Source organism: Fibrobacter sp., from assembly GCF_017545445.1.
GTDB lineage: Bacteria > Fibrobacterota > Fibrobacteria > Fibrobacterales > Fibrobacteraceae > Fibrobacter.
In genome coordinates this window covers 1-57671 of record NZ_JAFWOM010000078.1, presented here as the reverse complement: position 1 = coordinate 57671, position 57671 = coordinate 1, and the positions used below count along the sequence as shown (strand labels likewise).

At 46.3% G+C, this 57671-nt stretch carries 45 protein-coding genes, 1 pseudogene and 1 riboswitch (1 of these 47 running past the window's edge); of the genes and pseudogenes, 29 read left to right on the top strand and 17 right to left on the bottom strand.

Annotation, left to right across the window (positions count from 1 at the left end; genetic code table 11):
* From IKG78_RS09185 to IKG78_RS09170, 4 genes are all read left to right on the top strand, one after another.
* Positions 1 to 1064, top strand: partial view of a hypothetical protein gene (locus IKG78_RS09185; protein WP_290942604.1) — the final stretch only. It extends 2194 nt beyond the left edge of the window; only the last 1064 of its 3258 coding nucleotides appear in the window; its start codon lies beyond the left edge, outside the window; it ends in the stop codon at positions 1062 to 1064.
* A 458-nt stretch (positions 1065 to 1522) separates the two neighbouring features.
* The gene (locus IKG78_RS09180; RefSeq protein WP_290942602.1) at positions 1523 to 2089 is read left to right on the top strand and encodes an FISUMP domain-containing protein; all 567 of its coding nucleotides are present in this window, start codon (positions 1523 to 1525) and stop codon (positions 2087 to 2089) included.
* A 9-nt stretch (positions 2090 to 2098) separates the two neighbouring features.
* Positions 2099 to 3763 (top strand): putative transporter, encoded by a 1665-nt coding sequence (locus tag IKG78_RS09175; RefSeq protein WP_290942600.1) that lies wholly within the window; start codon positions 2099 to 2101, stop codon positions 3761 to 3763.
* Positions 3764 to 4027: 264 nt separating this feature from the next.
* The gene (locus tag IKG78_RS09170; protein ID WP_290942598.1) at positions 4028 to 5563 is read left to right on the top strand and encodes a hypothetical protein; all 1536 of its coding nucleotides are present in this window, start codon (positions 4028 to 4030) and stop codon (positions 5561 to 5563) included.
* Between the two features lie 69 nt (positions 5564 to 5632).
* On the opposite strand, the gene IKG78_RS09165 is transcribed toward IKG78_RS09170, so the two are convergent.
* The gene (locus IKG78_RS09165) at positions 5633 to 6628 is read right to left on the bottom strand and encodes a bile acid:sodium symporter family protein (RefSeq protein WP_290942596.1); all 996 of its coding nucleotides are present in this window, start codon (positions 6626 to 6628) and stop codon (positions 5633 to 5635) included.
* A gap of 81 nt (positions 6629 to 6709) precedes the next feature.
* On the opposite strand from IKG78_RS09165, the gene IKG78_RS09160 reads away from it, so the two are divergent.
* Positions 6710 to 7618, top strand: coding sequence for a hypothetical protein (locus IKG78_RS09160; protein ID WP_290942594.1), 909 nt, complete (start codon positions 6710 to 6712; stop codon positions 7616 to 7618).
* On the opposite strand, the gene IKG78_RS09155 is transcribed toward IKG78_RS09160, so the two are convergent.
* A complete protein-coding gene (locus IKG78_RS09155; protein ID WP_290942591.1) occupies positions 7615 to 8520 on the bottom strand; it encodes a hypothetical protein in 906 nt (301 codons plus the stop codon). The genes IKG78_RS09160 and IKG78_RS09155 overlap by 4 nt on opposite strands.
* A gap of 220 nt (positions 8521 to 8740) precedes the next feature.
* Here IKG78_RS09155 and IKG78_RS09150 point away from each other — a divergent pair, with 220 nt between their 5' ends.
* Both IKG78_RS09150 and IKG78_RS09145 read left to right on the top strand, forming a co-directional pair.
* On the top strand, positions 8741 to 9574 hold the full coding sequence (locus IKG78_RS09150) for a TIGR02147 family protein (protein WP_290942589.1): 834 nt from the start codon (positions 8741 to 8743) through the stop codon (positions 9572 to 9574).
* A gap of 1 nt (position 9575) precedes the next feature.
* Positions 9576 to 11435, top strand: a complete 1860-nt coding sequence (locus IKG78_RS09145; protein ID WP_290942586.1) for a hypothetical protein — start codon at positions 9576 to 9578, stop codon at positions 11433 to 11435.
* A gap of 134 nt (positions 11436 to 11569) precedes the next feature.
* Here IKG78_RS09145 and IKG78_RS09140 read toward each other — a convergent pair whose 3' ends face one another.
* Positions 11570 to 12847, bottom strand: a complete 1278-nt coding sequence (locus IKG78_RS09140; RefSeq protein ID WP_290942583.1) for an O-acetylhomoserine aminocarboxypropyltransferase/cysteine synthase family protein — start codon at positions 12845 to 12847, stop codon at positions 11570 to 11572.
* Between the two features lie 443 nt (positions 12848 to 13290).
* On the opposite strand from IKG78_RS09140, the gene IKG78_RS09135 reads away from it, so the two are divergent.
* The 8 genes from IKG78_RS09135 to IKG78_RS09100 all read left to right on the top strand — a co-directional run bounded on the left by IKG78_RS09135 (position 13291) and on the right by IKG78_RS09100 (position 23342).
* Positions 13291 to 14403 carry a radical SAM protein gene (locus tag IKG78_RS09135; RefSeq protein ID WP_290942581.1) on the top strand — a complete coding sequence of 371 codons (1113 nt, stop codon included), beginning with the start codon at positions 13291 to 13293 and terminating at the stop codon, positions 14401 to 14403.
* A 20-nt stretch (positions 14404 to 14423) separates the two neighbouring features.
* Positions 14424 to 14927: a hypothetical protein gene (locus IKG78_RS09130; RefSeq protein WP_290942578.1), complete on the top strand. Its 504-nt coding sequence runs from the start codon at positions 14424 to 14426 to the stop codon at positions 14925 to 14927.
* Between the two features lie 87 nt (positions 14928 to 15014).
* Positions 15015 to 15920 (top strand): DMT family transporter, encoded by a 906-nt coding sequence (locus IKG78_RS09125; protein ID WP_290942576.1) that lies wholly within the window; start codon positions 15015 to 15017, stop codon positions 15918 to 15920.
* A 101-nt stretch (positions 15921 to 16021) separates the two neighbouring features.
* Positions 16022 to 16684 carry a LemA family protein gene (locus IKG78_RS09120; RefSeq protein WP_290942574.1) on the top strand — a complete coding sequence of 221 codons (663 nt, stop codon included), beginning with the start codon at positions 16022 to 16024 and terminating at the stop codon, positions 16682 to 16684.
* 26 nt (positions 16685 to 16710) lie between these two features.
* Positions 16711 to 18447, top strand: a complete 1737-nt coding sequence (locus IKG78_RS09115; RefSeq protein WP_290942571.1) for an MAG1210 family protein — start codon at positions 16711 to 16713, stop codon at positions 18445 to 18447.
* 42 nt (positions 18448 to 18489) lie between these two features.
* A riboswitch (cobalamin riboswitch) is annotated at positions 18490 to 18684 on the top strand.
* A gap of 71 nt (positions 18685 to 18755) precedes the next feature.
* Positions 18756 to 20798 (top strand): TonB-dependent receptor plug domain-containing protein, encoded by a 2043-nt coding sequence (locus IKG78_RS09110; protein ID WP_290942568.1) that lies wholly within the window; start codon positions 18756 to 18758, stop codon positions 20796 to 20798.
* Positions 20799 to 20869: 71 nt separating this feature from the next.
* A complete protein-coding gene (locus IKG78_RS09105; RefSeq protein WP_290942566.1) occupies positions 20870 to 21946 on the top strand; it encodes a hypothetical protein in 1077 nt (358 codons plus the stop codon).
* Between the two features lie 178 nt (positions 21947 to 22124).
* The gene (locus IKG78_RS09100; RefSeq protein ID WP_290942564.1) at positions 22125 to 23342 is read left to right on the top strand and encodes an SUMF1/EgtB/PvdO family nonheme iron enzyme; all 1218 of its coding nucleotides are present in this window, start codon (positions 22125 to 22127) and stop codon (positions 23340 to 23342) included.
* 61 nt (positions 23343 to 23403) lie between these two features.
* On the opposite strand, the gene IKG78_RS09095 is transcribed toward IKG78_RS09100, so the two are convergent.
* A complete protein-coding gene (locus IKG78_RS09095) occupies positions 23404 to 24543 on the bottom strand; it encodes a sigma-54 dependent transcriptional regulator (protein ID WP_290942561.1) in 1140 nt (379 codons plus the stop codon).
* A 424-nt stretch (positions 24544 to 24967) separates the two neighbouring features.
* On the opposite strand from IKG78_RS09095, the gene IKG78_RS09090 reads away from it, so the two are divergent.
* A complete protein-coding gene (locus tag IKG78_RS09090) occupies positions 24968 to 27025 on the top strand; it encodes a glutamine synthetase III (RefSeq protein ID WP_366075137.1) in 2058 nt (685 codons plus the stop codon).
* A 388-nt stretch (positions 27026 to 27413) separates the two neighbouring features.
* Here the strand turns inward: IKG78_RS09090 and IKG78_RS09085 are convergent, their stop codons facing one another.
* From IKG78_RS09085 to IKG78_RS09055, 6 genes and pseudogenes are all read right to left on the bottom strand, one after another.
* Positions 27414 to 28805, bottom strand: coding sequence for a sodium:solute symporter family protein (locus tag IKG78_RS09085; protein WP_290942555.1), 1392 nt, complete (start codon positions 28803 to 28805; stop codon positions 27414 to 27416).
* Positions 28806 to 28880: 75 nt separating this feature from the next.
* Entirely contained in the window at positions 28881 to 29564 is a 684-nt protein-coding gene (locus IKG78_RS09080) for an ABC transporter ATP-binding protein (RefSeq protein ID WP_290942553.1), read from the bottom strand.
* Positions 29564 to 30754: an ABC transporter permease gene (locus IKG78_RS09075; protein WP_290942551.1), complete on the bottom strand. Its 1191-nt coding sequence runs from the start codon at positions 30752 to 30754 to the stop codon at positions 29564 to 29566. The genes IKG78_RS09080 and IKG78_RS09075 overlap by 1 nt, the downstream gene beginning before the upstream one ends.
* The gene (locus tag IKG78_RS09070) at positions 30735 to 31163 is read right to left on the bottom strand and encodes a DUF4418 family protein (protein WP_290942549.1); all 429 of its coding nucleotides are present in this window, start codon (positions 31161 to 31163) and stop codon (positions 30735 to 30737) included. The genes IKG78_RS09075 and IKG78_RS09070 overlap by 20 nt, the downstream gene beginning before the upstream one ends.
* 150 nt (positions 31164 to 31313) lie before the next feature.
* Positions 31314 to 32257: pseudogene (locus IKG78_RS09065) on the bottom strand (LysR family transcriptional regulator).
* 156 nt (positions 32258 to 32413) lie between these two features.
* Positions 32414 to 33631: a MalY/PatB family protein gene (locus tag IKG78_RS09055; protein WP_290942543.1), complete on the bottom strand. Its 1218-nt coding sequence runs from the start codon at positions 33629 to 33631 to the stop codon at positions 32414 to 32416.
* A 352-nt stretch (positions 33632 to 33983) separates the two neighbouring features.
* Here IKG78_RS09055 and nifH point away from each other — a divergent pair, with 352 nt between their 5' ends.
* From nifH to IKG78_RS09020, 7 genes are all read left to right on the top strand, one after another.
* A complete protein-coding gene (nifH, locus tag IKG78_RS09050) occupies positions 33984 to 34868 on the top strand; it encodes a nitrogenase iron protein (RefSeq protein ID WP_290942727.1) in 885 nt (294 codons plus the stop codon).
* A 27-nt stretch (positions 34869 to 34895) separates the two neighbouring features.
* On the top strand, positions 34896 to 36500 hold the full coding sequence (locus tag IKG78_RS09045) for a nitrogenase component 1 (RefSeq protein ID WP_290942541.1): 1605 nt from the start codon (positions 34896 to 34898) through the stop codon (positions 36498 to 36500).
* Positions 36501 to 36517: 17 nt separating this feature from the next.
* Positions 36518 to 37870, top strand: coding sequence for a nitrogenase component 1 (locus IKG78_RS09040; RefSeq protein WP_290942539.1), 1353 nt, complete (start codon positions 36518 to 36520; stop codon positions 37868 to 37870).
* A gap of 503 nt (positions 37871 to 38373) precedes the next feature.
* Entirely contained in the window at positions 38374 to 39585 is a 1212-nt protein-coding gene (locus IKG78_RS09035; RefSeq protein WP_290942537.1) for a hypothetical protein, read from the top strand.
* Between the two features lie 17 nt (positions 39586 to 39602).
* Positions 39603 to 40643 carry an ABC transporter substrate-binding protein gene (locus tag IKG78_RS09030; protein ID WP_290942535.1) on the top strand — a complete coding sequence of 347 codons (1041 nt, stop codon included), beginning with the start codon at positions 39603 to 39605 and terminating at the stop codon, positions 40641 to 40643.
* Positions 40644 to 40655: 12 nt separating this feature from the next.
* Entirely contained in the window at positions 40656 to 41471 is an 816-nt protein-coding gene (locus IKG78_RS09025) for an ABC transporter ATP-binding protein (RefSeq protein ID WP_290942533.1), read from the top strand.
* The gene (locus IKG78_RS09020) at positions 41468 to 42232 is read left to right on the top strand and encodes an ABC transporter permease subunit (RefSeq protein ID WP_290942531.1); all 765 of its coding nucleotides are present in this window, start codon (positions 41468 to 41470) and stop codon (positions 42230 to 42232) included. The genes IKG78_RS09025 and IKG78_RS09020 overlap by 4 nt, the downstream gene beginning before the upstream one ends.
* 57 nt (positions 42233 to 42289) lie before the next feature.
* On the opposite strand, the gene IKG78_RS09015 is transcribed toward IKG78_RS09020, so the two are convergent.
* From IKG78_RS09015 to IKG78_RS08985, 7 genes are all read right to left on the bottom strand, one after another.
* A complete protein-coding gene (locus IKG78_RS09015) occupies positions 42290 to 42766 on the bottom strand; it encodes a hypothetical protein (RefSeq protein ID WP_290942529.1) in 477 nt (158 codons plus the stop codon).
* A gap of 358 nt (positions 42767 to 43124) precedes the next feature.
* Positions 43125 to 44639, bottom strand: a complete 1515-nt coding sequence (locus IKG78_RS09010; RefSeq protein WP_290942527.1) for an RNA-binding domain-containing protein — start codon at positions 44637 to 44639, stop codon at positions 43125 to 43127.
* A gap of 153 nt (positions 44640 to 44792) precedes the next feature.
* Positions 44793 to 45704 carry a cysteine synthase family protein gene (locus IKG78_RS09005; protein WP_290942524.1) on the bottom strand — a complete coding sequence of 304 codons (912 nt, stop codon included), beginning with the start codon at positions 45702 to 45704 and terminating at the stop codon, positions 44793 to 44795.
* Position 45705: 1 nt separating this feature from the next.
* On the bottom strand, positions 45706 to 46866 hold the full coding sequence (locus tag IKG78_RS09000) for a PLP-dependent aspartate aminotransferase family protein (RefSeq protein ID WP_290942522.1): 1161 nt from the start codon (positions 46864 to 46866) through the stop codon (positions 45706 to 45708).
* Between the two features lie 299 nt (positions 46867 to 47165).
* Complete coding sequence (locus IKG78_RS08995) at positions 47166 to 48008, bottom strand: SAM-dependent methyltransferase (RefSeq protein ID WP_290942520.1); 843 nt, start codon at positions 48006 to 48008, stop codon at positions 47166 to 47168.
* A 476-nt stretch (positions 48009 to 48484) separates the two neighbouring features.
* The gene (locus IKG78_RS08990) at positions 48485 to 48901 is read right to left on the bottom strand and encodes a NifB/NifX family molybdenum-iron cluster-binding protein (protein WP_290942518.1); all 417 of its coding nucleotides are present in this window, start codon (positions 48899 to 48901) and stop codon (positions 48485 to 48487) included.
* Positions 48894 to 49766 carry a radical SAM protein gene (locus tag IKG78_RS08985; RefSeq protein ID WP_290942516.1) on the bottom strand — a complete coding sequence of 291 codons (873 nt, stop codon included), beginning with the start codon at positions 49764 to 49766 and terminating at the stop codon, positions 48894 to 48896. Before IKG78_RS08985 ends, IKG78_RS08990 begins: the two co-directional genes overlap by 8 nt.
* 589 nt (positions 49767 to 50355) lie before the next feature.
* Between IKG78_RS08985 and IKG78_RS08980 the strand changes: the two genes are divergently transcribed.
* The 6 genes from IKG78_RS08980 to IKG78_RS08955 all read left to right on the top strand — a co-directional run bounded on the left by IKG78_RS08980 (position 50356) and on the right by IKG78_RS08955 (position 57331).
* On the top strand, positions 50356 to 50679 hold the full coding sequence (locus tag IKG78_RS08980; RefSeq protein WP_290942514.1) for a hypothetical protein: 324 nt from the start codon (positions 50356 to 50358) through the stop codon (positions 50677 to 50679).
* Between the two features lie 94 nt (positions 50680 to 50773).
* Positions 50774 to 51610, top strand: coding sequence for an ABC transporter ATP-binding protein (locus IKG78_RS08975; RefSeq protein WP_290942512.1), 837 nt, complete (start codon positions 50774 to 50776; stop codon positions 51608 to 51610).
* The gene (locus IKG78_RS08970; protein ID WP_290942510.1) at positions 51597 to 52400 is read left to right on the top strand and encodes an ABC transporter permease; all 804 of its coding nucleotides are present in this window, start codon (positions 51597 to 51599) and stop codon (positions 52398 to 52400) included. Before IKG78_RS08975 ends, IKG78_RS08970 begins: the two co-directional genes overlap by 14 nt.
* The gene (locus tag IKG78_RS08965; protein ID WP_290942507.1) at positions 52397 to 54067 is read left to right on the top strand and encodes an ATPase, T2SS/T4P/T4SS family; all 1671 of its coding nucleotides are present in this window, start codon (positions 52397 to 52399) and stop codon (positions 54065 to 54067) included. The genes IKG78_RS08970 and IKG78_RS08965 overlap by 4 nt, the downstream gene beginning before the upstream one ends.
* 11 nt (positions 54068 to 54078) lie before the next feature.
* The gene (locus IKG78_RS08960) at positions 54079 to 55086 is read left to right on the top strand and encodes an ATPase, T2SS/T4P/T4SS family (RefSeq protein ID WP_290942505.1); all 1008 of its coding nucleotides are present in this window, start codon (positions 54079 to 54081) and stop codon (positions 55084 to 55086) included.
* On the top strand, positions 55058 to 57331 hold the full coding sequence (locus IKG78_RS08955) for a patatin-like phospholipase family protein (protein WP_290942503.1): 2274 nt from the start codon (positions 55058 to 55060) through the stop codon (positions 57329 to 57331). The genes IKG78_RS08960 and IKG78_RS08955 overlap by 29 nt, the downstream gene beginning before the upstream one ends.
* Positions 57332 to 57671 lie beyond the last annotated feature (340 nt).

Here is a 57671-nt window from a genome sequence, read left to right as displayed (position 1 = left end):
TTTCTACTGCCGATATGCAAAGTGACCGATTCGCGTGGATTTTGAACACTGCTGCGGGAACACAGGAACATTCAAAAATGTGGAGCCGTAAGGATGGCTATCCTATTTTTGCAGATGATGAAAATTTACCCATATATAAAGTAACCTTTGATGATGACGGTGCTACAAATTTTTATAGATATGCTTACGAATATTCCAATAACAAAGGTCGAGTTTCGATACCCAAAAATCAAGACCCTGCCGATGGCTATCAATTTGTTTCCTGGGTTAAAGAAAATGGGGATGTTTTTGACGGAAAACAAATTGTTTCAGAGGATATGACTGTTTCTGCTTTGTACGCACTAATCACATCCAGCAGTTCGTCTGAGGTTATTTCTGGTAGCTCCGAGGCTGTATCAAGTAGCTCGTCTGAAATGCCATATAGTAGTTCTTTAGAGTCTAGTTCCAGCACTAAGTCAATTTCGTCTAGCTCTGTTATCGTTTCCTCTAGTTCTGTGATTGCAAGCAGTAGTTCGGCAAATAGCTCTAGTTCTAGTGTGGCTTCGTCTAGTTCCGTTGCTTCTTCCAGCTCCGTAAAACGGTCAAGCAGCTCTGTTGTCAAGTCCAGTTCGAGTTCTGCAAAGAGTTCTAGTTCCGTAGTTACAAGTAGCAGCTCGGTTGCAAAATCAAGCTCTAGCGTTGTGAACTCTAGTTCCAGTGTAATCAAGTCTAGTTCTAGTAGCAAACCTGCTTCTTCTAGCTCGGCGGCAAAGAGTAGTAGCTCTACAAAGGCTTCTTCAAGTTCCAAGGCTAAGAGTTCATCTAGCTCGGTCAAGTCTTCGTCAAGTAAAAAGTCTGATGCTCTTATCGTGACGGCCGTTCCGAAGTTCTCTGTGGTTGTTCTTGGTCGCAATTTGCAGGTAGCAAATGCCAAGGTCGGAGCCTCTTATGCACTCTTCGACATGCAGGGTAAAGTCTTGATGCAAGACCGAGTCGCGTCAGCGAATTTCAATGTGGCAGTTCCAAGGTCTGGCAACTATTTGCTGAAAATCGGCAATAGAACGCAAAGGGTGACTGTTCGATAACGCAAAGAATTCTGAAATAAAAATCGGTTCCTTCCGGGACCGATTTTTTTTGCATGAAAGCTGTGCTTTAAACAGCGAAACAACGCTTTTCTTGTCTAGCGTTTCAAGGGGAGGTTGGCGTCAAGCAGATAGTGGGACAACCTGACCGGAACGGATGCCAATTTGGCAGGATGAAAGCTAACGAAAATAAAATACACTTTTTGTAGAAGGTGGGCGATGGCTTGGATTTTTTATGTTTGTGGCGTGGTTCCGCTTTGCTTTGGGCAAATTGCTAAAGGTAAAGCGTATGAAATTTGCCGATTTCGGCGGACGGAATTATATTAATAGTGGGGACTGCAAGGGGAGCGTGTGCTGTGCGTGCATAATCTATCAATTTTTGTTATTAATCTAATATAAATAATCTATTGGTCATTATCAATTTTCTATGCTAAATTTGCGTGCAAAAAAGAGGATGTTTTATGAAAAAGGTTTTTAAAATACTCTGCATGGCTGTTACAGCTGCTGCAACAATGTCTGCATTTACTGCTTGCGATGCATCGAATACATGCACTTACGACGAATCCACCCATAAGCTTTTCTGTTCTGAAAAAACGTACTCAACGATAAATATCAAAGGCCAAATCTGGATGGCTGAGAATTTGTCTGCATACATCCCCGATTCCAGTGTTTGCTACGGCAATGACCATGCAAACTGCGATACTCTGGGCCGCCTCTATACTTGGGGTGCCGCGACAAACGGACTTTGCCCAAAAGGCTGGGAGCTTCCCTCGCAGCAGGATTTCAAGAATGCTTTTGGCAGCGCGGTTCCTGCAGATCTGAAAAAAGATCGTCCGTTTGGTTTATTGTTCGCCGGGTTCCGCTATTTCGATGGAAAATTTGCGGACAAAAATGCAAGTGCGAGTTTTTGGACTCGCGATAGCTATGATGATTCTAGAGCTTTCCTTGTTCGTGTGACGGATTCGACGATTACTTATGAGCATTTTAACAAGAACATCGCCGCGTCTGTTCGCTGCGTAAAAAATTAATATTACAAGATGGATTGGTTAATTGATTTATTTGCAAAGCCCTCCGTAGGGCAACAGGTTTTGGCGCTTTCGCTTACGGCAGCCGTGGGCATTATGCTCGGCAAAGTCAAGGTGAAAGGTATTAGCCTTGGGGGAGCTGGCGCTCTTTTCGTAGGGATCCTTCTGGGTCATATCGGAATGCGGATCGAGCCCAGCGTTCTCCATTTTATGCAGGAGTTCGGTCTTATTTTATTTGTTTATACTATCGGTATGCAAGTAGGCCCGGGCTTTATCGACTCCATAAAGCGGCACGGTCTAGTGCTCAATATTCTTGCGGTGAGCATCGTCCTCTTGGGTGTACTTGCTACCGTTCTTATTTACTTCACGACGAGCATGCACGATAACGTGCCGGTGCTGATTGGCATGCTTTGCGGTGCCGTGACGAACACTCCGTCGCTCGGTGCTGCGAATTCGGCGCTTACGGCGGCTGGCGTGGACGCTTCCTTGACGGGCGTTGGCTATGCGGTGGCTTACCCGTTTGGCGTGATAGGCATTATCCTCGTGATGATCCTTGTGCGCGTATTCTTTAGGCAAAAACCGGAAGTCGCTGCTGCGGAATACCAGAAAGAAATTGCAGAACAGTCCAAGGAAATCGTCTCTTGCACGCTCCGTGTGGATAACGTAAATCTTGTGGGCTGCAAGATCAAGGACATTCCGGGCCTCATCTCTTCGGGTGCCGTGGTGACGCGCCATGCCCGCGACCAGGTGATTAACATGCCGAAGGGCGATATGACGCTTGAACTCCATGACTTGGTACATGTCGTCGGGATGCCGGATGCGATTGAAAGCTTGCAGAAGATTATTGGCGAAAAGCAGGCGACCCCAATTACGCTCCAAAAGTCGAATTTGGCGGTCAAGACGATTCTCGTGACGAACAAGAAAATTCTTGGCAAGAGCATTCAGCAGCTTGCGCTCAACGACCGCTTTGGCGTGACCGTGAGCCGTGTGACGCGTGGCGGATTCAAGTTCACCGGGCGCCTCGATATTCGCGTGAAATTTGCAGATAAATTGCTCGTTGTCGGTACGCCGGAAAGCATTGCCGCTGCCGCAAAGGAACTTGGTGACTCGCTCACTGCGCTTGACCATCCGGAAATTCTCCCTGCATTCCTTGGCATTTTCCTTGGCGTGATTGTCGGAAGCATCCCGCTTGCGATTCCTGGAATGCCGACTCCGCTCAAGCTCGGTCTTGCTGGCGGTCCGCTCATTGTCGCGATTATCCTCAGCCGCAAACGCAAAATGGGTCCGCTCAACTTCTTTATGGCGAACAGCGCAAACCTCATGCTACGTGAACTTGGCATCACGATTTTCTTAAGCTGTGTGGGCCTCAATGCCGGTATCAAGTTCTTCGATGTGCTCTTGAATGGCGACGGATTTTACTACATGGCTCTCTCGGCAATTATCACGTTCTTCCCACTGATGATTGTGGCGATTGTTGGCAAGGCTGTGTTCAAGGTCAATTACCTCTCGCTTTGCGGTGTGCTTGCGGGTGCAACGACAGACCCTCCGGCGCTCGCGTTCGCAAACGGTCTCAGCAATTCTGAAGCGACGAACGTTGGTTACGCATCTGTTTATCCGCTTACGATGTTGCTGAGAATCTTGAGCGGTCAGGTGCTTGCGATACTGCTAATCTCTTAGAGCTTTGTGGAATTCGCGTTGAAGTGCGTGGCAAGGTGTTTGTCGAAATGTGCAAACCTTGTCATTGCGAGCGAAGCGCGGCAATCTCTTGATTTCTTGATGGTTTTATACTCGTTCGTTTTCCTGGTCATAACAAAGGGCGGCTCGAAAGGGCCGCTCTTTTCCATATAGTTTGTGTTGTAAAAAGAATATTACAAAGTAAAAAAGTAGAAAAATGTTATTAAATATACATCAGGTTATTGAATAACCAAGGAGAAAATAATAATGACTATAAATGAATATTTTGAATCTATCAAACATAATAAAGCAAAATTACGACAGTTTGTTGCAGATATGCCTAAGGGCGGTGAACTGCATCATCATCTTACTGGCGCTGTTTACGCAGAAACGCTTTTTGCGATTGCTTATAATCAAGAACTTTACGTTAATCTTGATACGGGAAGGTTGAGCGTAGGTGCACCTGATCCCAAGAAGTACCCTGATGCAGACAAATACATTCAGCTGACCGCAAAAACTTTCGAACCGGATGAAAATGGATATAAAAAATACGATTTCCATTTTACGCGAATATCCCTGATAGATAAGTGGAGCGTAAGGGATTACCAACCTTACAAATATCCTCTTGGCCCTGATGAATATTTCTTTTCGCTTTTTGGGAATTTTATTGCCGCCGCAGGTAATAAGTATTTACCTACAATTGTTCATCGGTTGAAAGTTCGGGCCAAGGAAGAAAATCTACAGTATATCGAAACCATCGGTATTGCCCCTTCCATTCCTAAAAATGCTTTTTTGGAACAAGTCGATTATGATGGGTATAACGAAGAATTTAAAGCTGCATGCATGAATTTTTATAAAAACCCAGAAAATTGTAAAAATGTAATCTGCAATCTTGTTCGTAAAATTCTCAAAGTCTATGAAAAACAATATAAATTTGATACATCGCTTATTTACAATGCTGTTAAGCAGTATGTTCTTGATAACCAAAATATACTTAGCGTTGATAAACCTGACGATAATAAGCAGGATGCCATTGCTGGCAAATTTGATACCACATCGGTATCTGATTCTGATGTTGTGATGAGATTGCAGGGCTATGCATCTCGCGGAGGCAAACCAGTTGATGTATTGGCGCAGTTGTATATTGTCCATAAGGCAATGGCGCTTGCGCCGGATTTGATTGTCGGTTGTAACCTTGTTGCTGCTGAAAACTCCGAAAATTCCATGCTGTATTACAAAGCACATATGATTATGCTTGCAATATTGAGAGAAGAATTTAAGAACAAAACAGCGTTAGGCTATCCCAATCTCGCACTCCATGCGGGCGAAATGACAATGGGTCTTGTTCCGCCAGAACAGCTTACTTATCACATTACCGATGCTGTAAAAATTGCTCAAGCAAAAAGAATTGGTCATGGCGTCGATATTGTTTTCGAACATAACAGCGCTGAACTTCTTGAATACATGAAACAGAACAATATTGCGATAGAGATTAATCTTACCAGTAACGAGTTTATTCTCGGCGTGAAAGGCGATTCTCATCCGTTCTCTATTTATAAGGACAGTGGTGTGCCGATGGTAATTTCTACGGATGACCCGGGAATTCTTCGTACTTCTATTACGGAAGAATATGCTCTTGCTGCATACAGATATGATCTGACTTATGATGATATAAAGAAACTTGTAAGCAATAGCATTGCTTACAGTTTCCTCGATGATAACGGAAAGGCGATGGTTAAGAAAATGTATGAAGCTAAATTGTCTGAATTTGAAGCGAAATACGCGAAATTAGCGTCTTACTAAAAATAGCTTGTTTGTAAAATGATAATGCAAAAAGGCCTCCCTGTATGGGGGCCTTTTTAAGTGCTTTTTTTATTCTGCTTTCTTCTTGTCCATGTGTGCGAAAATTCCGGCGAGGATTGTTCCGCTGATGGAATGGTAGGCGCAGCTGATGGCGCATGGCACAACGCAGAGGGCCGCTTCCGGGTGGAGGGCGAGATTCTCCGGGTTGGCGAAGAATGCGCCGGCGAGGACTGTTGCCATGCCTGCATTCTGCACGCCGACTTCAATGGAAATGGTGCGCTTCTTGGCTGTGTTGAATTTGAACAAACGACCGACATTGTAGCCGAGTACGTAGCCGAGGCCGTTATGCAAAAACACCACAGCGAGGATGAGTGCGATAAGGCCAAAGCCGTTCGCGAAAAGCTGCGGGCGAACGGTCACGATAACGCCACCGACGATTAACGCAAGGCCGATAACGCTCACGGCGGGCATGTTTGCCTGGAATTCCTTGAAGCCTGCGCGCTTGCCGAAGAAGTAGTTGCAGGTGAAGCCGATTGCAATCGGGAAAACGGTCACGTAAAGGATGTTGAGGAACATGCCGACGGCGTTCACTTCGATGCTCGTGTCAGCAAGCCAAAGGACCAAAAGCGGGGTCATGAGCGGAGCGAGAAGTGTGCTTGCCATGGTCATGCTCACGGAGTAGGTCACATCACCTTTTGCCAAGAAGCTCATGACGTTGCTTGAAACGCCGCCCGGGCAGCAACCGACGAGAATGATGCCGATGGCCAAATACGGGTCAAGTCCAAAGAGCTTCGTGAGCGTGAATGCGACGAGTGGCATGATGGTGTATTGCGCGACGGCGCCGAGAAAAATGTCGCCAGGACGTTTCATCAAGTTGCGGACATCGTCCATGGTAATGGTAAGGCCCATGCTGAGCATGATGATGCCGAGAATAATCGAGCTTGTGTTGCCGTGAACCCAGCCAAAAAGCGTGGGGATGAAAAATGCGATGACTGCACATGCGATGACGAAAAGCGATGTGTATGTCGATAAAAAGCGGCTAACAGCCCTTATTAAATTAAGCATTGTAATATCCTTCTTTGAGTGATTTAAATATAGGCATATATGCGGGGTGTGGCTAGGCAGTAATTTATCTATATTGTCGGTATGATTCGCAAATACCTCCATTTGGCTTTTTTGATAGCCGCGTTGCTTGCTCTTGACGGTTGTCATACCTATAAAATGAGCGTTCTTGAGGGTGACTTTGACGCACGAGTTGCTCCCGCAATGCGAGGTGCTGAATTTGCGATGGATTCCGGTTCGACGATTCGCCGCTTGAGTGTTTCTGTGCATCCGATGAAGGATAAGTCCGTCGATCTTGTAAACGTATGGAACAAAGAAGTTTATGTTTGCGATTTGGATGGAGAATGCGAAGCTACAGATGATTATGACTTGAAACTTGATGAGCGTAAGGCAGATATTGACTATATCCTGAAAAGTTTTCCGATTTCCATTGACTTGGAGTGGATGAATAAATTCGAAACAGTATATACGGCTTACGGATTTGGCTTGGATCCGCTGCCTTATGCGAAAGCGTCGTTCGGGGCTAATTTTCGTTATGGCGAAATTGGGGTTAGCACTTTTTGGGGGCTAGATTACGGTAAAGCGACGTATAAATACGAAGGTGTTTTTGTGAGCGGAGGGTGCATTATGTGCGTGTCTCCGGAACCGGAATATACAACTGGAGAAAATAGCGACAGTTATTTGCACTTCCGAGGCGGAATCGGAGCTTATGCAAGTTTGTTCTTAGGCCCGGTAGCGTTGGTCTATGTTCCGTCGCTAACGAAACCGTGGTTGTGGCGTGATGATTTGGAAGGGAAGGCTTTTCAAGGCGTTGAACCGATGGCTGATTACGATATTTCGTTTGCGTTCCCATGGTTTATTACAAATTATTTCGGCGTGACATATACGCTTAATAAAGTGGCCCAGTTTAGAGTGGGCGTTTCGATTGTCAACGGAAAACAGCTGGCGGATGGGGCGTATTACGGTTCTGCGTCTGCGTCGTGGCTCTTTTAGTTCTGCGGCGTTGCCTTGCAAGAATATTGCATAAGCCATTTGTGCTTTTCTTTTGGCGTGAATGGCTTGCATTCTTCTAGAGAGGGTTTGTCTGTATGAGCGCTCAAAGAAATCCCTAGATTCAAACCTAAAATGGTGGGCGTTAAAGCGAATGACGCTATAGGGTTGTAAAGCACAAGCCCAGCTCCAATGATTGCGGAGGGGAAAATTCCCCAAAGAACGGCTTTTCCTTTGGAAATGGGCCTGAATTCTCTACAGTAGTTCATGCGTGTTGCAGGGATGGGGAATATTTCTTTAGAGTCGTTTTCGTATAGCCAAACCATGTCGTCTTTTTCGTCGTAGCAAAGGCCGTTTGAATAAAAAGCGATGGCGCTGTCCATAGTTGTTGTGCTTGAAGGAATCTCGTCTTTGTATGATTTATTTGTTGTGAACCAAGTTTCTTGAATCTCGTGAATGCGTTTTGTTTGGAGGCTATCGACGTAACGGTCTAAAGAATCTGTGTTAGCGGGTGTCATGAGTGGTGCAAGGATGGCGAGGGTGGGCGTGAATAGCGCGAAGGGGAATGGTATGAATACAAATCCGGCTCCCATGGCGACAAGGCCTGCGCCCAAAGCGATTTTTTCGTTATCCGAAAAGAAGTTTTGGGGAACTTGTTGTTTTATGTAATCGCTGTAAATCGTGTCGCCTAAAAATCGAACGGTGATTTTTGAAGTATCATCGAGGTGAACTGTTTGCTGGTTTAGCTTGTACGGAGTCATGCCGAGGTAGCGCGAATCCGCATAGACTGCGGCATGGACATCATTGGGTGCTTCGATATTGATAATGAGGTTTTGGCGATTTACGCAACTGCACAGAACGAGCGGCAAAAGCAATAGCGGCAAGATCAAGCGGACCAGTTTCATGCGGTTTAATTTAGTAATAAACAGCCCCGTTTCGAAATAAAATCGGGATAGCTGGGGCAGCGAAGAAGGAAGGGCGGTGTTGTGCAATCCAATGAGAAAAATCGTGTAATGTGAAAAAAATAAATTTTGTATCATAAATTTCTTGACTTATGATACAAAAAATAGTATATTAAAATTGAGTGAATGGAATGATGTTCAAACTCTTCGATTTGGTTGTGTTATGAAACCGTTAACTGAATATAGAGATTATCGTCGCTGCATGCAGGACTTTTACGATGAACGTAAGAGGACGTGTTCGTTCACATGGCGTGAGTTTGCTCGGCTTGCGGGCTTCACGTCGCCAACGTACTTAAAGCTTGTGTGCGAAGGGAAAAGTAGCCTCAGCGAATTGGGAATAGAAAGAGTCGCGTCCGCCATGAATTTGGGCGGCTTCGAAAGTGCCTATTTCCGCCATTTGGTGCGGTACAATCAGGCAAAAGATGACGAGGCGAAAAAGAATGCTTTCGCCAGCATGAAGGACATTGCCGATGCGAATAAGATTCGTGTCGTGGATGGTGATGCCTTTACCTATTTTGAATCTTGGAAAAATCCTGTTTTACGCGAACTTGTCGCCATGATGCCGGGGGCCACTCCCGAGGCTGTTGCCGAAATGTGCTGGCAGCCCGTCACTGCAGATGATGTTCGCAAGTCGCTTGACTTTATGGTGAGCGTTGGTATTTTGCAACGCAAGTCCAAGAATGTTTATGTGCAGACGGAAAAGGCCTTGATAGGCAATTCCGATGTGATGCCTTTGGTGCTGCGTTCTATGCATCGCGAAATGGCCGGTTTTGCACAGAAGTCTATAGACGCGTTTGAACCTCAGGAGCGCGATATTTCTGGTGTGACCATGGGAATTGATCGCGAAGCCTATGAACAAATTGTGCGAGAACTGGATTCTTGCCGTAGAAAAATTGTGGCTATTGCCAATATGAGTAAGGAACCGTCTCAAGTTTATCGTTTGAATTTGCAGATGTTCCCATTGTCTAAAAATACAAAACAAAAAGGAGAGGAATGATATGAATACGTATATAAACACAAATATATTTCGCTTGGGTTTGTTATGCGTTCTTTCGCTGACTGCGTGTTCGGAAGATACCGCATCATCTCAAAATTTCGGTACTACCGAAGAGAAAAACGCATTTTGGAATGATGATTCCAATCTTAAGGCGTGGAATGTCATGGAAGGGTCTGGGATTGAACTGGATGCTAGCAAGAAAACTTTGGCGGGTCGCGTATCTCTTGCGAAAGCGGGTGGAGATGGCTTAAGCCGTGCCGGTATAGTTTTTGATGTTTCTAATCCGGATGGCTCTCCTGTTGACCTTTCGGAAAACAGCGGTGGCTTGTGCGTTACTTACCAGTCTGACTTTGATGTGGAAGTTCGTCTGGATGACGGTGATTATGCAAGTTCGTCTGTAGATAAAGATTTGCCCTATGCAAGCTTCGCTATGAAGGATGATGGGGATGGAACTCATTGTGTTTCCTGGGAAAATTTTGAGAAGAAAAAATCTGATAAGGATGATGAATCCTTTGCTAAGAAGGTTCGTTCTGTGCAGATTGTCTTTGTTGGCGAGCCGGGGGCGTCGGGTATATTCGACATCCAGCGATTGGCTCCCTATGTCCGTTGGGAAATGTGGTGGAGCAAGACTCATGGAGATCGCGTAAATACAGGTTTTGAAGAAGGTGACGCGGGTACTTCTGGTAAATTGACTCTTTTCGGAAGTCTTGCTGAAGATGATGTTGTTTATACTGACAGAGGTCTTAAAGGTAATGTTGTTTTTGATGATTCCAAATCAAATCCCGATGTGGGTATTCAGTTTCTTGTTGCTGGGAAAACGACTGAAAATGGCTCGGAAGTGATTCATTCGGCGGACGTGACCACCAAATGGAAGGGGATTTGTCTGGAGTATGAATCCCAGATGGATATCGAAATGCAGCTTGTTCCCGAGAATGCTGGTGTAGATAACATTCTCAAGTTGACCTTCGCCAAAAATGATAATGCATCCGTTGGCGCTTCTGATGGGGGGGAGGGAGTTAGCAACATGGAAACTGTATGTTACGAATTCGCGGATGTGCCAAATGCAAATAGAGTTTTAAATAACTTAACTACCGTCCGTTTGAAATTTGTCAAGGAAAATAATTCTGGCACGAGGTTTTATATTAAACGAATAAGTTACTTGTTACCGGAAAATCTTTCTGTTCGGGACGTGGGCGAATACAAAGAAATCGTTCCTACGGTGTCATCTACTTATAAGTCCGGGAAAAGTTTCTTGTGGAATGGCGCTGTTGATGGGGACCGTGTGAATCTCGGCATTGCTAATGCGACATCTGGTGGAATTTGGACTAATTCTCCCGAAGAAACGGGGGCGTATGATTTCAATTTCCCCAACGATGTGGTTGCAGACTCTAGCGGAAATGTCATTCCATCCTTGGTGAACAAGTATCATAAGTTCAAGGCTTACGTGAAGTTTTCGGGTGGTATAATCCTCGTTGGCGACTCCATTGTTTTCGTGAACGGTTTGGATGATGCGACCTTAGGTAACCTTGCGTATATCGGCTTTAACACGGTCAGCTCAAATCAGGAGCCGGCAGATATCAGCGCCTGGGGTGGTTTTTGCGTACATTATAGTACATATAATTCTCTTAGGATAGCTATCGTCACCGATGCTTCTGCAAATAAATACTGGTATGCTGACGTTGATTATTCGAATGATATGACTTGGGGCAAAGTTTCCTGGAACGCGTTCAAGAATATTGAAAAGGGGTCCAGTGAAAAAATTGAAGATGTTCTGGGAAAAGTGACCGCAGTTCAACTTCAGTTCGATGAAGGGGAAACTGTTGTTGATAAGTTTGGCTCTTACGATCAATGCGGTAAGTGATAATATGAATTGTTAATATGGAAGAGGAGGAAGGAAGCCACGAGAAATCGTGGCTTTTTTAGTTGTACGAGGACAAGATAAGAAAACGACACCGGTTGATCGGTGCCGTTTTTGGTATATAGAAATGCAAAGGTTTAGACTTTGTCCAAAGCTTGCGTCAAGTCGGCAATGATGTCTTCGACATTTTCGATACCGACGCTGAAGCGGATCAAGTCCGGTGCAACGCCTGCTTCGATGAGCTGTTCGTCGCTGAGCTGGCGGTGCGTGTGGCTTGCCGGGTGCAGCACGCAGCTGCGGGCGTCGGCCACGTGGGTCACGATGCAAATCATCTTGAGGCTGTCCATGAACTGGATGGACTTTTCACGGCCGCCCTTGATGCCGAAGGTGAGAACGCCGCACGGGAGGCCACCCTTGAACTGCTTCTGTGCGAGTTCATAGTACTTGTCGCCTTCGAGGCCGGCATAGTTGACCCAAGCCACCTTCGGGTGGTTCTTGAGGAACTTGGCACAGGCGAGAGCATTTTCGCAGTGACGCGGCATGCGGAGGTGCAAGGTTTCGAGACCGACGTTCAGGAGGAATGCGTTCTGCGGAGACTGGATAGAACCGAAATCGCGCATGAGCTGTGCGGTGGCCTTCGTGATGTAAGCACCCTTGCCGAAAGCCTTCGTGTAGGCGAGGCCGTGGTAGCTCGGATCCGGTTCGGTGAGGCCCTTGAAACGGTCATGGTTTGCTTCCCAATCGAAGTTGCCGCTATCGACGATGCAGCCACCGACTGCCATGGCGTGGCCGTCCATGTACTTGGTTGTGGAGTGGGTCACGATGTCAACGCCGAATTCGATCGGACGGCAGAGAATCGGGGTCGGGAAGGTGTTGTCGACAATCATCGGAACGCCGTGCTTGTGGGCGAGATCAGCAAAGCGCTTGAGGTCCAAGACCTTGCCAGCTGGGTTGGCGACTGTTTCGCCGAAGAGGCACTTGGTGTTCGGGCGGAAAGCCTTTTCAATTTCTTCGTCAGAGGCATCCTGATCGACAAACGTGCATTCGATGCCGAGCTTCTTCATCGTGACGGAGAAGAGGTTGCTCGTACCGCCGTAAATGGCGGATGTGCTGATGAAGTGGTCGCCAGCTTCGCAGATGTTGAAAACAGCGTAGAAGTTTGCGGCCTGACCGGAACTCGTGAGCATGGCTGCAACACCACCTTCGAGAGCGGCGATCTTGTTAGCGACAGCGTCGTTGGTCGGGTTCTGCAGACGGGTGTAGAAGTAGCCGGAAGCCTTCAGGTCGAACAAGTCGGCCATGTCATTGGTCGTTTCGTACTTGAAAGTGGTGCTCTGGTAGATGGGGAGAACGCGCGGTTCGCCGTTTTTCGGCTGCCAACCGCCCTGAATGCAAAGAGTTTCGATTTTGGACATTTTGTGGGATCCTTTATAAAATTTTTATGTTGTGTAATATAGTTAGATTCTATAGCATGGTCTATGGAAATGTATTTTGAAAATGGAACTTTTACGAAAAATAAGTTCATTATTAGCTAAAAATTATAGTTGGCGATAGAAAAAATCTATAACAATAATGGAATTTGGCTCTTTAATTTTTTTTATGCTGGATTTGAAAAGATAAACAATGGATAGAATAGGTTGCTTTTTGGAATGGAAGCGAGTTTTTTATTTAAAAAATTAATTTATGTAGAATCTGTGTTTTTTTTGATAATGAGTGTGAAAGTATTTGGTGTCGTTTAGATGATTGAAAAAATGTTTTATGTGATTTTTTTAACGTTTATATGAATGAATAAAATTTTACATATCATGTAATATTAAATGTATTATATTATTGTATGTAAACATTTATATGGGGAGTGATGAATTTATTACTGAGTTTAACAGAACGGTGCAATCTTCGCTGTAGCTATTGTTATTATAGAGAAAGCCAAATAGACCGAATAATGGATATGAGTGATGAAGTGCTAGAAGCAGCACTGCGCGTGGCTTTCGAGCGGACTATTGAACTTAAGCAAAACTTTTTAAATATAACATTTTTTGGCGGTGAACCACTTTTACGAATGGATGCTATAAAAAAAGGTGTAAAGCTAGCAAAATCAATGGTCAAGAATCACCGTAGCGAGTTGCCAAAAGATTTTCAGTTGAGTTTTTTTGTGAATACGAATGGAACGCTTGCGACAGAAGAAATTTTTGATTTTTTGAAAAAAGAAAAAATTCAGATTTTCCTTTCGTTAGATGGCCCAGAAAGAAAGCACAATATATCCCGCAAAAAAGTGAATGGCAAGGGGAGCTTTGGCGACATTGCCAGTAATATCCCGACATTTGTAGAGATGAACGCGACCGTTCTTTCGGTGATTACACGAAAGCATGTGCGGGGCTTGTTCAATTCGGTCAAGTGGATTCTCGATCAAGGTTTTACCAATTTAGTGGCAGCTCCAGATTTCGACGGTCAATGGACTGACGTAGATATGGCCGCCTTATCGCTTGAATACCAAAAAATGGCCTTACTTTGGCTCAAATTTAGAAAGCAGGGCAAGGATGTTTATTTAGGGGCTATTCAAGATAAAATCTCGTATCGGCTGCTTAATGCGCGGCAGAGAGAAAACGGCTGTTCTATATTCAAGGGGGCTATTGGCGTGGCCGCGAATGGCAATGTATTCCCTTGCAGTCGATTCATCACAAGTAAAAAAGACGCTAAGTATGTGCTGGGCAATGTCCTCGACAAGAAAAATCGCATCTTTACAGGGGCGGTCGCGAAAGATATTTGCCATTTTTTAAAGTATGAAAAGCCGGAATGCAAAGGATGTTCAATTCGATATCGTTGCTCTGGCCATGAGTGTGGCTGTACCTCGTATTATACGACAGGTTCAATTTATGGAATCTCTCCAGAAGTGTGCGCCCATGAACGCATGCTGACTTCCATTTGTGATGAAGTCTTGGCGAAACGTCAGTCTTTAGGAGAGCTTTTTTAACAATCAACAAGGAAGGAAAAATGGCGAAAAAAACTACTTCAAAAAAAGCAGAAAAAAAAGTCTCTGCATCTAAAATACGTCCAGTTAAGCCTATACCGGATAGGCCGAGACCGACTGATCCTATAAAGCCGGTTCCGAATTTGCCACCGGTAGATCCGACTCCAATTCCGTTCCCGTTCCCGAATCCTACAATAGGATTGCCGTTTGAAGGGGAAGTTTTCAAACATATGCAGATTATTGCTGAATCGATGAACGCGCTGGGCGAATCAGTCAAGGAAGCTTACAATTTCAAGCCGGTGGTCGTCAAACTCGCGGAAATGCCCAAAATAAAGGGTAAGATAGGTGATGGCAGGAACGGACTTATTCACGAAAAGTGGATGTTTAACATGTTGAAGACCTTCAGCACCAATCTGAACAAGGTTTCGATTGCAATGCAGAAGGATGTCCAAAAGGCTATCAAGGCAAATGCTGCTGCCAAGAAATCGGCCAAGAAGACAAAGAAAAAAGCCTCGAAGACTAAATAAGATATCGCGGTTTTAAAAAGAAGGCTGGCTCGTCTGTGGGCTGGCCTTTTGCATTTGGAATAGAAAGTTTTTCTATCTTTGCGGTTGATGAAATCGATTTCTGCAACACCTTCTCACGGTTTAGCCTTTTGGCATTTGCTCGCGATTGTGACTGTCGCCTTTTGGGGCACGAGTTTCGTGAGCACGAAGGTGCTTTTGAACCACGATTTTTCGGCGGTGCAGATTTTCACGCTGCGTTTTGTGGTGACGTATTTTTTGCTCCTCGCGATTTCGCACAAGCGTTTCCGCTGCGAGAATTGGAAGCACGAATTGATTTTGTTTATTTGCGGACTGACGGGGTGCACACTTTATTTTTGGGCGGAAAATACGGCGCTCTCGATTTCGCCGTCGAGCAACGTGTCGCTCATTGTCTGCACGAATCCGTTGTTGATTATGATTTTTGGTGGTCTTATTTACAAGAGCGAACGCCTTTGCAAACGGCAGATTCTCGGGTGCGTGATTACGTTTATTGGCATGGTGCTTGTGGTGCTGAACGGAAAGTTTATTCTAAAACTTTCGCCCGTGGGTGATTTGCTTGCTTTTGGCTCTGCGTGCATGTGGACTGTTTATTCGTTGATTCTTCGCAAACTCAATGGAATATATTCTACGTTGTTCATGTCTCGCAAGATGTTCTTTTACGGGGCGCTTTCGTCGATTCTTGTAATGCTTACGGAGACGGAAAAGTCTGTACCATGGCAGAATTTTGCAGAACCTGTCGTCGCATTCAATTTCCTTTGCCTTACGGTGTTCTCGTCGCTGTGTGGATATCTCGTGTGGAACAAGGTTCTTGAAAAAATCGGGACCGTCCTCGCAAGCAATTACATTTATGCGATTCCGATGGTGACGATTATTACCGCCGTTATCGCGCTTGGGGAACACATTACGTCGGTTGCCATTGCGGGTGCGGTCGCCATTGTTGCCGGCATGGTGCTTGCAGAATGGAAACACAAGTAAATTGTCCTCGCAGGGAGGGAACCTTGCGGAAAATATTTTTGTTTTATCTATATTAACGAGTAGAATTTATCCCCATTTTAGAATTCATCAAGGAGAAAAGCATGGCAAATGAATTAGACGAGTTGACAGGCCCAGTGAATACGGAAGGTCGCGACATCAACGTCATCGAAAAACAACTTCCTGTGAAAGTCGGTGTGGGTTCGCTCATATTCGAAATCCTTCTTTGGGTGTGCGGAATTATACCTGGCGTTATCTTCTTGTTCATGAAGATTGGCGCAAAAAACTACTTCCAGCAGTTGCAGCAGAAATTACAGAGCGAAGCTTCGCAGATAGACAACTATTTGGAACAGCGCGTGCAGATTTTGCAAAACGTGGCCGGGCTTGTCAATAAGGCTATCGATCTTGACAAGGACGTGATGAAAACGGTCGCCGCATACCGTGGTGGCGTGATGCCCGATGCGGCCCGTAACCAAGTTGCTAATCAACTTGACGCTTCCTTTGCGCGTTTGTTCCCGCAGGTCGAAAATTACCCGGATCTTAAGGCTCACAGCGCCATCGCCGATGCCATGCAGCAGAACAGCTATTTGCAAAAAGAAATCACGGCGGCCCGTGCCCTTTACAACGATACCGTGCTTCAGTGGAATACCGATGTGTTCTCTTGGCCGACCAAGCAGATTGTCGCCGCCCGTGCTCATTACACCACGAGAATCCCGTTTACAGCATCTGCAGCCATCAAGGCTCGTGCAAGAGAAACATTTTTCTAATCGCATGTTAGATTCGGGTTTGTCCATTGATTGAAGACGTCTATAATCCAGTACAAAAGTTCCGTTCGGAGTTCCGCGACAAGTTTAAAGAAGTCGCGGAACAAACTTTTGAAGATTTGCTAAAGCATTCAGGGCTTGATGTCGAAGCTAACAAAGAAATTGTAAATAAAATAAATTCTTTGGAGCAGATTATTGATGCGTTGGAAAAACGCATTGCAAAGCTGAGCTTTTGGCAAGTCGTTCTTTGGCTTATTGTTATTGGCTGCGTTGTAGCAGGAATCTACTGTTATGGCGAAGCCCTCTACCGCTATATTTTGGCTCTTGTTGCAGGAGTTGTGATTTCACTCGTTGTTCTTTTCCGCGTGATAAAGCCTAGAAAAAATTCCGCAAAAAAAGAACTTCAAGAAGAACAAGCGTCCGTCGAGAAAAACAAGGAAATTGCGTGGGAACAAATGCGTCCATTGAACAGATTGTTCGATTGGGATATTACGGTGCGCATGATTTCAAAGACTGTCCCTCGCATACATTTTGACCCGTTTTTTACCAAGGGTCGATTGAGTGATCTTTACGCCCAATTTGGCTGGGATGACTTGTTTAATCAGGATAAATCTGTTCTGTTTACGCATAGCGGTGAAATCAATGGTAATCCGTTCATTCTTGGCCGTACGATGAGCATGCAATGGGGCGAAATGACATATCATGGCTCCAGAAAAATTTCTTATTGGGTGAGGGACGGAAAGAATTCATATAGAAAAACCGAAACGCTTGATGCCGAAGTTGTAAAACCTTATCCTGAATATTTTGTTGAAACATTCCTCATTTATGGATGCGATGCGGCTCCCAATCTCGTTTTCCATCGGAACTGCTCTGGGCTTGCAAATAAAGAAAATACTTTTTGGGGTAAATTGAGCAAGAACGCGGAACGCAAAAAACTAGAAAAGTTCTCTCGTAATCTCGAAGATGAATCGCAATACACCATGATGCCGAATCGCGATTTTGAAACTTTGTTCAATACCATGGACCGTAATAACGAAGTGGAATACCGCTTGCTGTTTACCCCTATCGCGCAAACGCAAATGCTAGAAATCATGCGGAATAAAACGGAAGGCTATGGTGATGATTTTAGTTTTGATAAATTGAATAAAGTGAATTGCGTTAAGGCCATACATTTGGATAATCTTGAACTGGATAACAATCCAGAACGTTACAAAAGCTACAGCGTTGAACAATCCCGTCAAAAATTCATGATGTATAATCAGGAATATTTCAGGGCACTTTATTTTGCTTTTGCTCCGCTCCTTGCAATTCCGCTTTATCAGCAAACCCGTACGCACGAAAATATTTACGGTATAAAAGAAAATTATCGTTCTTGTTTCTGGGAACATGAGGCTATTGCGAATTTTTATGGCGATGAAAAGTTTAAACATCCTGATTGCGTCACGCACTCGATATTAAAGACAACGGAAAGCCGAAACAGCGATGCGACCTCTCAAATTGAAGTGACTGCTTACGGCTATAGGACAGAAGACCGTGTCGAGAGCGTTCGTGTACGCGGAGGTGATGGCCGTAGTTACAATGTTGATGTGCATTGGGATGAGTATCTGCCTGTTTCGCAGACGAGCGGCTTGCGGATTCAAGAAGATATGGCTGGGTTTGAATCCCGCGAAATGGATGCTACGGAACGCGCCGACTATATCAGCAAAAAAGAAGAAACCTTCCGCAATGGGGTTTATCGGCGGTCGATGCTTTCTGGACTGGATTAACGAAATTCCTAGAAGATTGCTATATTTTTCGTTGAATTTGCCTTATGCGGTAAAACGCTGTATCGTTTCGCCAAAGATGCGATATAAGAGAATCCCGTGAAAGCCGGGAACGGTCTCGCCGCTGTAAGGGAGGACGAAACCAGCATAAACCAATGCTTGCCACAAAGGCGGGTGTGAAGGGGCTGGAAGTAGAGCGATCCCCGAGCCAGAAGAACTGTAAGGCATAAAAGACGCTTTGCGTCATAGGTTGTTAAACGGTGCGAAAGACATCGCTTTGCATAGCCACGCGGTTGCGTGGGTGTTTGACTGTGTGCAGTCGCATTTACGGTCCTTTAGGCGTTCGCGTGTGCGCGGTCGTACTGCTTGCAAGCGTTTTTGCTTCGTCCGAAGAATTTATTCAAGACTTGGGTGAATCGTCGGTTTACGAAACGAGCGGTGCTGAAAAGCCGTTGCAAGCGTCTTCGAGTTATGCCGAAGTTTTACCCGAAGCATGGGAAGGCCGCTCGCTTTCGGCGGCAGAGGTTCTGGCGTCGCTTCCGGGCGTGCAATATACGCGTCAGGGCGGAGTCGGGAGTTTTCAGACCGTGAGCATTCGCGGTGTCTCTGCAAAGAACATTGTCGTTTGCATGGACGGAATTCCGCTGAACGATGCTTCGGGCGGTGCTGTCGATTTCGGTTCGATTGACTTGAATCAAATTGAAAAGATTGAAGTTTATAAAGACCGCGTGCCTGCAAAATTTGGCGGTCGCGGAATCGGCGGTGCGATTAATTTTATCACCAAAGGTTCAAAGCCTGCCGAAGCGGTGCTCAATCCGGACGAAAAAAAGTCTGGCCGCATCCTTTTAAGCTATGGAAGCCACAACACGTGGGAAGCTGCGGCTCAGATGCTTTCTCGTTTAACGGACAGCGTCTCGGTAAGTGCGTCATTGTCGGCTCGCCATAGCGACAACGATTACGAATTCAGCAGTCAAAACGGAACGCCTTACAATCCCGATGACGATTTCACGGATAAACGTAAAAATGCAGAATTTACGGAATATTCCGGCCTTGTGAAAGCTCGCGTTCTGCATGAAAATGGCGTATTTTCGACGTTGAATTTTAACTTTAGCCGCTCCGAAGGCGGAAATCCTGGACGCGATGACGCTCAGACGGCGGTGGCGGGCTACAAAGGCGAATTTGCACAAGCGACTTATCGCGCGGAATTGCCGCAGTTGCTGGGCTGGCTTTGGCTGGAATTTTCGCTGACGGGCAAGTTCGAAAAAGCGGTGTCGCATTCTTATTATCCGCTGGATCATTTGGGCTATGATTTGCCGGGAATGCAGGAATATGGCACTGCGGGTTATAGCCTTGTACCAGAAGTTGTTGCGAATTATTCGGGTGAACGATTTGATGCCAATGTGCGTTTGTCTATGGACGCCGCCTATTATGAAAAACGAGGGACTTCGTCGAGTAAATGGAACTTGATGCGCGTGGCGACGAATGTCTCTGGCGATGTGTCCTATGATGTTGTTAAAAACTTTTCTGTTGGTGGTGAAGCGTCGGCATCAATTGTCAAGGACGATGTTCATGGAGGCAAGTTTGTACAGCCGACAACGGCAAAAACATTGAAAACAGAAAATACGCGAAGTGTTTCTTGGACGGGACGTGGATTTGTGCGTTATGATGCGTCGAATTCTCGGTATGGTGGCAGTTTGAGTTTTGGCCGCTTTGCTCGCATGCCGCAGCTGATGGAACTTTATGGCGTTTATCCTGGAATGCTGTCGAATCCGGATTTGAAAGATGAATCGGCGTTGCGTTTTGAGGTCGGTGGCTATTACATGATTCCGAAAAGCAATTCCGCAATTCGTGCAACATATTTTGAAACGCATGTGGATAATGGAATTTATTGGCTTGTGAGTGGAGGTTTTTCGAAACCGGTCAATATCGGTGAATCGCATGTGCGCGGGCTTGAAGCGGAACTCGAAAGCAAACCGAAAAAATGGTTGTCCGTGGTTTTGCGTGCGACATTCCAAAATGCAGAAGACCGGAGCGATGATGCTTATTACAACGGCAACCAACTCCCGAATGAACCGATGCGTTCGTTTTATGCCGAAGCTCGTTTTGATTTGCCATATCATCTTGATTTTACATGGACTTCGGAATACCGCACCAAGATTTATGATGACCGAGCGAATCGCATCAAGCAGCCTGCTGTAGATTTGCACCATTTTTCGCTTGGCTACACACCTTTTGAAAAAACACGACTTGTTTTTGCGCTACGGAACTTGACGGATGAAACGTATAGAAATCCCTATATTCCATTCCCAACTCCGGGGCGAGAATACAAATTAACATTAACCCAGGGGTTTTAAACCCCGCGCAGAATGGGACTTGCAAAACTTGTAATTCACATCGTCTGCGAAAAACATAAAAAGGAACCACTATGAAAAAAATCCTCACACTCCTCGCAGGAACATCGCTTGCATTCTATATGCAGGCATGCTCGGACAGCTCCACTTCTGCCGAAGATGATTTGCTGAAGCCGGGTTCGGTTTATGTATTCGGTTCGGACTATACGTCTGGCGAACTCCGTTGGGTGCTTGATGATGGCATTTCTGACAAGTCGATCCAGTTCAATCAGGACTCCAAGGTGGTCGGTATTGATGGCAACCTTTTTGTTCTTGAAAGACTCAATGCAGACAACCTTGCTCTTGTCGATGTTTCGGAAGATAAGGTGAAGTGGCAGATTGAATTGGACGATGCTTCGAATCCGAGTGATGTCGTAAAGGCCAATAAGGACGAAGTTTGGGTGGCTTTGGAAGGTGCTGCCAAGTTTGTGAAGGTCGCTGTCAAGGATGGCAAGATCACAAAGACCGTTAAAACAAATAAGTTCTCTCATGGCAAGGCAACGACTCCGAATCTCGTTGATTTCGAAGTCAGTGGCGATACTTTGTTCGCTCTCTTCCAGCGTTCTGAAAACTACGCTTATCCGGTTCCGGGCCTTCTCGCTATGTACAAGCTTAGCAACGGCGATCTCCTCGACACGATTAAGCTTGCCAAGAAAAACCCGATGGCTATGGGCTTTGCTAATGGCAAGCTCTATATTGCTTCTCAGGGCGAATACAATGCAGACTACGGAACGGATGCTGATGCTAACCGTGGTATTGAAGTTGTTGACTTTGCTAAGAAGAAGACTTCGATGGTCGTTGACGGCAAGAAGCTTGGCGGTGGTGTCTATGCATTTGCTGTTGACCCGGAAGGCGTTGGCTATGCTGCTGTTTATAAGGCTTGGGGCGATGTTCCCCTGATGAAGGTGGATTTCTCTAAGAAGACTGCTGAAAAGGTTTCTGGCGTGAGCGATGTCGAAGGCTCTCTCTTGTTTGACGACGTTGACGGCGTGCTTTATATTGGCGACCGTGGTTCTAAGGGTGGCCTCTATAAGTATGAAAGTGGCAAGGCTAGCAAGATCGATGCTCCGAAGAAAATGCTTCCGGTTTACGGCATTGCTATTGTGAGATAATTTACTGGATCCCCTCACTCCGTTCGAGGATGACCGATTCAAGGATAACGGGGTGGGGTGACAATGCTTTAATTCGAGGCGGCTATTCCTAGCCGCCTTATTTTGTATATTAAAATAATATTAATGCATCAACATCATGTTTACTTAGTTCGCATTGCTAATTAGATTGGAGATGATTATGAAGAAAATATTTTTGCTATTTGCTGTTTGTCTTTCCTTTTCTTTTGGTAATGACTTTTGCGTTTTTGATGCAAATGGCAATTGTGTATCCAATCTGCACGATATGCGTGAAGCGCAGAATGTATTTAAAGAAAAAAGCTTTAAAAAGCATTATATAGCCTCGAAGGCGAAACCTGTTGCAGGGTTGCGTTCCTATAAATCTGTAAAACCAACGAAATCTAGCGGCCATAAGAGATGGTACGAAGTAGATTGGAATCAAGGAATGATACTTTGTCCTGAAAAAGAATTTAATACGGGTGATGGAATGTGGATTGTAAACGGCTCTGCACGAATGGATTCCAAGAATTGTCTTTATGTAGATGGCTCTCCTTATACAAGGAGTATTCTTGTTCTTTATGCACGAAATCTGAACGATTTAACTGATGCAGACTCTAGCTGGATTCTTGTAAACCAGACTATTGTAAATCTCAAAGGAAAAAAATTCATCGTTTATAAAGGTGTTGGACATACTTATGATAGAAATCTAAAAGATACTTCATACGTGGTTCAAATGAATTACGACTTAATTGTAGATAAAACTGAGTTGCGTGTCCGAGATGCGCTTTGGTTGCGAGAAGGAGAAAAAATTAACGAAAAAGAATCTGTTTTATGTTTCAATGAGGATTATTATCCATCATCGGATTCATTAGAGGTGTTGGATTATCCTTCTCGTTATTATCGTTATTATTTGAGTTTTCGCTCAAAAAAGGACGGGCTTGAAAGTATTCTGAATTGTCCTAAACTGACTCAATGCTCCTATAACAAATCGGCCAATGGCTATAGGCTTCCTTTCTATGACGAATGGTATATTCTTCAAAATGCTGGGCAATCAAAAGTCTTTTCCTGGGGAAACGAATTTATTGAGGATTCGTTAAAAAAATATGCGGATATCCATTGTTTCGAAAAAAAATCTGGTCTTTATCCAGTAAAACAATATGCCCCTAATCAGTATGGCTTGTATGACATTTATGGAAATGCAGAAGAAAAGTATTACGAAGAATTTGATAATGAGTATGTCGCGTTGATTCCTTGTAGTGTATTGAATTTTTATAATCCCGGTAAAGCGTGCCGAGACTTGATTAAATACATGTGCCTTCCTCGCAATACAATAATTACTAACGCAACGTTTAAACAGCCGGCTTTCCAAGGCATGCGCATGGTTCGTAAACTTGAATGATGCCTAAATTATTGGTGTTTTTTTTTTAAAATCTACTATGTGTTTTTAACTGAATTTTGGACTAATTCGAGGCGGCTATTCCTAGCCGCCTTATTTTGTACAGCATCATGCGCGGACTCACGGAGAGGTCGCGGCCTGCGGCACTCATGTTGCCGTCGTGGCGGCGGAGCGCTTCGCTTAGGATTTCGCGTTCGTAGCTGTCCATCAGTGTTGCAAGCGGACTGTTGCCTTCGGGGAGCACGGATGTTCCTGATGTTACGTCGGTTTGCAGCGTGGGTGGCAAGTCGTAAGCGTTGATGCAAACGTCTGTTGTCGCAAGGCACGCGTGCTCGATGCAGTTTTCAAGTTCTCGTACGTTGCCTGGCCAATGGTAACTCATGAGCATGTCGATAGCGGGCGTGCTTAACCGCAAAATTTTCTTGCCGTATTTCAAGTTCATCTTTTCGATGAAGTGGTCCGCCAAAAGCAGAATATCTGTTTTACGTTGTATAAGCTCGGGGAGCGAAATCTGGAAAATGTTCAATCGGTAGTAAAGGTCTTCGCGGAATTTTCCGTTTTGCATCATGGCTTCGAGATTCTTGCCCGTGCTTGCGATCAGGCGTACATTGCTGTGTTGGACGATGTTACTTCCTAAGCGGTTAAAACGTTGGTCTTGAATAAACTGCAAAAGCTTGACTTGCGATGTGAGGGACAAGTCCGCTATTTCGTCTAGAAACAGCGTACCGCCGTTCGCTTGTTCAGCCTTGCCGATGTGGCGGTTGATGGCTCCGGTAAACGCACCGCGTTCAAAACCGAAAAGTTCGCTTTCGAACGAATTTGTCCCTTCTGTGAGGGCGTCGCAGTTGAGGGCTATAAACGGAGAATCTTTACGGTCCGACAGTTCGTGGATGCTCCTTGCGACGTATTCCTTGCCGGTGCCAGCCTTGCCGCGGATAAGCACCGTCGCCGAAGTCGGGGCGATTTGGCGTACGAGCTTGCTCACGTCGCGCATTTCACGCGTGTTTCCGATGAGCTCGCCCGGGATGCCTTCGATGATGTTGCGGATTTTTTTGCACTCGATTTGGTGCTCGATTTCGATGGATTTGAAATTCTGCTTTAAAATGCCTTGAATGCTTTCGAGAAGTTCGCCTCGCTTGCGAACTTTTTGAATTTTCTCGACTATGGCTTCGAAAGTCGTGCTTTCAAGGGCTTCTATATCCATTTTGTTTTTGCAACATCGGGGAAAACTCTATTGCTGCGTCAGGCCGTTTTGGGGCGACCCAACGCAGCTCTAGGAGAGATGAACGTGTTTAATATAGTAATAAATTGCGCTCTTGTTTTACAAAAATGTAATATAATGGTGTAATTTTACAAAAATGTAATAAAACGCACGAAAAAAAACCGCTTTTGTACAGTGCAACGCTCTAAAACCATTGCTAACTTGTAGTTCGTAAAACAAAAAGACAGTGTTTTGCTACTGTGACGAACCTTTAGCCGCATTGTCTCCCCGGATTAATTCCGTGGTCAGTTAACGAATTTTACAACCGATCCCGGAACAAGTCCGGGATGACATTATAGGGTAAAAAATGAACAATAGTCGTAACAAGGCCATTTACGATATCGCAACGGCGCCGGTGAGCGCGGTAATGCCTGCCGCTCCTGCGAACGTCGATTTTTATGGCGAAGATGTTTTCAATGCCGATGCAATGCGCACGTACCTCCCGAAGGATATCTGCGAGAAATTGCTTGCAACGATTGACGAAGGTGTCGCGCTGGATGCAAGTATTGCTGGCGATGTCGCGCACGCTATGAAGCGCTGGGCTATGGATCGCGGAGCAACACACTTTACGCATTGGTTCCAGCCTTTGACCGGCTCTACTGCCGAAAAGCACGACAGCTTTATTGAACCGTCTGGCGGCAAGGCCATTATGACGTTTAGCGGAAAGAACTTGATTGTCGGTGAACCGGACGCCTCGAGTTTCCCGAGCGGCGGACTCCGTTCTACGTTCGAGGCTCGCGGCTATACCGCTTGGGACCCGACTTCTCCAGCGTTTATCAAGCGTCATGGCAACGGGGCTACTCTTTGCATCCCGACCGCTTTCTGCAGCTACACGGGTGAAGCTCTTGACAAGAAAACGCCGCTTCTCCGTAGTTTGCAAGCGCTTTCGAAATCGACTCGCCGCCTCATGACCTGCTTCAAGGCCGGCCCGAAAAAGACGACGGTTACGCTTGGCGCTGAACAGGAATACTTCCTCATCGACAAAAGATTTTATCTGCAACGCCCGGACTTGTATCAATCCGGTCGCACGATTTTCGGTGCAACTCCTGCAAAGCACCAACAAATGAATGACCATTACTTTGGCAGCATTCCGAGCCGCATCTTGAATTTTATGAACGATGTGGAAAAGGAACTGTGGAAGCTTGGTATTCCGGCAAAGACGCGCCACAACGAAGTGGCTCCGGCTCAGTTCGAGCTTGCTCCGCTCTTTGAAGAAGTGAACCTCGCTTGCGACCATAACATGCTCGTGATGGAAACGCTCCGCAACGTGGCGGACCGCTACGGTCTCGTTTGCTTGTTGCACGAAAAGCCGTTTGCTGGCGTGAACGGTTCTGGCAAGCACAACAACTGGAGCCTTTCTTACGGTAAGGGCAACTTGCTCAATCCGGGTAAGGACCCGCATCAGAATGCCGTGTTCCTCACTGCGATTTGCGCCATCATGTATGCCGTCGATACGCATGCTGATTTGCTCCGCATGACTTGTGCAGGTGCCGGTAACGACCACCGTCTCGGCGCTCACGAAGCCCCTCCGGCGATTATCTCCATTTACTTGGGCGACCAGCTCACAGACGTGATTGAACAGCTCGAACAAGGCGTGCCGAAATCCAGCAAGCAAGCGGGCGCGATGAAGCTCGGTTCCGATATGTTGCCGCCGCTCCCGCGTGACGCTACGGACCGCAACAGAACATCTCCGTTTGCGTTTACAGGGAACAAGTTTGAATTCCGCGCACCAGGCTCTAGCCAAAGCTGCTCTGAACCAAACGTTGTTCTGAATACGATTGTCGCAGAAGCGTTTGACATGATTGCGGAACAGCTCGAAAAGCTTGACGACAAGAATTTCCACACAGGCTTGCAAAAGATTTTGCAAAAGATTGTGAAGGAACACAAGCGCATTTTGTACAACGGAAACGGCTACACCGAAGACTGGGTGAAGGAAGCGGAAAAGCGCGGCCTCCCGAACATCCGCACATCCATGGAAGCGCTCAAGGCTTTGACGAAAGAAGAAAACATCGCTCTCTTCGAAAAGTATGGCGTGATGAACCGTGCCGAAATGATTTCCCGTTACGAAGTGAACAGCGAAGATTACCACAAGCGTATTCATATCGAAGGCGAAATCGCGCGCGACATGGCAAAGAACATTATCTTGCCGAAAGTCGTCGAAGCTTATTCCAATGCGCTCAAGACAAACGAAATGGCTTTGAATCAAGGATTCCCGGGACTTGACGGTTACGCGAAATCGCTTGGCGAAGGCATGAACCGCTTGATTGCTGCGATTGGCGTGATGGAAAAATCGCTAGATGGACTCCACGAAGGCATTGTCGATGCGATTGCCGCCCTCCGTAAGGAAGTCGATGGCCTCGAAAAGCTTGTCTCCGACGAACTCTGGCCCCTGCCGAAGTATCGCGAGATGCTTTTCATCTATTGATGAAAAGCATGGCTTCCCGTCGAAGGTGGGAAGCCTATATGCACATTTATATATTAGACGAAAGAACGGTGCTGCGCTCCTACAGACGAGATATACAACACTTGGGGGCTTTGCCCCTTAGTGGATGTTATCCACTTTGTGGAGACGAAAGAATAGTTTCTGTTTGTCTGATTTAAAATTTAAAAAGTCGCAGGTTTAATGCCTCGCGACTTTTTTTGTGTTATGCACGCTCGTCATCCTGGAGCTGTCATTGCGTTTACGCATGACTTGTTCGCCTTGGATATAGAAACATGCAAGCATGTTTCTGCATCACTCGGCTCTGCTGTCATTCTCGACCGAAGGGAGGGAATCCATTATTTCTTGTATCTGCATTATCGACGGAATCCAGTTATTTCTTTCTCAAACTTGCAATCGCGAACACAAGCGAGACTGCAATTCCAATGTGGGGGAGATAGGCCGAGCTTTGAATTTTGGCGGTGGAGGCAAGAATTGCGGGGATGAGCCCGAAGAGCCCGCCAACGATAACGCCTGCATACCAAAGATTTTTCTTGATGTTGAACTTTTTATGGGTGATAATCGCAACGGCGAGTGGGGCGACAATTCCCGGCGTATAGACAGAATAGGCCATCGTCAAAAGCCCGATGATATCTTTGCCCTGGAGCGCAAGGTAGGTCGCGATGATGCCGATGGCGACAACGAGCAGGCGGACTACGGAAATGCGGCGCGTATTCAGAATGTCGCTCCCGAAAATGGCTGCGGAGTTGATGAGACATGTGTCTGCTGACGAAAGCAGTGCAGACAAAAGTCCGACGGATAGGAGCGCTGCAAGCGGAAGCGGGAGCACGCCGGAGGCGAGGCGGAACAAAGGATTCATGGTAGAGCCGGAGGCGGCATCCGGCGAGTAAGTCGCAGCCCACATGCCGAGCAGAACGATAACCACGCTAAAGACAAGGATGGCGAAACTCCCGACGATAACGGCTTTTCGTGCGGATGAAGAATCTTTGGCGACGAGGTTTCTTGAAATTACGTCGGGGCCGAGGAAGTACGCTCCACCAACGGTGAATAGCATCATGGCTAAATCGGCGAAGCCGAATTTTTCGTTTAATAGCGAGAAATTGCCGAAAGTCGCGAGGCCTGCGTTGCCTGCTGACGAACTGTTGACGGCGAGATTGTCTGCCGCGTTTTCGATCCCAGAAAATCCGCCGAACAAGTAAATTGCGGCAGCGAAAAATCCAAGTGTCAAAATTCCAAATTGCAGTGCATCGGTGCGAACAACTGAAAGTTGCCCGCCTAAAAGCGTATAGACGATGACGATGATTGCTGTGATCAGAACGGATTGTGTGCCTGCATCGTGGCCTAATACCAGCCCGATGAATCCGGCAACTGCGGCGAATTGTGCAGCGATAATTCCAATCCATGAGACTGCGATGATGAACGCGACTAACTTTCTTCCTGTTTTCCCGACGGTCTTTTCTGCAATTTCGGGGAGAGTTCGTACGTCAAGGTCGTGAACCGGTTTGCTTAAGAACGCGGCTTGAAACCAGAACCCAATAGCGCCAACACCGAGCCACCAGAATGCGGCAAAACCAATGCTTTCGGCACGTGCTGCAATGCCCACCGTTGCGGATGCTCCAAGGACAGTTGCCATGAGGCTCATGAAAACGAACGGTGAACTTTGCTTACGGCCTGCAACAACGTAATCGTCAAAGTTCTTGACCTTGAATAAGTCGCGGACGCAAATGAATCCAAGGACGAGAAAGTAAATGATGAGAAGTTTCATAATTGCTCAAATATCGACTCTCCAACCTTAGTCGGGCATGGCATACTTGTTTTTACAATTTAAAAGTTAGAAATTTTACAGATTGCCGTATTCGCCGATTTCTGGCACGAGCGTTCCCGCTTTCATGTGATAGACGCGGTTGCTGTAGCCGAAAGCGTTTTTGTCGTGCGTAGCGACGACAACTGAGACTCCTGTCCGTGCAAGCCTTGCAAAAAGGCTATAGACTTTGCGGCTGTTTTCTTCGTCGAGATTGCTGGTCGGCTCATCTGCGATAATTAGGTCAGGCTTGTTGGCGAGTGCCCTTGCGATGGCGACACGACGCAATTCGCCGCCAGACAAATTTTGCGGGTATTCGTTTGCCAAGTGTGCAATGCCAAGCTTGTTCAGTAGTGCGCCGATGTGGCCCTTATCAATTTTCTTGTTGTATAAAGTTGAAGATAAGGTAATGTTTTCGGCGACTGTGAATGCGGAAAGGCTTGCTGTATTTTGCGGAATGTAACCTATGCGCTCGTTTCGCAGTTGGGCGAGTTCTTCGTCGCTGAGTGAAAAAATCAGTTGCCCGTCAATTTCGACAGTCCCGGATGTGGGGGCAGTAACGCCAGCAAGTGCGTTCAATAGTGTACTTTTGCCGCTTCCCGATTCTCCGAAGATGACCGTGAAATCGCCGGACCATGCGAAGAATTCTGCATTGCTTACTGCATTGAATTTTAGTCCGCGTCGTGTGTATTCTTTTGTTATGTTGTTTCCGTTAAGTATCATTAGGCGTCCTCCTTTAATGCCGTATAGACATCAATTCTTTCGACTTTTTTGGCGATACGGTATGATGCTCCTATGCCTGCAATGGCGGGGATGAACAATGCTCCGATAATCGTTAAGAGTATGGCAGATGTGTTGGGGAGCGTGAAGGGAATTTGCAAGTTCTCTTGTATTAAAAAGCGGAACGAGACGATGGCGACAGCACCGAAAAGCGTTCCCGCAAAAGCTCCGCTACCGCTTGCGATTAGCGATTCTCCAAGGACAATGCCCGTAAGCTTTTTACGTGTCGCCCCGATGATGAGAAGTGTCGCAAATTCGCGCTTGCGTTCGTTTGTTGAAACCGAGAATGCGATAGAGACTGCGGCGATCACGACAATCAAGAAAAATCCAGCGATAATCCAGACTGCGATTTTAAAGGATTTTGCCGTCGTGATAAAGCTATCGAATATGTTCCTGCGTGAAATGACTTGCAAGTCGCTGAATTGTTCGTGAATAGCTTGCGAAATTTTTTCGAAGTCGGCTCCTTTTTCGAGGTTTGCAAGAATTGTGGAAGGTTCCCCTTCGGAAGAAAAATTGTAACCCTTGCTAGCGGCGGCTAGGCGGAGCAATTCGATTGTTTCGATGTCCGCGAATATCGCTTGGTCTAGCTTGTTGCCGAGCGGTTCAAGCGTTCCGACAACTGTAAATTCTTTGTCGAAGAACTTAATTTTTCCACTTTTTTCGACTTCAATATCGCTCCCGGCGATGACGTAACCTGGCTTGAATTCGTTCTTGTATGTTTTGCGAATCCATGGCTTGATGGTAAAATCTGTTTTGGAATCGAATCCGATGATGTTGACTTTTTTATCGCAGCAGCTTGCGCTCAGCGTCGTGAAGAAAAATTGTGGTGATGCAACGCTCACTCCCGGCTGTTTTCGGGTAAATTCTAAAACTTCGCGAGGAAGCGTGCGGTGGCTCAATTCGCCTTGCAAAAGAATGGACTGGTCTTCGACTTCGCCGCCGTATGGAACGATGAGTACGTCTGCCCCCATGCGTGAGGATAACTGTTCTAATCCGGCGTCAAGGCTTTTTGAAAAAATGACGCTGGAAAGAAGCGTTGCCGAAGCGATGGCTGTCAAAATTACAAGGCCAAGGCTTCGAACGGGGTGGCTCCAAAAGTTGGTGTATATAATTTTAAGCGTTGTATGTTTCATTAGTAAAATCCTCCGAATCAAAGTTGCGACTTGCCAAGAATGCAATGTTTGCAACGCTAAAGAGTGCGATAACGATTCCAACCAGCTGAAGAACTGGGGATGATATTGAATGACAGTGCATGTGCGGATGCGAACAAACTCCCACGATGACTGTAGGAACTAGGGATGTAATGACTCCAAGAACAATTACGGCGTAGGTTAAAGCTTTATGAGCCTTTGGCCACAACAGATAAGCGATGCCGACAAGTGCAATTGTAATACCTACAAAGCCGTCAACGATGGAGGTGTAATGGCATCGCATAAAGACGCCTTCCATATGCTTGCAAAAAGGAAGCAAAACAAATGAAAGTAACGAAACGGTGGTGCCGAGTACAACTGTTATAGATCCAAAAAATAATCCGTTTATCATAAATACCTCCTTGTCATTGTTCGATGCCAAATATAGAAGGCGTTTATGAGTTTGTCCAATACTTTATTTTTAAGGGTTGTTATAGAAAATTTCTATATAAAAAACGCCCATCGATGATGGGCGTGGTGACAACAGAATTATGCGTAATGGTTATGTGTTCGGATTATGCTGAGCGGTATATTCCTTCAAATATTCTTCCATCTCGCGGATGTAAATGCGGCAAATGGTGCTGAGCATAAAGTTTTTCTTCACGATGTAACCGATTTCCATTGAACGGTCGTCTTCGCCTTTCGCGTCCTTGAACGGTACGGCAACGTAATCGGAACCGTTGATTTCTTCGCTAATGATGCCGGAGCAAAGCGTGTAGCCGTTGAGGCCTACCATCAAATTCAGCATTGTTGCGCGGTCGTTCGCTTTGATGGTCTTGTGATACTCATTTGTACTTAAAATTTCTTCGGCGAAGTAGTAGTTGCCGCTTTCACCCTGTTCAAAAGAAAGGCACGGGTATTGCGAAAGATCTTCGAGGTTGACAAACGGCTTGTTGGCAAGCGGATTGTTTTTCCACATGTAGGCGTAAGCTTTGCAATCAATTAATTTCTGGAAAACGAGATCGTGTTCCTTGAGCAAATACGTAATGTATTTGCGGTTGAAGTCGCTCAAGTAGATAATGCCGATTTCACTGCGGAGGCTTGTCACATCGTCAATAACTTCTTTTGTCTTTGTTTCGCGAATCGCGAATTCATAATCGTCGATGTTGAATTTTTTGGCCATGTTCACAAAGGATTTGACGGCAAAAGAATAGTGCTGTGTCGAAACTGCGAAACGCTTCTTCTTCTGTTCTTCCTTGCTGTAGCGTTCCAAAACGGACTCGTAATGGTTATAGAGTTCGTTCGCACGTGCGATGAATTCTTCGCCTTCGGCGTGAGTGTTACTCCGCGACTCGTGCGGTTGAAAATCGTGATACCGATTTCGTCTTCGAGATCGTGGATGGCTGTCGTCAAAGAAGGCTGGGAAATGAATAAAGATTCGGCGGCCTTGTTGAAGGAACCGACTTTAGAGATTCCGATGGCGTAGCGTAATTGTTGTAATGTCATGGTTGTTTAATCCCTAAAATTAATGTGAACTTTGCGACTTTGTGAAAATATAAAAATTTTTCCGGTCAAATCCTATATGTGTTATAGGAATATTAAAATTAGAAGAAACCCTCAGGTGGATTCTAGGCTTCCTGAGGGCTTCTCGTTGTGCGTTGATTATGAATCGAACGCAGTTTTTAATCTGTTGAGAGCCTCTGCCAGAATACTTCGGGGACAAGCGAGGTTGAGCCGCTGGAACCCTTCTCCGGTCTTGCCGAAAAGAATTCCGTTGTTGAGCCACAGTCGAGCCTTGTTTCGGATGCGTTCTTGGATTTCGTCTGATGAAAGTCCGGTGCCGTTAAAGTCTAGCCATGCGAGGTAGGTTGCTTCCATGGGGACAAGCTTGATTCCTTTTAAATTTTCTTTAATAAATTTATCTGTAAATTCGATGTTGCCTTTGATGTATTTGAGGAGCGCATCTAGCCAAACTTCGCCCTTGCTGTATGCGGCCTGAGCGGATACAATTCCTTGTATGCTGACGTCGGTGTAACCTGTAGCGATGATTTGCTTGCGAAATGCACGACGTAGCTTTTGGTTTTTGATGATGGCGTTTGCGATTTGAACTCCTGCCAAGTTGAACGTTTTTGTTGGCGCAGTGACGATGATGGAATTGTCGACGAAAGCTTCGCTTATCGAACCGAATACGGTGTGCGTCCCTTCAAAGATAAAATCACTGTGAATTTCATCGCTTACGACAATGACATTGTGCTTGAGACAAATCTCTCCGATTCGTGAAAGTTCTTCGCGAGTCCATACGCGGCAAACGGGATTATGCGGGCTACAAAGTAAGAATAGTTTTATGTTATTCTCTAAAATTTTTTTTTCGAAATCTTCGAAGTCGATATGATAACGACCGTCATCGCCATAGACGAGATCATTGCTGACGACGACTCGATTGTTATTGCGGATGACATCGGCGAAGTGCATATAGACGGGCTCTTGAATGAGCACGGCATCGCTTTCGTTCGAGAAAGTCTTTATAGCTGTAGCGACACCGAACATGACTCCGGGTATTTTGACAATCCACTTGGAGTCTTCAATGTTGTAATTATGGCGACGGCGGTAAAAATCTTGAATCGCCTCGAAATAGTCGCTCTTGGGTTCGCTATATCCAAAAATGCCATGTTGCGCGACTTCGATCAGTGCGTCTTGAATAAATGAAGATGTCTTGAAATCCATGTCGGCAACCCATAGCGGGAGCAAGCCGTATGGATCTTCGCCTGCTTTTACAGCACGGCACTCTACGGCAAAATCGTATTTGAGCGAGTGGGTGTGGCGTCGCTCATTGACGATGTCAAAATCTAAATTTCTTTCTTCCGTATGAATATTAAGCATCGCGATCAAATATAGAAGACCGCTATAGTTTTGTCCAATACATTATTTCTAGCACGTTTTATAGTTTTTGTCTATAATCATCTTCCCTATTATACTCCGGCGTTTAAATAGATTCCATCATAGAAACCATCATCCTAGAACCAGTTATCCTAGAGCTAAAGGCGATAGGACTCATAATCTCTTTAATTAATTTATGTGAAAACATCGTTTTCACCTCTGCAATAGGTTTTCACTGAATACTATTATAAAAAGCATCTATAACAACGTCAAAAAAAAGAATTTTTAAGACGAAATGGGCTTAAAAAGTATTGGAAAGAGTTGACGCGTATTCTAAAATTGGTCAAACCCTAGTATTTTTGTAGACTATTTAAATCTAAGGAGGCTCACTTCTATGGCAAAAAAATTACGTCAAATCGCTATTTATGGAAAAGGCGGCATCGGCAAATCCACTACAACACAGAACTTGACCGCAGGACTTGTAGAACAAGGTAAACACGTTCTCGTCGTTGGTTGCGACCCCAAAGCGGATTCTACGCGACTCCTGCTCGGCGGCCTCCATCAGAAAACCGTACTCGATACCATTCGCGACAACAAAACCGAAATTCAACTCTCTGACCTTGAAAAGGTCGGCTTCAAGGGCGTTCGCTGTGTGGAATCCGGTGGCCCGGAACCGGGTGTGGGTTGTGCAGGCCGCGGCATCATTACATCCATCAGCATGCTCGAACAGCTCGGCGCTTATACCGAAGATCTTGATTACGTGTTCTATGATGTGTTGGGCGACGTGGTGTGCGGTGGCTTCGCTATGCCGATTCGTGAAGGCAAGGCCAAGGAAATCTACATCGTCGCTTCTGGCGAAATGATGGCACTCTACGCAGCAAACAACATTTGTAAGGGTATCGCAAAATATGCCGAACGCGGCGAAGTGCGCCTCGGCGGTATCATCTGCAACAGCCGTAACGTCGATAACGAACTTGATTTGCTCCGTGCATTCACCAAGGAACTCAACACGCAGCTCATCCAGTATGTGCCGCGCAACAACATCGTGCAGCAGGCCGAAATCCGCAAGAAAACCGTGATTGACTTCGAACCGAATTGCAGCCAAGCTAACGTCTATCGTGAACTCACGAAGAACATCGACAATAACGAACTCTTCACCATCCCGACTCCGATGACGCAAGACCGTTTGGAACAAATTCTCATTGACTACGGCATGATGGAAAAAGACTACTCCATTTAGCACGAACCGGCTGGAGGTAAAAATTCTATGGCATCAACTAATATCAATTTAAATATGACCTCGGTCGAAAACCGCGAATATCGACTGGGTACAATTATCGGTTGGGACGGCAAGGCGAGCGACTTGATCAAGGAATCTGCCTACGACGAACGCAGTGCGAAAAAGCATGGTGGCTGCGCAAGCAAGGGGGCCGGCTGTAAGCTTTGCGAATTGCAATCTCCTCTCAACCAAGAAACCATGTGCTCCAACGCTATTGTCCAGTGCCAGGTGGGCAACCTCACGGACTGCGCTTTGATTGACCATTCTCCGATCGGCTGCAGCGGCGAAAACTCCAAATTCAACCTTTCTATGCATGTGGGCCTCAAGCGTCGCGGAAAGCCGTTGCAGAACACATTGAATATCAGCACCAACCTTAAAGAACAGGACATGGTGTTCGGTGCTTCTGAAAAACTTCGCCAAACGATTCGTGATGCAAAGGAACGCTACAATCCCAAGGCTATTTTCATTGGCATGGCTTGTGCTACCGCTATTATCGGCGAAGACATCGACTCCATCGCCGAAGAAATGGAACCTGAAGTTGGCGTGCCTATAATTCCGCTCCACTGCGAAGGTTTCCGTTCCAAGCATTGGTCCACGGGCTTCGACATTGCATTCCATGGCGTTCTCCGTCAAATCGTGAATCGCCATCCGACCAAAAAGCAAAATGACTTGCTCAATATTGTTGCTCTTTGGGGAACGGACTATTTCTCTGAAATGCTTGCTCCGCTTGGGCTCCGCGTCAACTACCTCTTGGATACAGCTTCTTTCGATGAAATCCGCCAAGCTTCTGAAGCTGTTGCAACCGCTACTTTCTGCGATACTTTGGGTGGCTACATGGCCACCGCACTTGAAGAATCCTTCGGTGTTCCGCAAATCGACGCTCCGCAGCCTTACGGCATCAAGGGTACTGACGAATGGCTCCGCGCCATTGCAAAAGTGGTGGGCAAGGAAAAAGAAGCCGAAGAATACATCGAAAGCGAACATAAGCGTATCGCTCCGAAGCTTGCTGAACTTCGCGAATTTTTCAAGGGCAAAAACGGCATCGTGATGACGGGTTCTGCTTACGCACACGGCCTCATCAGCGTTCTTTCGGAACTTGGAATTGGCCATGATGCAGCTCTCGTTTTCCATCACGATCCCATTTACGATGGTGCTGGAAAGCATCAGGACACCTTGAAGGAACTTGTGGAAACTTACGGCGATATTCCGCACTATACTGTAAGTAAGACTCGCGCCTTCCAGCTTCCGCAGCTTTTGAAGCGTGCCAAGACGGACTTCTTGCTTATTCGCCATCCGGGCCTTGCTTCTGTCGCTGGCCACCTCGGATTCCCGACCCTCACCATGGGCGACGAACATATTCCGGTGGGCTATCAAGGTATTCTCCGCATTGGTGAAATGCTCAAGGGCGTTCTTTCACGTACAAAGTTTAACCAAGTTCTCAAGCGTAATGTAAAACTCCCGTATTCTGATTGGTGGCTTGCTCAGGACGATCCGTTCTATTTGACGCATCACCCAGAAGCACTTAACGACCTTCCTGAACCGAGAAATCTCAAGTTCAGCAAAGGCAAAGAATCTAATTCAGAAAACGCATAATAAGGGAGATTTCGAAAATGTCAGAAGCACTTAAAACAAAGAAAAAGAGCAATTCTATTTCGGACCCCCGCTATTCTTGCGCAGTTGGTGCGTCCAATACGGTTGTCGGCATCAAGGGCGCAGTTCCTATAGCCAACTGCTCTCCGGGTTGCCAGCTAAAGCAAACCGCATTCCTCACTTTTGAAAACGGCTTCCAGGGCAGCATTTTTGCTGGTGCCGGTAACATGCCGAGCGCAAACTCTACCGAAAACGACATCGTGTTCGGCGGCATCAAGACTTTGGATCAGTTGATTAAGTCAACGCTCAAAGTTTTCGATGGCGACCTCTATGTTGTTCTCACGGGTTGCGTGGGCGGCCTCATTGGTGATGACGTCCCGAGCTTGGTGAATGAATATCGTGATTTGGGTTACCCGATTGTGGCTGTGGATACCGCAGGCTTCAAGGGCAATAACCTTTTCGGTCACGAAGAAGTGGTGAACGCCATTGTCGATCAGTTCGTGGGTGATTATAAGGGCGAACGCAAGAAGGGCCTTGTCAACCTTTGGTTTGAAGTTCCGTATTACAACCAGAACTGGCGTGGCGATTATCAGGAACTTGCCCGTATTCTCCGTGGCGCAGGCTTTGAAGTGAATGTGCTCTTTGGACCTGAAAATAATGGTGTCAAGGACTGGTTACGCATTCCGGAAGCCCAGTTCAACTTGGTGGTTTCTCCGTGGGTTGGCGTGAGAAACGCTGAACACCTTGAGAAAAAATACGGCCAGCCGTTCCTCCATATTCCTGAAATTCCTATCGGTGCCGAAGCGACTGCTGCATTTATCCGCAAGGTCGTTGATTTTGCCGGAATCGATAAGGAACAGAGCGAAAAGTTCATTGAACAAGAAAACGGTATCTATTACTATTACCTGGAACATTTCTCCGAATTCTTCGCTGAATACTGGTATGGTATGCCGAGCGAATTTGCAATTACCGCTGATTCCGCTTACACGCTTGCCTACACCAAGTTCCTTGCCGACCAAATCGGCCTTATTCCGCGCAAGGCGATTATCACGGACGATCCTCCGCAGAAATTCCGCAAGGGAATTGAAGAGGCGTTCCATAACATCAGCGAAGGTGTCGATGTTGAAGTGGAATTCGAAGAAGATGGCTACTTGATTGAAAAAGCAATTAAGGAAGTTGATTTCTCTTCTGGTAAGCCGTTAATTCTTGCTTCTTCTTGGGAAATCAATCTTGCTAACGATAAGGGCGCTTTGTTCTTTGAAATTACACCTCCGTCTAGCGAAACTTTGATTATCAATCGTAGTTTTGTTGGGTATAAGGGTGCGCTTAATTTGCTTGAAAAAATCTATAGCGCATCTGTTGGCGGAAAGTAATTTCAAAGTTTCTTCACCAACATTAACAAAAGTGCCGACTGAAAATTATTCAGCCGGCATTTCTTATTTGGAATCATGGAAATGCAATCAATTTCATTGTAACACCTTGCATGTCATGCCCGACTTGATCGGGTATCTCCTTTTTTATAATGCTCGTATGATAAACTCCGGCGGGAATCTATTGTACATGTATAGGCTACTGCTATTTGAGCTTGTTTTGTATAGCTATACTTTATATGTAAACAATTTTCTTATATCTTGTGATAAAAATAAAGTATTTTACAAATCGATTTTTCTTTTCTAATTTATGCAGCGAAATCGAGAACATTGTGTTCCGAACCTTTAACAAATCAACACGAGGATACCTATATGTGTTGTAACATCAATCTCTCCAATAACTAAGCCGAAGCCTTTTTGGAAAGGCTCTCGCACAATTCCATTAGCACGCAGAATAAATCTCTGCGCGGTTACCAAACTCATATCAAAAAATTAGGAGATTATCCATGAATTTCACAACGAAAAAATTAGCTGCAACTGCTATTCTTTTATCTTCAATTTCGGCTTTTTCTGCAGAACCCATTTCTGTTACGACAAAATCTGGAGTGACTGCAACCCTTTACGGTTTTGCATCTCTCAATGCCGCCTACGAAGATTCCAAAAGCAACAACGGCAATTTTGCGAACTTCGTCGCCGTCTCTGACCTCACCAACAAAAATGATGGCGGCTGGCATTTCACGCCGAACTTGACGCGAATCGGCCTCAACCTTTCAAGCGGTAGCGATTCTACGTTCTTCAAGGCAAACGGTAAAATCGAAGTCGATTTCTACGGTGGCGGCTCCGGCAACGCACCTGTCCCACGCCTCCGTCATGGCTACGGCGAAATTTCTTTTGGCAACTCCGGCTTCTCCATTTTGGGCGGCCAGACTTGGGATTTGATTTCTCCGCTCGTGACTCCGACGCTTAACGCAGGCGTTCTCAACAACTCGGGCGACGCGGGCCTTCGCAGGGCTCAGCTGAGGCTCACCGAAAAAATCCCTGTTGCTGGAGGCTCCTTGGATATTGCGGCAGCTGTTGTTCGCACTATCGGCGAAAATCAACCTTACAACACCTCTTCTGCCTCAGAGACCGGTGTCGATGCAAATATTCCCACGTTCCAGGGACGCATCGGCATTTCGGTTCCTCTGTGGGTAGAAAACAAAAAGTTCGGCTTGGGAGTTTCCGGTCACTACGGTCAAGAAGAAATTGACCTTGACGATACTGGTCGCACCAAGGATATTCCCACATGGTCTGTCAATGTCGATTTGACGCTCCCCATCGTTTCTGCCGTCACGCTTCTTGGCGAATGGTTCATCGGTGCAAACCTTGATACGTACGCCGCCGGCATTGGACGCGGATTTGTTTCCGATAAAGAAAATCCCAAAAGCGTGAAAAGCATTGGAGCTGTTGGTGGTTGGGTCGCATTGCAGACGAAGTTTATTCAAGAACTAGCATTTAATGTAGGTGCCGGGTTTGACAAATTGGATCGCGATGACATCAAGAAAGTAGGCGGACGCGAACAAAACCTTTCCATTTTCGCAAATACCACCTACAACTTGACAAGCGCATTCTCGCTTGGATTCGAATATCTTCACGTTCAGACGGATTACCGAACTGCTAATACGGTAAAAGAAGCATACTTGAACCGTTACCAACTTTCTGCAACTTACGGTTTCTAATAAAGGAGTAATTCACAATGATTCAGACTCAAATTGCTAATAAATTGCACATTCGAATTGCTACAGCGATTCTATTTGCTTTTGCCTGCGTCACCTCTGCCGTGGCCGCTGACAAAATATCCATCGGCTACCTTTCTTCTACGGGCCAGGGAAAATTCTTCATCGCAAAAGATGCGGGCATTTTCAAGAAAAATGGCCTTGACGTGGAATTGGTGGAATTCTCGAATTCTGGCGATGGCATAGCTGCCGTTCGTGCGGGAAAGCTTGACGCTGGTGCATTTGGTTCTCTCGCTCCGCTCATCCATGTTTCGCAGGGTGCTGATATTCGCGTTATTGGCGGCCTCATGGGTGGCGACCAGGCTGTAATTACCCGCAAGGAAAATGCCGGTTCTGTCAAAAAGTTGAGCGACCTCAAGGGAAAGAAAATCGCTACAATCCGCTTGGGAACAGCTGACGCCATTGTCCGCGGAGGTCTCAAGAAAGAAGGTATCGATTGGCGTAAGGATGTCACCATTGTAGAACTCAAGAACCCGCCTGCAGTTATCGAGGCCGTAAAGAACGGAAGCGTTTATGCTGGCGTTACTTGGGGCCCGCACGACCTCCGTGCCGAAGAAGCAGGCCTCTCCGTAGTGCTCCGCAGCAAGGACATCAATCCCGGCCACATCTGCTGCCGTCTAATTGCCTCGCTCCGCAAACTCGAAGGTCGCGATGACATTTACAAACGTTTAGTCAAGTCGCTTATTGAAGCCGAAGAACTTGTTGCAAATGACCACCAAAAGAGCGTGGAAATTATCGCCAAGTGGATCAAGCTTGATACGGCTCTCGTGAACAAGGCGTTTTACAGCGGATACGTCACGCAGGATACCGACCCCAATGTAAAAGGTGTCGAATTCTTCTGGGATTTCTTGAAGGATGCTGAATTCATCAAATCCGATAAGAAGGTCTCTCAATACGTTCTCACGAACTACTACCGTGACGCCCTCGCAGAACTGCGTAAGCAAAATCCCAAATCTGAATTCTACGCACAAGCCGAAAAAATATTCAGGTCCAGAAATTAAAGGTAAATTAACATGAAACAAAAGCAAAGTGGTTTTGAAGCGACTAATCTTGGATTTTCATACGATGGTAAACCCATTTTAAAAGACATCAATCTAAAAATAAATCAGGGAGAGTTTGTTTGTCTTTTGGGTGAAAGCGGTAGTGGCAAGACCACTTTGCTCAACCTTCTCGCTGGCCTCACGAAGCCAAGTGAAGGGCATGTATATTGGAATGGGAAAGAAATTGAAAAGCCTTCCTCGGAAAGGAGCGTAGTCTTTCAGGACTATACTCTTTTCCCTTGGCTTACTCTTCTCAAGAATGTTTCTCTTGCTATTAAAAAAACGAAAAAAGTAAAAAGCAACTATGCAAAACATTTGGCCGAAGAGTATTTGAATTTGGTGGGGCTTTCGGGGAGCCTTTACAAATATCCCTTTGAACTTTCGGGCGGCATGCGTCAACGCGGTGCTATTGCTAGAGCGTTGAGCGTCGGTGCAGACGCCCTTCTTTTGGATGAACCCTTCGGAGCTCTTGACCCCATAAATCGTGCAAGTCTCCAGGATTTGGTCCTTGAACTTTGCCGCGGCTCCAAAGATCGCGCAATCACAACTTTATTCGTAACTCATGACATCCGCGAAGCGGTTTATCTTGGCAGCAGAATTATTGTGCTGGGTTCTACTCCTGGCCGCATTATTGCTGATATTCCGTTGGATTTTCCGGTGAAGAAAAGTCGTAGCGAATGGTTCCGCAACGAAAAAGTTCAACAAACGATTGCCGCCATCGAAGAGGCTTATCACAAAGATATTCTTGAAAAACTTGGTCATGTTGTGCAGGGAGGTGCAAGCATATGAGAATTTTTATAAAGTATCTGTCTAAATTTTCGGGAGTACTCTTTCTTCTGCTTTTGCTTGGAATCTGGACTCTCATCAGTTGCGGCCCGGAATGGAGTAGCCAATACTTGTTCCCGTCACCCAAGGCGATTGCAACGGCACTTTTCAATTCTCGCGAGGAACTTTTGCGCAGTGCGTGGTCGTCGCTTTTGAAGCTCGTCCCTGCTTATTTCGCGGCTGCGGTTGCTGGCATTTCCATCGGGATTGTTTCAGGATCGGTTCCGTGGGTTAGCAATATGCTCAAACCCATTTCGCGGTTCGCAGCACCCATTCCACCGAACGTCTATATTCCCTATGCGATTGCAATTTTGCCGACATTTTACTTGTCCTCTACTTTCATCATTTTCATTGCCGCCTTTTGGCCAATTTACTTGAATACCGCCGCAGGAGCCGCAGACGTTCCCGAAAAGTACAAGCGGAATGCCGCCATTATCGGCATTGGCAAGTTTGAATACTTGTGGCGAATTGCGTTTGTCGCAAGCCTTCCGTCCATATTTTCTGGGCTTTCCGTAGGCATGGGGCTTTCGTTCATCATGCTCACCGTAGCAGAACTCTTCGGCGAAAATACGGGACTCGGGCATTTCGTACAATTTTACGCGGACTATTCCGATTACCCCAACATGGTCGCCGGAATTTTATGGACAGGCATCGTTGTCCTCGCTATAATGGAACTTTTTGAATTTGTAAAACGCAAAGTGTTATTCTGGACGAAGGCGAATTAATTGATAAAATGAAGAACCTCGATAATGAACCGAGGTTTTCTTTTTTGATTTGCACTTTTATGGAATTGTATAATAATCAAGAATCAGGTCAACCGCACTTGCATCCTTGAGGATTCTGTTTTCGTAGTGCTTTCGACTTATTTGCGCTTGCACCTTCGCTATTCTTTCTTTTTCTTCATATTTCTGTCGATACCAAGCATCCGTCATTAAAGGCGTGCGGTGAACTTCTATTTCGGGCATTGGCTCTGGTTCGTTTCTTTTTTCAAAGTCCTTGAGATCCAGATACGACGAAATCCTTAGGCGATTTTGAGACGACAAACCCATGGCCGTAGCATAGACTTTTGCGTCTTGAATGATTCCGGCACCACGATTAATCCCTATAGAATCAAGATTATCCGGAATATAAGAGAAACCCAAGAAATAAACTCTCTGTGCTTTTTTCAAGAATTCTTGATACTTTTCTTTTTCAGATTCATCGCGATTCAAACGCTTTTCCCAGACCGTTTCCATACCCTTCGCAATTTCTTGATACATACCATTCTCTACAGCACCAAAAGGAATTTTCTCAAGAGGGCCGATGAAACCATTGACATGGTATATTCGCATTTCTTTTATGAAGGAATGAGTGTCTGCATCTGCATATTGTTTGGCGACTTATAATGCGCAATACACCGATTGTCCTATAAAAATACTACCAAGTTACGGCATGCACGACCGGTTCCTATTCATAGACAATATAGCTTACCATTTTGGCGCATCTCTGAAAGATTTAGGCACAAACACATTTTTCTTCAGCAAAGAAGATTTCACATTAGACGAAGTGTTAAAAAAATCTGAGGAAAAACGGCAAATGTTGGAAGCGAACTCCTAGAAATCCTATTTTTCGCACAATTCATCTTTCATCCAGAAATTCCCAGAAGCCTCCATTGGATGGTCCTTGGTGAACTACGATATTTTTCATATTCGCTAAATTTTTCAACACAGCTCTTTTGGTAATTCCTAGTAACCTCGCAATCTGTTCTGTTGTCAACTCAGGATTCTTCCTCAAAATTTTTTCTATTTCAAGCGATGTTTTAGAGCGTTTCTTTGGTGAACTTTTTGGTGAACTTTTTGGTGAACTTTCGGACATATTCAGCACCACGGTGTCACCGCAGCCTTCGTGGACAGGGATGAACAGGTTGATATAGTCGCGTTCGTCATTAGTCTCGATGATTGCTCGTGGCGAGCCGTTCTTTTTTAATTCGCGCTGGATGGTCGGGATACCGGTCGAGCGCCCTTCGGTCAATTCCAGTTCCTTCAAGAAATCGCCAAGACGACGGTTGCGGTAACGTCTGGAAATAAGCCTGTCGCCCGCAGTAATGGCATCTTTGGGAATGGTGCTGTTTGGTCCCGGGAAATTAAGGATGTGAATTCCTTCGGGTTCGATTGAAATTTCTACCGGTTCGTACTGCTGGTAATCGCGGTGGTAAAGTGCGTTTACGACAGCTTCTTCCAAAGCTCGAATGGGATAGTTGAAAAAACGCAGGCTTTCGGGGACATCTTTCTGCTTTATGACATATTCGCGGATGAGCGTGTTCTTCAGATAGGTCAAGGCTCCGTTTACCTGCTGTGGTACGCTTCCGTAAATGGTTGTTTCGCTGAAATTGTCTGGCCCGTTGATGCGCCCTTCTGGGAAAATAACAATGTCGGTCTGTGCGTACTTGAAAAATTTTTCAGGGTGTTCGCAGAACATCATTGCGGCTACATTCTTGAGCATCCTGTTTTCGGTCGGTCCTGTCATCAAGTCCATCTGCTCAAGGGTCCGTTCGAGCGGCTGCGTAAAAAGGTCTTGTTCCAATCTGCTTTTGACCTTTGCTAGGTAATCGCGAAGCAACACCATTGAAATGTCTGCCAAAGTAATGTTCGGATTAGGACGTTCGTCAAAAGGAACGCGGTTTGCCATATCTCGCAACTGATCGAGCGATTCGCCTTTTGCTACGATCGAACTCGTACCTGAGCGGATATAGTAAGCCTTATCGCATTTGCCTTTGAGCGTAACATCGGTAGAAACCGCGTAAGGCCTATTTACGCCACTGGGCACCCAAATAGCAATGACGCTTTTTCCATCAATAGATTCGACGGATGTTCGCGGCAAGTAGTAGGGGTCAATCTTGTTGTTGAAGCCAACCATGTCTTTCAATATTCCATCGATTTTTTCGACTTCAATGCCCACGATAGGTCGTTTTGCCAATCCTTTTTCGTCTTGTTCCACACCGACGAGAATATAGCCTCCGCCAAGGTTGTCGAAATCGTTAGCGAACGCACAAATAGAATGATAAATAGAAGTCGGGTTCCAACCTTTCTTGAACTCGATTCGTTCGCTTTCAATTTTTTGCTTGTTCAGAAGCGTTTCTATATCTACAGGCATTGACATGATATAGATAATATAAATAAAAGCCGATATAGAGTCAAGCCGACCATCAAATGCGATTCTTTTGTTGAATTTTCGCCCCAAAAAAATCCCCTGATGCATTAAACATCAGGGGCTTTTTCTCGAACTATCTGTTAAACAAACTTTTATCTACTCATACAATCCCTTGCTGAAATATCGGTCGCCGCGGTCAGGCGCTACAAAGACAATGTTTCCGCGTGCACCCGAAGCAATCAGCTTCTTGGCCGCCGCGAATGCTGCTCCCGTCGAAGAGCCTGCAAAAATTCCCTCTTTTTGAGCAAGTTCACGGGAGCCGCCAAAGGCGTCATCGTCGTTAATTTTGATAACGCTATCAACAAGCGACATGTCCATGGTATCTGCGATAAAATCATTCCCGATTCCTTCGATATTGTAATCGCCATGTTCGCCGCCACCCATTGTAGAGCCTACAGGGTCGGCGAGTATGCCCCGGATTTTCGGATTGCGGTCCTTGAGAGCCTTGAGAATGCCGCTGTATGTGCCGCCGCTCCCTGCGCCTGCCACAACGTAATCTACATGACCATCGAGATCGTCATAAATTTCCGGTCCCGTTGTTTCGTAATGGGCACGCGGATTCGCCATGTTATGGAATTGCCTAAGCGATATGGAATTCGGAATCTGCTTGAGCAACTCCTCCGCTTTCTTTTCGGCGCCAAGCATCCCTTCTTCACGCGGTGTGTTGATGAGTTCTGCGCCAAGGGCGCGCAGAAGCGTTTGCTTTTCTTGCGAGAATTTGGTTGGCACCACGAAAATCACACGCACGCCACGGTTGAGTGCTGCAAATGCAATTCCAAGTCCAGTGTTGCCTGCGGTCGCTTCGATAATCGTTCCACCGGGTTTGAGCGTCCCTTTGGCGAACGCGTCTTCGACCATGTAAAGCCCTGCGCGGTCCTTGACGCTTCCCGATGGGTTCCATAGTTCAAGCTTTACAAACAAATTTACACCTTCGGGCACTCCGACATGAGTAAGCTTAACAAGCGGAGTTTTTCCAATCAAAGATTGCATCGATTCGTAGTAATGCATATTAAGCCTCCTTGGCCGCGTTAATGGCGTTGTTTACATCTGCGATGATGTCTTCCACTTTTTCGATGCCTACAGACAAGCGAATCAGTCCGTCGGTAATGCCCACTTTTTCGCGAATATCCTTTGGAATAGATGCGTGCGTCATTGTGGCCGGGTGGCATACAAGGCTTTCGACACCACCCAAACTTTCAGCAAGCGACACAAGCGTCAATGCCTTGAAAAATTTCTTGATGTCGTAATTTTCGCGGAGTTCAAACGAAATCATCGCGCCGCCATTTTTAGCTTGCTTCTTGTTGATTTCATAACCTTGTGCGGTCGGGAGTCCCGGATAATAAACGTGCTTTACCGCTTCGTGCTTTTCGAGATAGCGTGCGATGGTTTCGGCATTTTCAGTATGACGGTCCAAACGAACGCCGAGCGTCTTGATGCCACGAATCAAGAGGAAAGAATCAAACGGTCCAAGCACAGCTCCCACCGCATTCTGATTGAATGCGAGGCGTTCTGCAATTTTCTTGTTGTTGGTCACTGCAAGGCCTGCCACTACATCGCTATGACCACCAAGATACTTTGTCGCGCTGTGCACCACGATGTCGGCGCCAAGTTCCAGCGGACGCTGCAAATAAGGCGTCATGAACGTGTTATCGACAATTGTCAAGATATTATGCTTCTTTGCGATTGCTGCAACCCCCGCCAAATCCGTCACCGTAAGGAGCGGGTTCGCCGGGCTTTCGACAAAGAACGCTTTCACATCGGGCGTAATTTTCGATTCGAGCGTTTTTAAATTGGTGGTATCCTCGATGGAATAAGAAATGCCGAGATTCTTGAATACTTTGTCAAGAACGCGGAACGTGCCGCCATAGACGTTACTCGAAATGATGATGCGGTCACCCTGCTTAAAAAGCGAAAGAACCGTCGATGTCGCGGCCATGCCGCTTGCAAACGCAAAACCTGCAACGCCGCCTTCGAGTTCTGCAATCAGCGATTCAAGCGCCGCACGAGTCGGGTTCCCTGTGCGGGAATATTCCCAGCCCGAGTTTTCGCCAAGACCGGATTGCTTGTAGGTGGAAGTCTGATAGATAGGGACATTTACAGCTCCTGTTACCTTGTCACCATCAATGCCGCCGTGAATGAGTTTTGTTTCGATATAATTGGAATTTGACATAAGATAAAAATCTCCTATGACGCTATTAAGAGCTAGCGCCTTTGTAGTTTAAAATTTGTTTGAATAAAAAATCCCGCTACGGAACGTAAAACCGAGCGGGAATCTGTTTAAAAGAATAGCCTAAAAACTAGATGCCCGTTCGACATCGACAACAACACACAAGATTCAAGCTATTGAAAAGAAAATTCATTTTTTATTTCCTATTGTTTTCGTAGGGTTAATTTAGGTAAAAACATTCGCTTTGGCAAGAGATTTGTTTATACTATTTTTCTAAAGCTGGCAATAAAGATTTTCTATAATCACCTTACCGCTGCGACCAATCGCACAGAATCAAAAGCGTTGAGGTGGCCCTTCATAAAATAACGCTGCTGCAACGCTTTTTCACCGAGAAATTCATCAACCTTGAAACCGTTACGTTCAAGTACATCGAAGACTTCACGGTCGCGATAGCCATCCGCCATCGTCTCGCCGCAATCGGCAACGATTTTTTTCAACTGTAAAACAGAATCCGAAAACGCCTCTTTTTGCAGGTAATCAAAGACAATCGAAATTCCCGTCGATGCAATTTCCGAGAACTGACGAATCGTCTCGGCAAATACCGGCAACGGCAAATAATATGAGACGCCCAATATGCTGACAACTGTAGGCTTTTTACGGTCAAAACCATTTTCAACAAGCTTATCTACAATGCGATCCTTGCTGAAATCCACCGCGACAAAATGGACATTCTTCGAAACATTCCATTGGAGTTCACGAATGCGTTTTTTCTTGTAGCTTTGCGTCGGCAACAAATCCAATTCGAAAACTTCGACATTCGGATTTTTATTGCGGAATGAGAACGTATCGACACCCGCTCCGCAAATCACGTATTGAATTTTACCCGATTGCGCTTGAAGTTTCACGCGGTCTTCCGCAAAGCGGCTTCGCGAAAGTACAATTGGGAGGAAATATTTTCGATTGAAAAACTCCACCGAATTTTCCGATTCCTGCGGAAAGCGTTTTAAGATAAAGTTTGAGACTTTATCGTACTCTTCTCGCCCCATAAAGTCCAACGCCAAAAAGTCATTGAAAACGGTATGGTTTGGTTGTGATGAATGCCAGGCACGAGCGAATGCGCACAATTTTGCCGTTAAACTTTCCATTATTTTATTTCCTAAAAATTTTTGAGTTGCGGGCAAAAAGCCCATAAAAAAGCCCGTGCAGGATATCCTTACACGGGCGAGAAAATTATTCAATACCGCAATAAGCGCCCGTCAACATCGGTCGCTCGAACAACAAAATCTGGCAAATTGAATACTCATTTAATTTCCTATTGAATTAGTAGGTATAAATATAAAACCAAAATTATTTTTCGTCAAGTTGTTTTTTTAAATTTTTAGACTGTAATTAAACGCTTTCCGATATCATTGTAATTAGTCATTCTCCGTAGGAGAATCCATACAGTTTATAAACGCAATTAGATCAGTATGGATTCCCTCCCTTCGGTCGAGAATGACAGCAGAGCCGAGTGATGCAGAAACATGCTTGCATGTTTCTATATCCAAGGCGAACAAGTCATGCGTAAACGCAATGACAGTCTATTATGTAATTTAAATATCTAATCGTTAATGATAAATATTTAAACGCTAGAATTCTGCGCCCCCTTAATTTTCGAAAGGCGCTCGGCAATTTTTTTACGGTATATATTTATTTTGCCTATAGCTTCTGCGATGGGGAGCGCGATATCAAAAGCACGTACGTTAAAGCGTGCCAATGATTGAATCGCCTGTGGGCCTAGCTGTTGACAAAGTACATAATCCAAATCTGCAAGATTTTTTGCAGCGGCAAACATCGACGAATGTTCTACCTCTTGCCGCCCGCATGCTCCATCTCCGCACGAGCCATCGCAATGCTCCGGCTTCACGCGGACTTCAACCTTTTCGAATTTTCCGCTCACATCATCGACTTCGTAAATGTCAAAAGCTGCCGCATGTCCAAAATGGACATTGACATTCACGCCATCATTCGTGGCAACTGCTACTTTGTATTTAGCCATGAGAGAAAGTCTCCTTTACACGGATGCGATCCATGTAGATTTGTGCACCGACATCATAAACACCGGGGACGCCAACAGCGTCGGCACGGCAATGGGCACAATGTTTGAAAACGTTGATGAAAACGCCCGCCTGTTCCTGGGCAATTGCAAGAGCCTTCGGACTCGGGGCCGGAATATCCTTGAATCCGTTCTGCGGAATCAACGGAATGATGTTGTATATAATCGCGCCCGCTTCACGCACCGTCGCGGCAACATCTTCGATATGCTTGTCATTGATACCGGGGCAGAGAACCGTATTCACCTTGATAAGCGTTCCGCTCTTGGCAACTTTGCGGATGCCTTCGAGCTGGTTGTGAATCAAGATTTCAGCGGCTTCGACGCCTGTATAGGTCTTGCCGTGGTAAAAAATTCTCGCATTGATCATTGCCTCGATTTCAGGGTCAACGGCATTCACTGTAACCGTTAGCGTATCAATGCCCACGTCAATGACTTCATCAGCCTTGTCATTTAGCAAAAGCCCATTTGTACTCATGCAACGAATCAACTGCGGAAATTCTTTTTTCACCAAGCGGAAAGTGTCTAGTGCAAAAGGCGTCGCGAGCGTATCGCCTGGCCCTGCAATCCCCACCGTAGTAAGTTCCGGCACAAATTCCAATGCCTTGCGAATGTATCCGCATGCTTCTTCGGGCTTGATGACTTTACTTGTATTCCCCGGAACTTGTGCGTCTTCGTTAATGCGGCGGTCGCAAAAACGGCACTCGATGTTGCAACCCGGAGCGACGGGCAAATGGATGCGTCCTTTACGATTCTTACACGCACCGAAACAGGGATGCTCTCTAAAAACATTTTCTTGATCAATAGCCATAAAACCTCACAAGGCAATAGAATCGATAGACCGCGAAGGAGAATTCCTGCGTGGCTAAACTTCCGGCGTGCCGGTCTAGTTTATTTGAAAAATTGAACGGTTACCTAGCGTTCTGTAGTGTGTTTAGTTCTTTTACTTCTCTGTCGAAGAAGTACGGGCAAAATTTAAAAAGCGTAATAGGTAAATGCAATGTGGAACGCGGGGCAAAAATCAAAAAATTTGATTTTCATAGGATTGCGATAGATTAGAGTTGAATGGTGCTATAAAAAGTTTTTATAACAGCGCGAGAAAAAATAAAAAAGTAGTCGAAACGGGCTGAAAAATATTGAAAAAGAGTTGACTCAAATTCTAAACTTGTTCTTGCCAACTATCTCTAAGCAACCTACCTCGCGAGGGGTAGGTTTTTTGCTGTATTTTAGACTTTTTTCCTTAATTTTCTATAAATATCATTTTTTTATGCGATTCAGCGGCGTTTGAGGCGAAAAAAGGGTGATATTCTAGCGGCGGCCCGTCTTTTTTTTTTATAAATATATATTTTCAAAAATGCGAGTGCCGTGCGTGTTGTGCGGCACCATTTTGAGGATTTTGGATGAAAAAACTTGTGATTGTCTCTTGGGTGCTCAAAGCGCTAGGTATTGTACTTGTACTTTTGATGCTTTTCGGGCACGAAATCGTCTTGAATTTGTTTCCCGGTCTTGAAGGAATGTCCATCAATCCGTTTTTCTACGCGGGGATTGTATTTTATGCAGCCGGTGCTGTTATTTACTTTTTTGTCAACAAGAAAGAAAAAGCAGAACGTCGCCGTCGCGAAATAGAGGAATCTTACAAGGCGGCTGGGTTTGATGATTCTGACGACGAGAGCGGCGACGAATCCGATGTAGAATCTGTAGGTGAAAATTCAAACGAAAAGTGATGTGTGTATGAGTGATTTGATGATAGAAATTGAGCATTTGCACAAGACTTACCGCAGCGGCTTTACCATGAAGCCGAAGCTTGCGCTCTAGGATGTGAGCTTCAAGGTGGAACCAGGTCAAGTGTATGGTTTTATTGGGCCTAACGGGGCTGGCAAATCGACCACGATCAAGGTCTTGACGGGGCTTTTGACGTTCGAATCGGGCAAGGTGCTCGTGAACGGGATTAGCCCGCGCGATGTAAAGAGTCGCGAGTATATCGGTTACTCGCCGGAGCAGCCGTATTTTTACGATTACCTTTCGGGGCGTGAGCTTCTGCGTTTTTACGGCAAGCTCGTAGGACTCAAGGGTGTGGAACTTGAATCCCGCATTGGCTGGGCGCTTGAACTTTTGCATGCGAACAAGGACTGGATCGACCGCCGCTTGCGTTCGTACTCCAAGGGCATGATGCAGCGCGTGGGCATCGCCCAGGCAATACTTGGAAAGCCGAAACTTTTGATTCTCGACGAACCGATGAGCGGTCTTGACCCGATGGGCCGCCGTGACGTGCGCGAGGCTATCCAGCAGCTCAACCGCGACGGCGTGACGATTTTCTATTCGAGCCACTTGCTCTCTGATGTGGAATCGATCAGCCATAAAGTCGCGATGATTGTCGATGGAAAAATCGTACGTGAAGGAACCGTCGATGAAATCACGGAATCGTGCGGAGTCGAGTACCACGTGCGGACACGTCAGGCGATTCTTGCAGCGGACTTGCCGCAAGGTGTCGCTCTCACGGGGCATCCGCAGGAATTTATCTGTTCTGACGATGCGGCTCGTGATCGCTTGCTGGGTTTCTGCCTTTCGAATGGAATCGCTGTAGAAAAGATGGACCACAAGCGTCCGAGTCTTGAAGATATTTTGACGGAGGAAATTGCCCGTGCAGACGCTTAATCATATCGGCATTATTGCTCTCAATACGTTCCGCGAATCCATTCGCGATAAGATTTTGTATAACATTGGCTTTTTGGCGATTGCGCTTACGCTTTTCAGCATTGTGCTTGGCGAATGGTCGGTGTTTGACCGGTCTTACGTCATCAAATCGACTACGCTTTCGGTGATGAGCCTTTCGGGGCTCCTGATTTCGATTTTCGTGGGCATTAGCCTTGTGCAAAAAGAAATCCAGCGGCGCACGGTGCTTACGCTTTTGTCGAAACCCATTAGCCGCGTGGCGTTTATCGTCGGCAAGTACTTTGGACTTTTGGCGGTGGTCATCGTTCATTTGTGCTTGCTCACGGCGATTTACTATTGCATTTTGTGGGTGACGAATTCAGGCCCGACGCTTAGCCTTTTGACCGCTATTTACTTGATATTCTGCGAAATGGCGGTCATCATTGCGGTGGCTCTTTTGTTCAGCAGTTTTAGCAGCACTATCCTTTCGGCACTCTTTACGCTGGGCGTTTATTTTGCAGGGCACTTGAGTGACCAGCTTTTGGAACAGGTCCGCTTTGCTAGCCGCATGGGCGAACTGCACAGCACATCGTCTGCAATTCTTGAAAAGGCGGCGGTCGTGATCCATGCTGTGTTTCCTGGACTTTATCGGTATAACGTGACGAACTATGTTGTCCATGGCGTTGCTCTCCCAGATATGTATTTGTTCTGGAATTCTATTTATGCACTGGGTTACATCGGTGTATTTTTGGGCGTTGCAAGCTGGTGGTTCAGTAGGAGGGATTTCTTATGAGAAACCAGTATATTGCAAAGGTTCTCGTTCACAATAAAGTTGTGACGGAAGATGTAATCAAGGCTCATTGGGGCAAAATTACCGATTCGATGGATATCGGGCAGGTTCTCGTTAAAGCGGGAATACTGAAAGAATCCATGTATGCGAAGGTGCTCGCGTTTGTGCAGAACCTTGAAGCGAAAAACGCGAAGCCGGCGGGTGGTTCGGCAGCTTCTGCATCTGCGGGTGCTCCTGCGAGTTCCACGGCCTCCACGAGCGCATCGTCTGCATCGAAACCCGCATCGACTCCGGCAGTCTCGGCTACGGCAGCGAAACCTGCGCCTATTCCCGCTCCTGTGGCGAAAACAGCTCCTGCGGCTCCGCCTCCTGAAGAGGAACCTGCGATTCGAATTGAAGGCAATAGCAGCCTTTATGGTGAGGCTTCCAGCTCGGTTGTTGTGACGGAGAAGGTCGCTGGGCTTGAAATGACAAGCATGGCGAATGTCCAGGTACCCGTTGAAAGCGAAGTTGATGATAAGGAAACTGAAGAGGGCGAGTTGCCGTCGCAATTCGCGGTCGCTACCGGTGATGGTGAAGCCGTTGAGGCGCCCGATGTTTTGCATCCGATTATGTCGCTTGCAAAAATCATCGCCTACGCCCGCAAATTCAACGTTACGGATATTTATTTATATGCGGGTCGTCAGATTGTCATGCGTCAGTCGGGCAATCTGTTTGTCGCATCTGAAAAAGTTCTTGAAAAGACGCATTTGATGGACCGCTTGTCCGAAATAGCAAGCGGTATTACGGACGGTTACAAGATGGTCGTCGGTCGCAATTTTAGTAGGACGATAGGGCTTCCCGGTGTTGGCCGTGCGCGCGTTTCCGTAACATGGAACGATGTCACGCCAAGCATTTCCATCCGCATTATTCCGATGGAATCTATTGCTCTGGAGAGCCTTTACTTGCCTGAATTCTGCAACCAGTTTGCATCGCTGAATAACGGTCTTGTTTTGATTGCAGGCCCTTCGGAGAGTGGACGCTCTACGACGATGACTGCTTTTGCCGAGTGCATTGCCGCCAATAGGCAAGTGTTTATCCAGACGGTCGAAAAGCCGATTGAACGGTTGCTTGTGAACCCGAACGGCTCTATCGCCCAACGCGAAGTCGGTTTGCATGTCCATTCCGGTATCGCAGGAATCGAACTTGCAATTCGCACGGGTGCCGACGTGATTCTCTTTGACCATTTGGAAACGATGGATGAGCTTTCGCTTTTGATGCAGGCTTCGAACGCTGGTGCATTGGTGTTTGCCGTGGCGAGTGGAACCAATATCCATGCCTTGCTGTCTCGTCTCCTCATGTCTGTGCCAAGCGATAATCGAAATGCTTTTGCGTGCTCGCTTGCGGACCAGCTCAAGGGCGTTATTGTGCAGCATTTGATTCCCGTGGTCGATAACCAGGGCCTTGTGCTTGCGACGGAGGCGATGAAGGTGACATCTACGATTGCAGGGATGATCCGCAAAGGCGATGTTTCGCAGATTGTTTCTGCGATTACCGGTCAAAAAGATCAGGGCATTACATTGGATGAATCTTTGCAAATGTGCGTGGATTCGGGTTACATTGAAGGTATCGAAGCGTGGAAGCGTGCAAACGATAGTAGGCGCTTTGCTTCTTATCGCAAGGCTAAATAGCGGGGATCGTCATGGCTTCAGAAATTGAATCTCTTTTGGAATATGCTCTGAACATCGGGGCGAGTGACTTGATTGTGACCGAAGGGGCTCCGTCGTCGGTTCGCTTTGCGGGGCATGTTTGCGCTATTCCCGAATCGTCTGCGCTTCCATTCGGCTCTTTGCTTGAATTTTTGGGTTCGCTCGATGGCGAAGCGGGTACGTTTATCGGCGGTCCGTGGCTCAATACGAAATGGCGTGTGAAGTACTTCCGCGAGGCTTTAGGTAATGCGGCGATTTTCCGCCCGCTCATGCCGGAATGTCCGGATATCGGGTCTTTGGGGATGCCTCCCTCGTGTGATAACTTGCTGGGGCTGAATTCCGGACTAGTCGTTTTCGCGGGACCCGTCTGTTCTGGAAAGACGGTCTCGGCGACGTCTTATGTATCGGCGATGTGTTCGTCTCGCCTTTTGCGATTCTGCAATTTGGACGCTAGGCACGAGTTGCCCGTGAATACTGGGGAAAGCCTTGTGCTTGTCAATACCGTGGGCTCGACTTCCGAAAAACTGGAGCAGGGGCTTCGTAGTGGTACGGATTTGTTCTGGGTCGGTGGTTTTGACCCTTCTACATTGATTCCTTTATTGCGAGCCGCCGAAGCGGGCGCTTTGGTCGTCGTGAACGTGACGGCAGGTAATGCGGTAGGTGTGATTGATACGCTTCTATCGGCTTCGTCTTCGGAAAATCGCGACCTTGCACGGACGATGCTTGCTGCGGCTCTCAAGGCGGTGGTTGTCCAGAGGTTGCTGCCTGCGGCTACAGAAGGCGGCGGTGCCGTTCCGGCTTGGGAAATCCTTTATAATTCGCAAAATGTGGCTGCTCATATTCGTAGTGGCGATCATTTCAAGCTTCCGTCCATTATGGCCGCTTCTGCTTCGGAAGGCATGCTGTTGATGGATAACAGTATTGCAGAACTTGTTCGTGCTGGCTATGTGACTGCCGAAGAGGCTGGTAGGTATGTTTCCAATCCCGCTCGGCTGGCTTAAAAGAACGTTTCTTTTGACGGTGGCGGTATCGGCCTCCTTGTATGTGGCGCCTGTGCGGGCGGCATTGTCCGTTGATGAGTCCCTTTTGGGGGCGATGCAGCTGGAACCGGATTCCGTACAGAAAAAGAACGTCAAATCCGTGCTTTACCTTGGTGGTGGAGAACGTTCTCCGTGGTTCCATTTGGGAGCGTTGTATGCATTGGAAGAATACAAGGTTCCTGTCGATTCTATTGTGGCGACGTCGTGGGGCGCTTGGATGGGGGCTTTGTGGGCGCTTGGCGTGTCTATTGACGATATCCAGCGGCTGATGATGGACCCTGCAATTATTGATTTTGTGGGGACCAATTCGATTCATGCAAAAACGGAACACGATGCGTTTGCTTTACCGATTTCTGTGAACGGTATTCCGTCGTTTCGCCAGAGGTTCTCGTTTTATGCAGATACGGCAGGGAACGTTTATCGCAGCATGCATGCGATTGTTCCTGATACGTTGTCCATAGAACGTTCGCTTTCGCGTCTTCGGTTCGAAGAATCCCTTTACCGTGAGCGGGGGGCCTATCAGATTCCTTTTACGCTTGTCACTTGCGATAGCGTCAATGTCAATCCGACATATGCGGATATTATAGCATCGCTTCCGCTTCCGGGAAATGAAATGTCCGGAGAACTTTGTCCGTACTTGGCGTTGCCGCAGTCTAGGGATTCGAATGATGTAAACGAAAATCCGTTGATTGTTGTCGCAGATCCTGTTCGCTATGTGGCGGAAGGGAGCGCCGAAATCCGTACAATCAAGAATAAGGTTTTGTCAAGTCTTGGCGATGTCGCGGGAGTGTTTATCAGGACGCATTCCCTCCGCGATTCGTCTCGCAATGCTGCTATTCAGGCGGGATTTTCTGCCGTGGAGCAAAGCTTGCGTAAAATAGTTCCGCTGCTAGAACGTCGTACAGACTACTCTGAAAAGCAAAAGTCAAAACCTTGGCTGACTTTTAATCCTGTTTTCGATAGCGTTTCTGCTGAACATCATGCTGCCGTGGCTTCGTATTGGAATCGGGAAGATTCGGGCTTTGCCGCTCCGTCGCATTTTGCTTATTCGATTACGGCTAAAGCTCCGTACGATACGGTTTCTTTTAACATGCAGCCCGATGGCGATTTGCTTATTGGTGTGGGTGTGCATCCGACGGTTGATGTTGCTGCGGGCGGGTTTGGCTCGAATGTGATTGGTGCGAATGCATACGGCGAAGCCTCGCTGTATTATGTGAACCAGATGGAAATTTATTTGAAACTTGCCGGTTTTTATGGCTCGTCTTCTTTCGGTTTCCGCCCTCGTCTTGAAATTACGAACTTGATCAGTCGTCGCTGGATATTCAGTTTTGGGTATGATTTGATGAAACTTCGTTATTTGAAATCGTTCGAGAAGGATTATGTTCCAGAAGAAAATCGCTTCGAGTTTGAACAACGGAATGACTTTTTCTTGTCTGCAAAATATGCGCTTGATAAGATGCAGTCTATCGAAGTCAAATTTTTATTTGGCAATCGCGAATTTGAATTGTCGCCGAGTGCAATTCCTAGAGCGGACCTCTTTGACGAAAATATAAATACGGATGACCATTATGAGACGACTCCCATGACGCAAATCGTCCGTTATTCTTTGTTGAATGGAGATGAAAATCCTTGGTTTGCCTTGAATGGCTATGCTGCAAATGCAAGTATCGGCATGAACTTGATTGGGAGCGGATACCACCAGAGAGGCCCGATTTATGGAATTTTCGCGTTGGATGGCCGTTATTCTGTTTCTCCGGTTCGCAAGGCTGCATTGACTGTAGGGGCTTCAATGGGGGTTGATTCGTACCGCGATGATGGCCGTTTCAAGTTTCCCAAAACGTTTGACAATGTTGCAATGGAAGACCGTTTCCGCATGCATGTGGCGGCTACGCCGTGGTTGGAGGATTATTTGGATCCTGAACTTTCGACGCATGGATATGCGATGCTTCGTGTAAACGGAACCATTCAACACCGTGGCTTTGAAGCATGGCTTTCGTTTGCGTATGTGCATGATTATGAAAATAAAAAGACCGCGAAGCTAGGTGCCGATAAATTTGTCTTTGAACCTGCAATCCGTTATAAATATCGCTCGTTTACCGTTTATTTGGGCGTGAACCGTATTGTCGATTTGGACACCTTCGGCGATTTGAAACGATTCAAGGATTATAGATACTTTATTCGAATCGGCGACTATAGCTTATTCTAGACGAAAGAACGCCCACTGCGTGGGCTACAGACGAGAGACTAGAGAGGTATTTAGGTATGAGCTATGGGGCCGCTCGTAAACTCGCTTTGAGCACGCTTCGCTTTGAGCAATAGCCCATACCCCAAATCTTCACTGGATACTAGTTCTGTCACTCTGGAGCCGAAGGCGATAGAGTCCAAAAAAGAGGAAGAATCGTCTTTTGGATCCTATCGGTCGCGAAGCTCCCTCCAGGATGACGCTTTCTGCCTACAGCCTACAAACCTCTAGAATTCACTGGATCCTTCACTGTCGTTCAGGATGACGCTCTCTTCCTACTGTCTACTTCCTACCGCCTACTTCC

Coding starts and splice junctions, on each gene's coding strand:
- IKG78_RS08990 (WP_290942518.1), bottom strand. CDS start 48,901: ATGGCTAAATACAAAGTAGCAGTTGCCACGAATGATGGCGTGAATGTC.
- IKG78_RS09140 (WP_290942583.1), bottom strand. CDS start 12,847: ATGTCCAAAATCGAAACTCTTTGCATTCAGGGCGGTTGGCAGCCGAAA.
- IKG78_RS09030 (WP_290942535.1), top strand. CDS start 39,603: ATGATTCAGACTCAAATTGCTAATAAATTGCACATTCGAATTGCTACA.
- IKG78_RS09075 (WP_290942551.1), bottom strand. CDS start 30,754: ATGAAACATACAACGCTTAAAATTATATACACCAACTTTTGGAGCCAC.
- IKG78_RS09085 (WP_290942555.1), bottom strand. CDS start 28,805: ATGAAACTTCTCATCATTTACTTTCTCGTCCTTGGATTCATTTGCGTC.
- IKG78_RS09020 (WP_290942531.1), top strand. CDS start 41,468: ATGAGAATTTTTATAAAGTATCTGTCTAAATTTTCGGGAGTACTCTTT.
- IKG78_RS09090 (WP_366075137.1), top strand. CDS start 24,968: ATGCCTGCCGCTCCTGCGAACGTCGATTTTTATGGCGAAGATGTTTTC.
- IKG78_RS09130 (WP_290942578.1), top strand. CDS start 14,424: ATGGCGAAAAAAACTACTTCAAAAAAAGCAGAAAAAAAAGTCTCTGCA.
- IKG78_RS09070 (WP_290942549.1), bottom strand. CDS start 31,163: ATGATAAACGGATTATTTTTTGGATCTATAACAGTTGTACTCGGCACC.
- IKG78_RS08980 (WP_290942514.1), top strand. CDS start 50,356: ATGAAAAAACTTGTGATTGTCTCTTGGGTGCTCAAAGCGCTAGGTATT.
- IKG78_RS09155 (WP_290942591.1), bottom strand. CDS start 8,520: ATGAAACTGGTCCGCTTGATCTTGCCGCTATTGCTTTTGCCGCTCGTT.
- IKG78_RS08985 (WP_290942516.1), bottom strand. CDS start 49,766: ATGGCTATTGATCAAGAAAATGTTTTTAGAGAGCATCCCTGTTTCGGT.
- IKG78_RS09005 (WP_290942524.1), bottom strand. CDS start 45,704: ATGCATTACTACGAATCGATGCAATCTTTGATTGGAAAAACTCCGCTT.
- IKG78_RS09150 (WP_290942589.1), top strand. CDS start 8,741: ATGAAACCGTTAACTGAATATAGAGATTATCGTCGCTGCATGCAGGAC.
- IKG78_RS09015 (WP_290942529.1), bottom strand. CDS start 42,766: ATGTATCAAGAAATTGCGAAGGGTATGGAAACGGTCTGGGAAAAGCGT.
- IKG78_RS09165 (WP_290942596.1), bottom strand. CDS start 6,628: ATGCTTAATTTAATAAGGGCTGTTAGCCGCTTTTTATCGACATACACA.
- IKG78_RS09095 (WP_290942561.1), bottom strand. CDS start 24,543: ATGGATATAGAAGCCCTTGAAAGCACGACTTTCGAAGCCATAGTCGAG.
- IKG78_RS09045 (WP_290942541.1), top strand. CDS start 34,896: ATGGCATCAACTAATATCAATTTAAATATGACCTCGGTCGAAAACCGC.
- IKG78_RS09100 (WP_290942564.1), top strand. CDS start 22,125: ATGAAGAAAATATTTTTGCTATTTGCTGTTTGTCTTTCCTTTTCTTTT.
- IKG78_RS09040 (WP_290942539.1), top strand. CDS start 36,518: ATGTCAGAAGCACTTAAAACAAAGAAAAAGAGCAATTCTATTTCGGAC.
- IKG78_RS09160 (WP_290942594.1), top strand. CDS start 6,710: ATGATTCGCAAATACCTCCATTTGGCTTTTTTGATAGCCGCGTTGCTT.
- IKG78_RS08965 (WP_290942507.1), top strand. CDS start 52,397: ATGAGAAACCAGTATATTGCAAAGGTTCTCGTTCACAATAAAGTTGTG.
- IKG78_RS09105 (WP_290942566.1), top strand. CDS start 20,870: ATGAAAAAAATCCTCACACTCCTCGCAGGAACATCGCTTGCATTCTAT.
- IKG78_RS08955 (WP_290942503.1), top strand. CDS start 55,058: ATGTTTCCAATCCCGCTCGGCTGGCTTAAAAGAACGTTTCTTTTGACG.
- IKG78_RS09180 (WP_290942602.1), top strand. CDS start 1,523: ATGAAAAAGGTTTTTAAAATACTCTGCATGGCTGTTACAGCTGCTGCA.
- IKG78_RS09055 (WP_290942543.1), bottom strand. CDS start 33,631: ATGCTTAATATTCATACGGAAGAAAGAAATTTAGATTTTGACATCGTC.
- IKG78_RS09035 (WP_290942537.1), top strand. CDS start 38,374: ATGAATTTCACAACGAAAAAATTAGCTGCAACTGCTATTCTTTTATCT.
- IKG78_RS09025 (WP_290942533.1), top strand. CDS start 40,656: ATGAAACAAAAGCAAAGTGGTTTTGAAGCGACTAATCTTGGATTTTCA.
- IKG78_RS09135 (WP_290942581.1), top strand. CDS start 13,291: ATGAATTTATTACTGAGTTTAACAGAACGGTGCAATCTTCGCTGTAGC.
- IKG78_RS09080 (WP_290942553.1), bottom strand. CDS start 29,564: ATGATACTTAACGGAAACAACATAACAAAAGAATACACACGACGCGGA.
- IKG78_RS09120 (WP_290942574.1), top strand. CDS start 16,022: ATGGCAAATGAATTAGACGAGTTGACAGGCCCAGTGAATACGGAAGGT.
- IKG78_RS09145 (WP_290942586.1), top strand. CDS start 9,576: ATGAATACGTATATAAACACAAATATATTTCGCTTGGGTTTGTTATGC.
- IKG78_RS09000 (WP_290942522.1), bottom strand. CDS start 46,866: ATGTCAAATTCCAATTATATCGAAACAAAACTCATTCACGGCGGCATT.
- IKG78_RS09175 (WP_290942600.1), top strand. CDS start 2,099: ATGGATTGGTTAATTGATTTATTTGCAAAGCCCTCCGTAGGGCAACAG.
- IKG78_RS09010 (WP_290942527.1), bottom strand. CDS start 44,639: ATGCCTGTAGATATAGAAACGCTTCTGAACAAGCAAAAAATTGAAAGC.
- IKG78_RS08960 (WP_290942505.1), top strand. CDS start 54,079: ATGGCTTCAGAAATTGAATCTCTTTTGGAATATGCTCTGAACATCGGG.
- IKG78_RS09125 (WP_290942576.1), top strand. CDS start 15,015: ATGAAATCGATTTCTGCAACACCTTCTCACGGTTTAGCCTTTTGGCAT.
- IKG78_RS08995 (WP_290942520.1), bottom strand. CDS start 48,008: ATGGAAAGTTTAACGGCAAAATTGTGCGCATTCGCTCGTGCCTGGCAT.
- IKG78_RS09170 (WP_290942598.1), top strand. CDS start 4,028: ATGACTATAAATGAATATTTTGAATCTATCAAACATAATAAAGCAAAA.